The organism is Streptomyces antarcticus, assembly GCF_026627255.1.
In the GTDB taxonomy this organism is placed as follows: Bacteria; Actinomycetota; Actinomycetes; order Streptomycetales; family Streptomycetaceae; genus Streptomyces; species Streptomyces antarcticus.
This window is the reverse complement of the sequence record NZ_JAPNLM010000004.1, coordinates 309,192-364,971: the sequence shown is the minus strand read 5'-3', so window position 1 is coordinate 364,971 and position 55,780 is coordinate 309,192. Positions and strand designations below refer to the sequence as shown.

Below are 55,780 nucleotides of genomic sequence, written 5' to 3'. Positions count from 1 at the left end.
AGTTCCGGGGCCGCCCGCAGCAGTGCCCGCTCGTCGTGCTCGGCGAGCGCCGCGCCGAGCACCAGGGTGTCGTCCATCTTCATGATCGTGATCAGGTTGCCCGCGCCGACGGAGAGGGTGACCGCCCGGCCCGCGTCCAGTTCGGCTCCGGCCCCGTGGAGGCCCATGCCGTCCAGCAGTTCTTTCACCCGTACGGTCAGGTTCTGCGGCATACGCGGTTCCTCCACTCGGCAGGCCGGGACTGTCGGTGGGGGCTGCGCCCGGGGCCCCCGCCGGCCATCCCATCAGGCCGGGCGGGGTGCTGTCACGGGGACGGCGGATCGGCCTGGGGGTCGACCTCTAGGTCGGCCTGGAGGTCGGCCTAGAGGTCGATCCAGTACCGGCGCTTCGGGCCGATCAGGGTTTCCCGTACGTCCTCCAGGACGCCGCCGTTGCGCTCGATCGTCCGCACCGACGCGCTGTTGCCCGGGTCGCAGGTCAGCAGGACCCGGTCGATCCCGAGCAGCCGCGCCTCGTACAGGACTTGGGCCAGGGCCCAGGTCGCCAGCCCGCGCCGACGCGCCGAGGGCCGGATGCTGTACCCGATGTGGCCGCCCGCGTCGAGCAGGAAGCCGTTCAGGTAGTGCCGCAGGTCGATGGCGCCGAGGTAGGTGTCGCCCTCGGTGATCCACCAGTACGTGGCGTGGACCCGCCCCTGCTCGACCGGGAGCGTACGGTCCCCGTACGCGTGCAGCCGCTCCACCCAGGCCGCGAAGCCCTCGGCGCTGTCCACGTCGTCGTCGGAGCCGAGGCTCGCTCCGTCCATGTGGGCGTCGTCCGCCCACTCCTCGCGCGCGGCGAGCCAGGAAGCGTGCAGGCGCGGGGTCGGTGTGATCAGCTCAGGCATGTTCGGGACGATAACAGTCCGATCATCCGACCAAACCTCCTCGTCCTCGCGACGGGGTTCCCGATCGAGCCGTACCGGGGTGGCCGGCTGCGGGCAGCGGGGTCTCGACCGCGTGGGCGGCCGCCATGCGGGCCAGGTCCGCGGTGAGCGAGTCCAGCCACGCCACGGCGGTGAAGAACACCGGAGGCGCGTCGAGGGTGGCGTCCGACGCCTGCGGCCCGCCCGCAACCGCGACCGCGTCGGGGCCTGGTGCCGCGCGGGTCCGCGCGCCCTTGGGTACGTCGAAGCGGGCGGCGGCCAGCCCGAAGCCCTCCGCCACCCAGGCACCGTACGCCCGCACCCTGGCGTCGGCCCGGGGGGCGGGCGGCGATCCGTCCGCCGCCGCCAGCACCCTCCGGGCGCCCCACAGCACGTGGTGGCCGGCCATCAGCGCGCTCTGCCAGTCCGGGCCCGGGCCCGCCGGGCGCTGCGTCTCGCCCTGGTACTGGGCGTAGGCCGACTCGGCCAGCACCAGGGTGTGCTGTACGTCCGGGTCGTCGCCGTACGGTCCTGCTCCGCCGGCCGGGTGCCCGCCGTCCGCCGGGGGCAGGAGGCCCGGGGTGACGGCGCGCGTGGCGGTCGTCACCTCGGCGGCGGCGGCCCGCAGCAGCCGGGCAACGGCCCGGCCCACCTCGTCGTGGGCGCCCCGCGGCCAGGCGAGCAGTCCGCAGGCGAGGCCGATGACGCTGCCCACGAGCACGTCCAGGAACCGGTATTCGGCCAGCTGCCATGTGGTCGGGGCCAGCTGTGCGAACGCCACGGCGACGACCAGCGTGAACAGCGCCTGCGCCCACCCCACGCCGCGCACCGGGCCGACGAAGAAGGCGACGAGCATCAGGGGCGGCAGGGCGATCGCGTACGGCAGGCTCGCCTCGCCCGCGAGGGCGAGGACGCCCCCGGCGGCGAGGGCGCCCAGGCAGGTCCCGGTCAGGGCGGCGCGTACGGTGGCGCGGGTCTGGACGGCCGTGGTCCGGGTCAGGCTGAGGACCGCGAGCATCGCCCAGAAGCCGTGCGGCAGGGAGTCCAGCCCGGCCACCGTGCGGGCGGCCGCGAGCGCCAGGCTGATCCGTACCGCGTTCTGGAAGTGGACGGACCGGGGTCCCGCGTGCCCCGACAGCCGGACCCACCACAGCCGGAGCGTGCTCTTTCCGGCGTACCAGAAGCGGCCGGGATCGCCCTCCGGGAGGGCGTCGCGCCCGCGGACGGCGAGGTCCGCGGCCGTACCGAGCACCAGCGCCGCGTCCGCCACCTCCAGCAGCGCCGCCTGGCGGCGGCGGTCGCCCGGGGCGGACGGCAGGAGGCGCGCGCTCTCGGCCCGGTCGTGCAGCAGCCCGCGCGCCGCGCTCCCGGCGTCATCCGCGGGGGGCCCGTCCGACAGCAGTGCGGCGGTCGCCCGGGCGGCGCGCTCCGCCGAGCGGATCAGCGCCAGTCCCGTGGGGCCGGGGCGGGCTCCGGCGAGCGGGCCGGGCAGGTCCTTCAGCCGGGCCAGCAGGGTGCGCGCGGCAAGTCCGGTGTGCGCCAGGGCGCGCTCGTGCACCCCGGGGCCGGCCGGACGCTCCCCCTCCGGCACGTGGGACGGCCGCAGTGCCTCGCCGGCGGTTCGGGCCAGCTCGGCGAGCGGCGCGGGCAGGGCGTACGGCGGCTCCCGCAGCGCGGCGGCGCACCGGGCGGCGGTCGTGGCGGCGTCGGCGGCCCGGTCCCGGTAGGTGGGGAGGCGCGGGTCGGGCAGGACGTACGCCTCGGCGAGGACCAGCAGCACGATGCCGGCGACGGCGCCCGCCAGCCGCTCGCCGAGGGCGCCCGGCAGGTACGGCGGGAAGCAGGGAAGGATGTAGAGCAGCTGGAGGCCCGGGGCCGCGCCGGCGGGGCGCGGGCCGCCCGCCGAGGCGAAGGCCAGGCAGAAGCCGATGACGAGCATGCCGGCCACGGCGGTCCAGGTGCGCACGGCGAGGAAGGTGCCGATCGTCACCAGGACGCAGGCCACGGGCAGGACCCGCACGATCTGGGCGGCCCGCTGGCGGCCGGTGCCCGGGATCCGGGACAGGGCGGCGAGGGAGACGGCGGCGAACAGGGCGTACGTGGCGGAGACGGGGCGGTCCAGCACGTACAGGAAGACGTAGAAGCCGGCGCATGCGGCGAGTGTGACCCGGACGGCCCGGCGGGCCGTCGCCGCCGTCGGACCCGTCCCCGCGCGTAGCTCCGCGGTGGCCCGGGCGAGCGCCGGGGGGCGCCCGGGGGCGCCCGCGTCCTCGCCGCCGCCGTCCACCGTGTCGGCGCCCGTATCCGTGTCCCTGCCCATGCCGGCTCCGCCCGCCCGCTCGCGGTCCCCGGCTCCAGGATCCCACGACCGGCGGGGAGCGGCATTCGCGAACGCACACGAGAAGTGTCCATCCCGTGCAGAAGGTTCGAAGAGTGTGGCCGTTCCGGGGAGCGGACGAGGAGTTCCCTTTAAGAAACCTTGTTGAATATCTCCCTGGGCCGAAGTGACCTTGAATCACCTCCGCGAATCGACCATGGTTTCGATCAACTCCCGGAGATCTTTCGGCTCCGGAGGGTTTGCGCGACAACGCTTGACGCCCCACACGTCAAACACGAGGAGAACCCTCTACATGTCAACTCACAAGCACGCACGCACCCGTTCGCGCGGAGTTCGGGTCCTGGCAGTCGTCACGGGAGCCGCGACGGCAGCCGGCGTGACCTTGTTGCTCTCCCCTCTCGCCGGTGCGGCGACCCCGGCCGAGGGAACGGTCTACGGACTGGGCGCACCCGGTGCGCTGAGCGGCAGTTACATCGTCATACTCGACAAGTCGGCCGACAAGAAGGCACTTGCCAAAAAGTACGGTGGCGAGGTGCGGCGCGAATACGCATCTGCCATCAACGGCTTCTCCGCGTCCGGGCTTTCGGAGACGGACGCCAAGCGTCTGGCCGCCGATCCGACCGTGGGCAAGGTCGTCCAGAACAAGAAGTTCACCATCAACGCCACGCAGGAGAACCCTCCTTCGTGGGGCCTGGACCGCATCGACCAGGAGGAGACCGCAGCGGACAAGAAGTACTCCTACCCCGACGCGGGGGGTGAGGGCGTGACGGCGTACGTCATCGACACCGGCGTGCGGATCAGTCACAAGGACTTCGGCGGCCGGGCCGAGCACGGCTTCGACGCCATCGACAACGACGAGATCGCCGACGACGGCAACGGCCACGGCACGCACGTCGCCGGAACCATCGCGGGGACGTCCCACGGTGTCGCCAAGAAGGCCAAGATCGTCGCCGTCCGGGTGCTGGACGACAACGGGTCCGGCAGCACCGAGCAGGTCGTCGCGGGCATCGACTGGGTCACGCAGCACCACAGCGGTCCCTCGGTGGCCAACATGAGCCTCGGCGGCGGCGCCGACGAGGCGCTCGACGAGGCGGTCAGCCGGGCGATAGCCGCCGGCGTCACCTTCGGTGTCGCGGCGGGCAACGAGTCCTCCGACGCCGGCCAGGGTTCGCCGTCGCGGGTTCCGGAGGCGGTGACGGTGGCCTCCAGCGCGGCCGACGACTCGCAGTCCTCGTTCTCCAACTTCGGCTCGATCGTCGACCTGTACGCCCCGGGCTCGGACATCACCTCGGCCTGGAACGACAGCGACACCGGTACGAAGACCATCTCCGGCACCTCGATGGCGACCCCCCACGTCGTCGGTGCCGCGGCCGTCTACCTGGCCGGGCACAAGGGCGCGTCGCCGGCCGACGTGGCCGAGGCGCTGACCTCCGGCGCGACCGCCGGGAAGATCACCAACCCGAGCAGCGGCACCCCGAACAAGCTGCTCAAGGTCTCCGCCGAGTAACCCCTCCCCCACATGCCGAGGCCCCCGCACCCGATCAGGGTGCGGGGGCCTCGGCATGTGCCCGGCAGGGGCGGGGCGGCGGATCACGCCCGGGAGGGGGCGGGGGCGACGGATCACGCCCGGGAGGGGGGCGGGGTCAGCGGACCCACGGCTCCCACACCTCGCGGTTGTTCTCCACCCACTTCTTCGCCGCCTGCTCCGGCGGCAGCTTCTCCTCGGCGATCATCAGGGACACCTCGTTCTGCTCCTCCACGCCCCAGTGGAACTTCTTCAGGAACGCGGCGGCCTTGCCGCCCGACTCCGAGAAGCGCGTGTTCAGGTACTTCTGCAGCGGGGTGTGCGGATAGGCGCAGGCGACCTTCTCCGGATCGGCGTCGCAGCCCTCCTTGTACTCGGGCAGCTTCACCTCGGTCATCGGGACCCGCTCGAACAGCCACTGCGGGGTGTACCAGTAGGTCAAGAACGGCTTGCGCTCCTTGGCGAACTGCTTGATCTGGGTGATCTGGGCGGCCTCTGACCCGGCGAAGACGACCTCGTAGTCCAGGTCGAGGTTCTTCACCAGGGCCTTGTCGTTCGTGACGTACGACGGGGAGCCGTCCATCAGCTGGCCCTTGCCGCGGCTCTCGGGCGTGCGCATCTGGTCGGCGTACTTGTCGAGGTTCTTCCAGTCGGTGACGTCGGGGTGCTCCTCGGCGAAGTACGTCGGCACGAACCAGCCGATGTGGCCGGTCACGCCGAGGTCCCCGCCGGGGGTGATGGTCTTCTTCCCCTTGACGTACCGGTCCTCCTGCTCGGGGTGGCCCCAGTCCTCCAGGATCGCGTCGACGCGGCCCTGGCTGAGGGCGTCCCACGCGGGCACCTCGTCCACCTGGACGGTGTCGACGCGGTAGCCCAGCTCGTGTTCGAGCAGGTAGGAGGCCACGGCGGTGTTCGCCTGGGCGCCGACCCAGGACTGCACGGAGAGCGTGACGGTCTTGGCGCCCTGGGCGGCGGCGTACGGGGAGGACTGGCGGGTCATGTCGGCCGCGCCGCAAGCGCTGAGGACGGCGAGGCCGGTCGTGGCGGCGAGCGCGGCGGCGAGACGCCGACGCCGGTTGGTGCGCGGGGGTCGGACGGTGCGCGGGGGTCGGGCGGGCATGTCAGGCCTCCTTCGCGGGCTGGGTGACGCGGTCGAGCAGCAGGCCGAGGCATACGATCGCGGCGCCGGCCACCAGGCCGGTGGCCAGATCCCCCTGGGCGAGGCCGAGGACGACGTCGTAGCCGAGCGCGCCACCGCCGACCAGGCCGCCGATGATGACGACGGCGAGGACCAGGACGACCGCCTGGTTGACGGCGAGGAGCAGCGCCGGGCGCGCCAGCGGCAGTTGGACCTGCCACAGCTGCTGCGAGCGGGTCGCGCCGAGGGAGCGGGCCGCTTCCATGGCGGCGGGGTTCACCTCGCTGAGGCCCTGTGTGGTGATGCGGACGACCGCGGGCAGCGCGTACACGACGGCCGCGGCCGCGGCCGGGGCGCGGCCGACGCCGAACAGGGCGACCACGGGGATGAGGTAGACGAACTGAGGCATGGTCTGGCAGACGTCGAGCACCGGGCGCAGCAGCCGCTGGGCGCGGGCGCTGCGGGCGGCGCCGACGGCGATGGCGAAGCCGAGGACCAGGGTGACGGCGACGGCGGCCAGGACCTGCGAGAGGGTGTCGAGGGAGGGTTCCCAGACGCCGAGCACGCCGATGGCGGCGAGGGCGAGGACCGCGGTGAGCGCGGTCCGCCAGGTGCCCACCAGGAGGGCGACGGCTCCGGCGAGGAGCAGCAGGGTCCACCAGGGGGCGGCCTGGAGCCCGGTGCGCAGCGGGTCGAGGACCCAGCCGGTGAAGCGGGCCGACCAGTCGGCGGTGCCGCCGACGACGGGCACTCCGGAGTACAGGTGGGCGGTCATCCAGGCGACGGCCCGGTTGACGGGCTCGGCGATGGGCACGGTCCACGACTCGGGCCACAGGGAGGTGTCGGCGATGCGGCCGGCGACGGCGGCGGCGACGGCCGCCAGCACGGTGAGCAGGCGCCCGTACCAGCCGCCGAACACCCGGCGTAGCAGGTGCTTCTCGCGGGCGGGGTCGGGGGTGGCGCCGAGCCGGTTGCCGGCCGCGTCGGCGGTGCGGTCGAGGACGACGGCGAGCAGCACGATGGGGATTCCGGCGGCGAGGGCCGCGCCCACGTCGACGGAGGCGAGGGCCTGGTACACGCGATCGCCGAGGCCGCCGGCGCCGATCACGGAGGCGATGACGGCCATGGACAGCCCGGTCATGATCGCCTGGTTGACGCCGAGCAGGAGCTGTCGGCGGGCGAGCGGGAGCCGCGCGCTGAACAGGCGCTGGCGTCCGGTCGCGCCGAGCGAGGCGGAGGCCTCCAGGACGCCCGCGTCGGCGTCGCGCAGCCCGAGCGCGGTGAGGCGGGCCATCGGCGGGGCGGCGTAGACGACGGTGGCGAGGACGGCGGCGGGCACGCCGATGCCGAAGACCAGCACCATCGGGAGCAGGTAGGCGAAGGCGGGCAGGACCTGCATGGTGTCGAGTACGGGGCGCAGGGCGCGGTCGGTGCGCGGGGACAGCCCGGCGGCGAGGCCGAGCAGGGCGCCGACGGCGACGGCCGCGGTGACGGCGACGGCCATCAGGGCGAGGGTCTGCATCGTCGGGACCCACATCCCGAGCAGTCCGCAGGCGGCGAACGCGGCGACGCAGGTCAGGGCGAGGCGGATGCCGGCGAGGCGCCAGGCGACCAGGCCGGCGAGGGCGGTGACGCCGAGCCAGCCGGCGGCGAGCAGCACCGTGTAGACGGCGCGGACGCAGATCACGACGGCGTTGCTGACGTGCCCGAAGAAGTACAGGAACAGCGGGTGGCTGTCCCGGTGGTCGATGATCCAGTCGCCCGCCCGGCCGAGTGGGCCGGACAGGTCGACGGCGAGCTGGGCGGGCCAGCTGCCGGCGCCGGGGAAGGCGAGGGCGAGCGGGACCAGCAGCGCCGCGGCGACGGCGAGCGGCAGGAGCTTGCGGGCGGCGCGGTGGCTGAACAAGGCGGTGGCGCGGGCGGCCGCGGGACGGCCGGTGGACGCGTGGCGGCGGGTCGGCCCGTCACCGTCCGGCCGGGTGTCGCGGGCCTCACGGGTGTCGCGGGCCTCGCGGGTGTCGCGGCGGCCGGCGGTGGCGCGGCCTTCGTCGCGGGCGTCCGGGCGGGTGCGACCGGTTCCGGGGGCCTGGGGGCGGCCGGAGTCGCTGGGGTCGCGGGGGTCGCGCACGGAGGGGGTGGCGGCGGTCATCCGCACCACCTGCCCGTGCCGGGGACGGGGGGCGCGCAGGGCGGTCGGCGTATCACGCGGCCACCTCGCGCGCGGCCGGGGCCGGGAGTCCGGCCACCACCGCGAGCAGCGCGGCGTCGTCGACGACGCCGAGGCACCTGCCGCGGTCGACGACCCGGGCGGGGCCGCCGCTGCGGGCGACCGCCTCGATGGCCTCGACCACGGTCGTGGCGGGGGCGAGCGCCGGGCCCTGGTCGGCCTCGCCGGGCGCCGCGGGGCGCATGGCGCTGCGTACGGTGAGGACCTGCTCGCGCGGCACGTCGCGGACGAACTCCCGCACGTAGTCGTCGGCGGGCGAGCCCACGATCTCCTCGGGGGTGCCGAGCTGCACGATGCGGCCGTCGCGCATCAGCGCGATCCGGTCCCCGAGGCGCAGCGCCTCGGCGAGGTCGTGGGTGATGAAGACCATGGTGCGGCCCTCGTCGTGGTGCAGCCGGGCGACCTCGTCCTGCATCTCGCGCCGGATCAGCGGGTCCAGCGCACTGAACGGCTCGTCGAACAGCAGGACTTCGGGGTCCGCGGCGAGGGCTCGGGCGAGCCCGACGCGCTGCTGCTGTCCGCCGGAGAGCTGTCCGGGGCGGCGGTCCTCCAGACCGTCGAGGCCGACCTTGGCGACCATTTCGGCGGCCTTGGCGCGGCGCTCGGCGCGGCTGACGCCCTGGATCTCCAGGCCGTAGGCGACGTTGTCGAGCACGGTGCGGTGCGGCAGCAGGCCGAAGTGCTGGAAGACCATGGCCGCGCGGTGGCGGCGCAGCTCGCGCAGCCGGGCGGCGTCCATGGCGAGGACGTCCTCGCCGTCGATGGAGAGCGTCCCCGCCGTCGGCTCGATCAGCCGGGTCAGGCAGCGCACCAGGGTGGACTTGCCGGAGCCGGAGAGACCCATCACGACGAAGACCTCGCCCTTGCGGACGTCGAAGCTCACGTCGCGGACGGCCGCGGTGCAGCCGGTGGCCTCGCGGAGTGCGGCGGGGGCCAACTCGGCGTGCTCCGAGCCGGGGACCTTGGCGGCCGCGGCCTTGGGCCCGAAGACCTTCCACAGGCCACCCACGGAGAAGACGGGGGTGTCGGCCGCCTCGGGCGCGGCCGGGTCATGGGTCATCGCGTTCACGTCGTGGGTCATCGCGTTCACCGGCTCTCGCCCCCCAGCAGCTCGGCAGCCTTTTCGCCCACCATGAGAACTCCGATCATCGGGTTGACCGCGGGCATCGTCGGGAAGACCGAAGCGTCCGCGATCCGGATGCCGTCGAGGCCGCGGACCTTGAGGTCAGGACCCACGACGGCGGCGTCGTCGTCGGCGGCGCCCATCTTGCAGGTGCCGGCCGGGTGGTAGACGGTGTGCGCGACGGAGCGGGCGTACGTGCTCAGGGCCTCGTCGCTGGTGATCTCCGGTCCGGGGCAGACCTCCCGCTTCAGCCAGCCCGCCAGGGGCTCGGCCGCGGCGATCTCGCGGGCCAGTTTGATGCCGTCGACCAGGGTGCGGCCGTCGTAGTCGTCCTCGTCCGTGAAGTAGCGGAAGTCCAGGGCCGGCTTGACCTCCGGATCGGGGCTCGTCAGGTAGAGGCGTCCGCGGCTGCGGGGCTTGGGGATGTTCGGGGTCAACGAGACTCCGTGCGCGGGGCGTTCGTAGCCGAGGCGCTCGGGGTTGTCGGTGAAGGGGATCTGGTAGAAGTGGAACATCAGGTCGGGCCCCGGCGATTCGGGGTCGCGCCGGACGAACAGTCCGGCATCGCTGTCCATCGCCGAGTTCTCCGGGATGGGTCCGTCGGTCTCCCAGACGATGACCGACTCCGGGTGGTCGAGGAGGTTCTCCCCCACGCCGGGCAGGTCGTGGACGACGGGTATGCCAAGGGCCTCCAGGGCCCCGCGCGGTCCGATGCCGGAGTGCAGCAACAGGCGCGGGGTGTCGACGGCGCCGGCGCACACCAGCACCTCGCGGCGGGCGGTGATCAGCGACTCCGTGCCGTCCGCGGCGCGTACCCGTACGCCCCGGGCCCGGGTTCCGTCCAGCTCCAGGCGGTACGCCCAGGTCTCCAGGAGCAGCCGCAGGTTCGGCCGGGCGTCCATCACCGGGTGCAGGTACGCCACCGAGGCGGACGAGCGCTTGTTGGTCTCCGGGTGGTAGGCGAGGTCGAAGAATCCGGCGCCCTCGTGGAAGGGCTTGCGGTTGAAGCCCTCGACGAGCGGCACGCCCAGCGCCGTCCGCGCCGCGTCCACGAAGTCGCGGGCGATGGCGTTGCGGTCGTCCTCGCCGACGGGAACGATGTTGTTCAAGAGCCGGTCGAAGTACGGGGCCATGGCGGCCGCGTGCCACCCCTCGGCGCCCGCGGCGGACCACTCGTCCCAGTCGGACGGCAGCGGCTTGAACGCGATGAGGGTGTTGTGCGAGGAGCACCCGCCGAGCACGCGGGCCCGGCTGTGCCGGATGTTGGAGTTGCCGCGCGGCTGCTCGGTGGTGGGGTAGTCGTAGTCGAGCTCGCCGCCGAGCAGGCCCATCCAGCGGCGGAGCGTCAGGACGTCGGGGCGGTCGACATCGCTGGGGCCGCCCTCGATGACGGCGACCGTGACGTCCGGGTCCTCCGTGAGGCGGGAGGCGATCACCGAGCCGGCGGTTCCGCCGCCGACGACGACGTAGTCGTACTCCTGCTCCACGGTCCCGCCGACGCGGTGCGCGGCGGTCGTGGTGGTGGGGGTGGTGACGGGGGTGGGGGTGGTAACGGGGGTGGTGGGGGTGTGCGATCGCGTGGTCATGTGGGTCCTCTCCCTCAGCCCGCGAACCAGCGCACGGGGCGCGGAGCGAGGTTCTGGTACACGTGCTTGGCCTCGCGGTACTCGGCCAGGCCCGCCGGCCCGAGTTCGCGGCCGATGCCGGACTTTCCGAAGCCGCCCCACTCGGCCTGCGGCAGGTAGGGGTGGAAGTCGTTGATCCAGACGGTGCCGTGGCGCAGCCGGCCGGCCACGCGGCGGGCCCGTCCCTGGTCGGCGGTCCACACCGCGCCGGCGAGCCCGTACTCGGTGTCGTTGGCGAGCGCGACGGCCTCGTCCTCGGTGCGGAAGGTCTCGACGGTGAGGACCGGCCCGAAGACCTCTTCCCGTACGACGCGCATCAGGCGGTGGCAGCCGTCGAGGACGGTCGGCCGGTAGAAGTAGCCGGGGCCGTCGGGCCGTTCGCCGCCGGCGCGCAGCACGGCGCCCTCGGAAAGGGCGGAGGCCACGTACTCCTCGGTCCGCGCGAGCTGGCCGGCGGAGACCAGCGGGCCGCACTCGACGCCCGGGTCGGTACCGCGGCCGAGCCGGATGAGGTCGGCGCGCCGGGCCAGTTCGGCGACGAAGCGCTCGCGCAGCGACTCCTCGACGATGAGCCGGGATCCGGCCGAGCACACCTGGCCGCTGTGGATGAACGCGGCGTTCAGGGCCTGGTCGACGGCCGTGTCGAAGCCCTCCTCGGTGGCGCAGGCGTCGGCGAAGACGACGTTGGGGTTCTTCCCGCCGAGTTCGAGGGCCACCTTCTTGACGGAGTCGGCGGCGGCGCGCATGACCTTCGTACCGCTGGTGAGGCCGCCGGTGAAGGAGACGAGGTCGACGTCGGGGTGGGCGGCGAGGCGGGCGCCGACCGGGTCGCCGGGGCCGGTGACCAGGTTCGCGACGCCGGCGGGAAGCCCGGCCTCGACGAGCAGCTCGATGAGCGCGGCCGTGGTCAGCGGGGTGATCTCGCTCGGCTTGACGACGAAGGTGTTGCCCGCGGCGAGGGCCGGGGCGATCTTCCAGCTGGCCTGGAGCAGCGGGTAGTTCCAGGGGGTGATGAGGGCGCACACGCCGACGGGCTCGTGGACGACCACGCTGTGGATGTCAGGGGAGCCGGCGTCGACCACGCGCCCGGCGCTCTCGCCGGTGACGAGGTCGGCGAAGTAGCGGAAGGCGGCGCTGACGCAGTCCACGTCGACGCGGCCCTCTTCGAGGGTCTTTCCGGCGTCCAGGCTCTCCAGCAGCCCGATGCGCTCGCGGTCGCGCTGGAGGAGGTCGGCGGTGCGGCGCAGCAGCTCGGCGCGCTCCGCGACGGGCGTGGCGGGCCATTCGCCGCCGTCGAAGGCCGCGCGCGCGGCGCTGACGGCCGCGTCGGTGTCCGCGGTGGCGCCCTCGGCGACCACGGCGAGCACGGTGGCGTCGACGGGGTCGAGTACCTCCCTGGTCGCTCCCGAGACCGCTGAACGCCACTTTCCGGCGATGTGAATCGTCTTCTGCTCCGACACGACGCGCTGTACCTCCGGTTCCGCACCGCGGCCTACCCGCGGTGACCTTGCACGTGTCGCGTGTGCCCCCTTCCCCCGAAGCCATGTCTCATCCGTCACTTGAAGTGATCGGAGTCACTCCGTGTTGCCCCTGGCCGGTGGCGGGTTTGGCTGGAGCGTGGCGCCGGGGCGGGTGCCTTCCCGCCGGGTGCGCACCGGGAGACTGGCCTTCGCGACGGACCGTACGGAGGCCACCAGTCGGCTGCTCGTCCTGTCGGCGGAGGACCCCGCGTCGGGACCGGCGGTGGCACGGGTGCGGATCCCGGTCCGGGTGCCGCTGGGCCTGCACGGCGCCTGGCCGCCGACGGAGGGATGACCGGCCGCCGGGCGCGGCCCGCCACGGGGGCGGGCGGGCCGTACGTACCGGTCGCGGTACCAGCCCGGCACAGCAGCGGGGCGCGGGGTCCGGGTCGCGGGGCACGGGAGTCGGGTCGCGGGGCACGGGGGCCAGGTCGCCGGGCGCGGGGGCCAGGTCGCCGGGCGCGGGGGCCAGGTCGCGCCACACGGGGGCCGAAGGTCCGCTCCCGGGGCTCCGCCCCGAACCCCGCGCATCGAACGCCGGCGGGGCTGGGTGGTGCCGCTGCTGCGCCGGGCCCGGCCGGGCGGGCGCCGTACCGGATCGGCTCAGGCGGACGTGCCGCCGCCGTTGGCGGGGGCCGCCTGGCCGGCCTGCCGCTTGAGGAGCCTGCTCAGCCAGCCGCCGACGACGATGAGGGCGACGCCGAGCCACCACAGGTGGCCGTCGAACACGAGGACGGCGATCCCCACCGGGACGAGCATGCCCGCCAGTGGGAGGAGCAGGTCGGAGAGGGGCGGGACCGCGTGGTCGCCGCCGCGGGCCCGGGCGCGGGCGACGTCGGGGTACCAGACCGTGAAGCGCAGGGCGGCGACGATGGCCAGGATCTGGATGATCCATCCCGTCCAGATGTTGTTGGGGTTGCGCAGGACCAGGTCGCCGTAGGCGCCGGCGATGGCCGCCACCAGGAAGGCGAGTCCCCACACCCCGGTGATGATGTAGTTGGTCCGAAGGAAGGCGGGCGTCTTCCAGAAGGCCGGGTCGACCTGTTCCCGGGCGTACTGGATGGTGAAGGGCATCCCGACGGCCATGGAGCCGAAGGCGATGAGCGTCAGCGCGATGTTGGAGATCTCTCCGGCGTAGGTCTCGAGCCACTGGTGCGTGCCCGCGCTCGCGACGAGCCCGATGACCGCCATGATCGCGAAGAACACGAGGTCCGCTACCTCGAGGATCTTCACGGATCCGCCGTGCCCCGCCAGGCGGCTCCCGGCGACGAGAGCGAGCGAGCTCAGCAGCGCCGCCCCGACCGCCCACTCGAAGCGTCCCGGACCCACCAGGAGCGAGAACACGATCCAGGGGGACATCCCGATGAAGGGGCTGTCGAGGAGTCCCGCCACCCTCTCGCGCAGAGGGGAACCGGCCGTCTTCACCATGGGCCCGACCTTCCTGCCTCCTCCCCGCAGTCCTCATCCCGACGTACGCCGCCCGGGTGCGGGCGCCAGGCGGGCGCCCGCGTCCGCCCCGGGGGTCGGACGGGATGGCCGTGACGACGCCCTTCAGCAGGCGGCCGGCCCCTTGAGGGCGGCGTCGCACTCCGTGGCGCCGCCCCGGGTGACCTCCGCGCACAAGGTGGCCTCCACCTTGCCCAGCAGCCGGGCCAGTTCGGTGCGTTCGGACGCGTCCAGGCCGTCGAGGGTCTGGCGTTCCAGCTCGCCCCAGGCCTTGCGGACCTCGACGAGGAGCCCGCAGCTGGTGTCCGTCGCCTCGACCAGGGAGGCGCGCCGGTCGGCGGGGTCGGGGCGGCGGCGCACGTGGCCGGAGTGTTCGAGGCGCTGGAGCATCTTGGTCACCGTGGAGGGGTCGAGGCCGACCGCCTTGATCAGCTCGGACTGGCGCACGGCGCCGCTGTCCCAGAGCTGCATCATCACGAACTCCTGCCCCGGGTGCAGTCCCAGGTCCCGCAGGACCCGGCCCGCCGCGATCCGGTGGAGTCGGGAGACCCGGCTGATGGCGTGGCTGACCGGCCCGTCCAGTACGGCGCTGGGCGTCGCGGGGCACTCCGGGGTGGTGCGTGGTTCCTGAGCGGCATCCGCGGTCATGGCGGCGCTCCTCCTTCGTCGGGTCCGGCGGGACGGGTCCGGTACGCGCGCACGCGCCTCCGGGAGGGCGTCCAGGCGTTCGTGTCGGGCGGGCTTTCATGTCGGGCGGGCTTTCGTGTCCGGATTTTACCCGCCTCGTAAATTTTACCTTGGTCGGCCAAGTAATGGGGTACGCTGCCTTCCAGAGCCAAAGATTGGCCGACCAACTAACTCGTGAGGCGAATATGACCAGCGCTTTCGAACCGGTTCGCATTGCCGGCGGCACCCTTTCCAACCGGATCGCCGTGGCCCCCATGACCCGCAGCCGCGCGGGTGTGGGCGGCGTCGCGACCGCCCTCGTCACCGAGTACTACACCCAGCGCGCCTCAGCGGGGCTGATCATCACCGAGGGCGTCCAGCCCTCCGCGGTCGGACAGGGATACCCCTTCACCCCCGGCCTGCACAGCGCCGAGCAGGTCGCGGCGTGGCGCGAGGTCACCGATTCCGTGCACGCGGCCGGCGGCCGGATCTTCGCGCAGCTGATGCACGCGGGCCGGATCGGCCACCCCTCACTGCTGCCCGACGGCCTGATCCCCGTGGCCCCCTCGGCGGTCGCCGCCCAGGGCCAGCTGTTCACGGGTGAGGGCATGAAGGACTTCGTGACCCCGCACGAGCTGACCGGAGCCGAGGTACGGGCGACCATCGCCGACTTCGCCCAAGCCGCCCGCAACGCGGTCGAGGCGGGCTTCGACGGCGTCGAGCTGCACGGGGCCAACGGCTACCTGATCCACCAGTTCCTGGCCCCCGGCACGAACCGGCGCACCGACGAGTGGGGCGGCACGACCGAGAACCGCGTCCGGTTCGCGGTGGAGGTGGTCAAGGCGGTCGCCGCCGCGATCGGCGCCGAACGCACGGGCCTGCGTGTCTCCCCCGGGAACGCGTACAACGACATCTCCGAACCCGACCCGCAGCCCGTCTACGAGGCGCTGGTCAAGGAGATCAACGGAATCGGCCTGGCCTACCTCCACGTCACGGAGCACGGACCCGAGGTCCGCGAGACCACCCTCGCGCTGCGCAAGCAGTTCGACGGCCCGCTCGTACTGAACCCGGCGACCGAGGGCCCCACGGACCACCGTGCCCTCACCCTGATCGAGGACGGCACCGCCGACCTGCTCGCCTTCGGCGCCCTGTTCCTGGCCAACCCGGACCTCCCGGACCGCCTGCGCACCGAGGGCCCCTACAACACCCCGGACCCGTCCACGTTCTTCGGGGGCGACGCCCGCGGGTACACGGACTACCCCTCCCGCTGAGCCGGACCGATGTCAGACCCGCGTGACAGCGTGGCCGGATGAGTACGCTCCCCCACTCGTCCGGCCCGGCCCCGCGGTCCGGCGCCACCCCGGTGCACGAGGACCTGGGCCTCGCGAAGGCCCGCGTCTACGACCCGTGCGGCTTCGCCTGCTCGCAGCCGGTCCCCGAGGCCGAGAGCGCCGACTACGCCGCCCACGCGTTCACCCTGGACGGCCTTGCCGTCCGGTTCCGGGCCGCCCGTTCCACGCCCAGGAAGGCCGGCCAGTTCGTCACGGTGTGGCAGCGGTCCCAGGACGGCCCCATCCGGCCCTTCTGCGACACCGACCCCGTCGACCTCTTCGTCATCGCCACCCGCGAGAACGGCCACGCCGGGCAGTTCGTCTTCCCCGTGGACGCCCTCCGCCGCGAGGGCGTCGTCTCGGTCGGCGGCATCGGCGGTAAGCGGGGCTTCCGGGTCTATCCGCCGTGGGTGACCACCGGCAGCCGCCAGGCCGCCCGGGCCCAGACGTGGCAGGTCGCGTACTTCCTGCACATTCCCGGGGACCGCCCGGTCGACCCGGCACGCGCCCGGGCGCTCTACCACCCGTAGCCCGGCCACGGCCGAGGGGCGACCGGTCACGGGAGCGCGCCCCGCCCGCCGTGTCGCGCCCGCCGGTGATGTCCGGGCCCGGAGTGACGGGGGTCAGGCCGGGTGCCCGTCGGCATCCGTGCGGTCCGCCTGGCTGGAGAACTTGCTCAGGAAGACGTCGTACCACCCGTCGGGGCGGCGGGTGAGGGTGGCCCCGTCCTGCCAGACGCCGTTCTCCGCCCACCACCTGCTGCCGTACGGGTCGCCCTGGTTCTGGTGGATGTTGTGCATGCCGAGGCCGTGGTCGAAGGGTTCCCCGAAGACCAGGATGGGACGGCCGGGTACGAGCAGGGGCTCCAACGCGTCGGCGGCGTCGAGGTGGGAGCCCGATACCCACGGCCGGGGCGGGTTCAGGCGGTCCAGGAACCGCCGCAGCCAGGCCGGGGGGCGGCGTACGAACAGGCATCCCGGCCGGTCCGCGAGGGCCGGGTGGCGGAGGTGGTCGAGGGCTCCCGAGCCCGGGCTGGTGGAGAGGTCGTGGTACCCGGGGGCGAGCGCGGGCACCGGTTCGAGTACCGAGGGGGCCAGGGTGAACACCTTCCACCGGACTCCCGTCGCGGACTCGGCGCTGTCCACGTCCACGGCGCACCGGTACCTCCCGGCGGGTGCGTCGACCTCGAGGTTGACGTGGAACCACCGCCCCTGGGTGTCGGGCCGGTCCCGGAAGTGGCGGTGCAGCGTCCCTGACAGCACCCCGTAGGCGTCGAGCGGCATGCCCCCAGTGAACCACCGGCACGGCCGCCGCGCGCCCACCCGGCCGGCGACGACGGAATCTCGCATACGCGGCATTTCGCCGCCCGGTCCCGTCGCCGCCGTGGTTGCATCCTCATCGGGGCCCGCGCAACCGGGGCCCGCGCATCGGAACCACTGAGGAGGCCGGATGTCCGGTTCGGCTGACGGCCCGGCTGGTCCGGGGGCACGGCTGCGGCTCCGCCGCCGCGCGGCGTTCCGCCGGCCGACGCGCGCGATGCGCAGGGGTCTGTCCCAGCTCATCTGCGCGATCGCCGGACTCTTGCTGGGGATGGTGGCCCCCATGGTCGCGGTGGGGCCCCAGGTGGAAGCCGGACGGGTGGTGTCGCTCCTGTTCACCATCGGGTTCGGCGTCATCAGCCTGGTGAGCATCATCTATTCGATGCTGTTCCTGGTCGTCCAGTTCTCCGCGAGCACCTTCACCCCGCGCCTCGGGCTGTTCCGCGACGAGCCGATCGTCTGGCGCACGTTCGCCTTCACCGTCGGGGTGTTCGTCTTCTGTGTCACCTCCGGGCTGACGATCGGCGTGGGCCCCAGCGTTTCGGCGTTCGTCCCCGTCACCGCCATGGTGCTCGCGCTGGTCGCCATCGTGTTCATGCGGACGCTGCAGATGAAGGCGTTCGACTCGATCCAGCTCGGCCACTCGCTGACCGCGATCGCCACCCGCGCGCACCTGCTGTTCGACGAGCTGTACGTACAGCCGTACGTGCAGCCCGCCGGAGCCGTCGGGGACCCGCACCCGGAGACGGCCGGGGCCACCGGGGCCACCGCGGTCCCCTGGTCGGGAGCGGCGGTGGTGCTCCAGCAGTTCGACGTCCCCGCCCTCGTCGGCGCGGCACGGGAGCACGACTGCACGATCGCGTTCCGGGTCGCCCCGGGCACGACCCTGTCCCGGGGCGTCGAACTCGCCGGGGTGTCCGCCGGCGGGCTCTCCGAGGAGCGGCTGCGCGGCGCCCTGCTGACCGGCGTCGAGCGCACCTTCGACCAGGATCCGGAGCTCCCGTTCAGACTCCTCGCCGACATCGCGCTGCGAGCCCTCTCCCCGGCCGTCAACGATCCGGCGACGGCCGTGGACGCCCTGGACCGTCTGGAGGACCTGCTGACCCGCCTCGCCGGACGCGAGCTCGACATCGGCCGCTTCCACGACGACGCGGGCCGGTTGCGGGTGACGATCCCGGTGCCCGGCTGGGAGCAGTTCGTCCGGACGTCCGTCGACGACGTCGTCTTCGCCGCCGCGGGCTCCCCGATGGCCCTGCGCCGGATGCGCGACCTTCTGCGCGGGCTGGCGGAACGGGCCCCCGAGGGGCGGCGCGGTGTCGTGCGCGACCGGCTGCGGTGGGTCGAGCGGACCGGCGAGGAGCGGTATCCGCTCGTCTGGACGGCACCTGGGGGCGGATACGGGCACGGCGACGTCGGGTGAGGCCGCCACACCCTCGGACCCGTCGTCCGGGCGTGGGAAGGGAACGGCCCGGTAACCGCCGGACGCGCTCCGGTCGCGGAATGCGCGCCGCCCCCGTCTCCTGATCCCATGGACCGCGAAGCATCCGAGCGGCAGGACGGCGTCGGCCGGACCACCAGGCTGCGCACCCGCGTGCTGATGGGGCACCTGCTCCGCTCGGCGGCCTCGGTCGTCCTGCTCACCGGCTTGTACTACCTGATCCCCTTGGACAGCGGGTTCACCGTCTCCACCGTCACCCTGCTGACACTCGGCCTGGTCCTCTTCGGGGGTCTGGTCACCTGGCAGACCGCCGCCATCACCCGTGCGCCGTATCCGCGGCTGCGCGCGCTGGAGGCACTGGCCACCGCGGTGCCGCTGTTCCTCGTGCTCTTCTCCGCGTCGTACTTCCTGCTGGCGCAGGAGGTTCCGCAGTCGTTCACGGAGTCCCTGAACCGGACGGACGCGCTGTACTTCACGGTCACGGTGTTCGCGACCGTCGGCTTCGGGGACATCGCGCCCACGACGGAGACCGCCCGCGCGCTGACCACGGCACAGATGATCGCCGACCTGTTCGTGGTGGGAGTGATCGCCAAAGTCCTGTTCGGCGCGGTCAGGATCGGGATGCGGAGGCGCGGAACAGACGATCCGGGGCCGGACGACGCCCTGTGAGACGTCTGATCCGGATTCGTGCCGGGCCCGCGCCGGCCGTCGGCCTCCCCGGCGGCGGAGCGCGCCGCACGGGTGGACCATCGAGGGAGCGAAAAGGAGTGAATCATGACGGAGCCGCGCCCCCGATCCGAGCCGCCCGACGACGGGACCTCGCCGCCCGGAGGCGGGACGGCCCGGGCCGTGGACGGGAGCGGCCCGCAGGAAGCGGAACTCCTGCGGCACCTGCTCCGCACTCCCGGGTACCTGAAGGTGCTCCTGTTCGGCGCCCTCATCGGCATACCGGTGTCCCTCGCCGCGTTCTGGTTCCTCGTCGCGCTGCACGAGCTGGAGGGCTTCCTGTGGGCGGACCTCCCCGGGGCGCTGGGCTGGGACGCCCCGCCGTGGTGGTGGCCGTTCCCGCTGCTGCTCGTCGCCGGAGTCGGGGTCGGCCTGGTCGTCGCGCACCCGCGCATCGAGGGCGGCCACGTTCCCGCGTCCGGCCTCAACATGGGCGGCGCCTCGTCGGCCGCGCTGCCCGGGGTCCTGCTCGCGGCGCTGGCCGCGCTGCCGTTCGGCGCCGTACTGGGGCCGGAGGCTCCGCTGATCGCCCTGGGCGGCGGTTTGGCCCTGCTGTTCCGGGACCTCGCGCAGGCGCCGGCGACCCCGCAGAGCACCGCGCTCCTGGGCGCGGCCGGAGCCGCGGCGGCCGTCGCCGCCATCTTCGGCAACCCCCTGGTCGCGGCCGTGCTGCTGATCGAGGTGGCGGGCGTGGGCGGGCCGCAGCTGTTCGCGGTCATGCTTCCCGCCCTGCTGTCCAGCGGCGTCGGCTCCCTGGTGTTCACGGGCCTCGGCCGCTGGACGGGGCTGGCCACGGGGGACCTGTCCCTGCACCTGCCCGGACCGCTTCCCCGCCTGGACGCCGCGGACGTGGCCTGGGCGGTGCTGATCGCCGTATCGCTCGCCGCCGTGCTGCACCCCCTGCTGGTCGGCGCGCGGGCGCTCGGCGGGTACGTCACGGCGCGGCCCCTCGTACGGACCGTGCTGTGCGCCCTGGGCGCCGCGCTCTGCGCCGCCGTGTACGCGCTGGCCACCGGGCGCTCCCCCATCGAGATCGCCTCGTCCGGCCAGGCGACGCTGGCCGCGATGGCCGCCGATCCGCACGCCTGGGGCGTCGGCGCGCTGATCGCCGTCCTGCTGTTCAAGGGCGCCGCGTACGCGCTGTGCCTGGGCAGCCTGCGCGGCGGCCCGGTGTTCCCGGCACTGTTCCTGGGAGCCGCGGCGGGCGTGCTCCTCGCGCCCCTGCCGGGCCTGGGGGTCGTACCGGCGATGGCGGCGGGCATGGCGGCGGCCACCGCGACCGTGCTGCGGCTGCCGGTGAGCAGCGTGGTGCTCGTGATCCTCCTGCTCGGCAGCTCCGCCATGATGCCCGTCGTGATCCTGGCGGCGGTGGTCGCCTTCGTCGTCTCCGAGCTGCTTCCGCCCGGGCGGCGGACGGCGCACTGACCCGGAGTCCCGGTCCGCCGGAGTGCTCACGCAGGACGAACAGGTGGGGTGCTTCATCAACGCCGCACGCCATCCGGCGCCCGGCGGCCGCTACCGACGCGGCGGATCCCGGCACCGGTACGCCTGGCCGGCGGAGCTCGACCTGATGGCGCGGAGCGCCGGGGTCGAACCGGAGCGTCGCGTCGCGGACCGGGAGGGCCAAGGCAGCGAGACGCCCCCGGCCGGGGTCGGGCCGGGGGGCGTACGCACCGTGCGTAGGGCCCGGCGCTGTCACCGGTCGCGCATAGGATCGCGGCGTGCACCGACTGGAACTCCTGCGCCCCGACCACGCCCCGGCCCTGCTGACGTTCGAGCGCGAGAACCGGGCGTACTTCGCCGCGTCCGTGCCCGACCGCGGTGACCCCTACTTCTCCGGCTTCGACGCACGGCACGCCGCCCTGCTGGCCGAACAGGCCGCCGGGCGGGACTTCTTCCACGTACTGGCGAACGACGCCGGCGAGATCCTGGGCCGGGTCAACCTGGTCGACGCGGCGGACGGCGAGGCCGAACTCGGCTACCGGATCGCACAACGGGCCGCCGGGCAGGGCCTGGCCACGGCGGCCGTCCGCGAGGCCTGCCACCTGGCCGCCACCGAGTACGGTCTGACGGCGCTGCGGGCGGTCACCACCCTCGACAACACCGGCTCGCTCACCGTCCTGGCCCGTACGGGATTCCTCCCCGCGGGCGAACTTCTGGTGGACGACCGACCGGGCCGCCGCTTCACCCGCGACCTCCGGGAGCGGACGGCCGACCCGACCCCGTAAGGACGGCGGCTCGTCCGGACCCGCGGGACCGGGCGGCCGGTGGCCCTCACTCCCGTCCGGGCGGCCACGGCTTCGCCCGTGCGATGACGAGGGCGACGTCGTCGTGGTCGTCCGGGCGGCGCAGTGATTCGAGGAGCCGGTCGCAGGTCTCCTCCAGCGGGCGGTCGGCGTCGGTGAGGAGGTCCAGGAGGAGGGCGAGCCGCTCGTCGATGGGCTGGTCGCGGGTCTCGACCAGCCCGTCGGTGTACAGGACCAGCTGGTCCTGGGGGCGCATGCTCACGGTGGTGGCCTCGAAGGGGATGCCGCCGACGCCCAGCGGGGCGCCGGTGGGCAGCTCGAGCAGCCGGGGGGTCTCGCCGGGGCGGAGGAAGACCGGCGGCAGGTGTCCGGCGACGGAGATGCGGCACTCGGCGCGGTGCGGGTCGTACACGGCGTAGACGCAGGTGGCGATGGTCTCTTCGAGGGCGGCGGTGGTCCGGTCCAGCTGCCGCAGCACCTGGGTGGGGTCCAGGCCCAGTTCCGCGAGGGTGCGGGTGGCGGTGCGGAGCTGGCCCATGCTGGCGGCGGCGTTGATGCCGCTGCCCATGACGTCGCCGACGACGAGCGCGGTGGTGCCGCCGACCTGGGGGATGGCGTCGAACCAGTCGCCGCCGATCTCGCTCGTGGCGGCGGCGGGCTGGTAGCGGTAGGCGACCTCCAGGCCGGCCGTGTCGGGCGGGTGGTGCGGGAGGAGGTGGCGTTGCAGGGCGAGCGCGGTGTGGTGGGCGTTGCGGTACCAGCGGGCGTTGTCGATGCACACGGCGGCCCGCGCGGCGAGTTCGCCGGCGAGCACGATGTCGTCGTCGTCGAAGGGCAGGGGGTTGCGGGTGCGTTTGAGGTCGAGGGCGCCGAGGACCTCGCCGCGGGCGATGAGGGGTACGGCCAGGTAGGAGCGCAGTCCGGCCCGGGCCAGCATGGCGGCGGCGTCGTCGTCGCGGGCGATGCGGGAGATGTCGCGGGCGTGCACGTGGGCCACGAGGACCGGGTGGCCGGTCGTCACGGACCGGGTGACGAGGCGGTCCGCCTCGTAGCGGGCGATGTCGCCCGGGGGGTCGGCGGCGCGTACGGCCTCGCTGGGGTAGGCGGCGGCCACGGCCAGTGCCCGGAACACCGCGGGCTCCTGGTCGGAGGACTTCAGGCTGGGGCGCCCGTCGAGGACGGAGTCGAGGATGTCGACGGCGGCGATGTCCGCGAGGTCGGGGACGACGACGTCGGCCAGCTCGCGGGCCGTCTGGTCGAGGTCGAGGGTGGTGCCGATGCGGACGGTGGCGTCCGCGATCTGTGCGAGGCGGCGGCGGCTGCGGGCGATCTCCTTGGCCGCCAAGTGGCTCTGGGTCACGTCGACGATCGAGGTGGCCAGGCCCAGGACCCGCCCGCCGGCGTCCTCCAGCCGGTAGTACGACACCGACCAGGCGTGTTCGTGGTGCTGGTCCTCGTGGGTGTGGCCCGCCGTGAACTGCTCGACCAGCGGGGTGCCCGTGGCCAGGACCTGGCGCATCGCCGCCTCGACCGCGCCGGCGTCGTCGAGGAAGGACAGGGCCTCCCGTACGCTGCGGCCGATGTGCTGGGAGGCGGGCAGTCCGTTGATGCGTTCCAGCATCGGGTTGACCAGGACGTAGCGCAGGTCCGTGTCCAGGACCGCGAGGCCGATCGGGGACTGGGCGACGAGGCGGGCGGAGAGGGCGAGGTCCCGCTCGAGGTGGCGCAGCCGGGCCCGGTCGGTCGCGATCCCGAGGGCGTAGAAGTCCCCGTGTTCGTCCAGGAGCCGCATGTTGCGGAACTCCACCAGGTGGCTTCCGCCCGCCTTGTGCCGGACGGGGAACGCCCCGGCCCAGTCCCCCGCGCCGCCCATGACGCGCGCGAAGAGCTCCAGTACCAGGTCCAGGTGCTCAGGGGCGGCCAGCAGCTGGGCGGCGGGCCGGCCCAGCGCCTCTTGCGCGGACCAACCGAACAGCTGCTCGGCCTGGGGGCTCCAGAGGGCGATCCGGCCCTGGGAGTCGAGGACGATCGCGGCCACGTTCAGTACGTCGAGCAGCCCGCTGGGCGGGGAGATCCGGGCCTCCCCGGCCTCCGTCGCACGGACGGCTTCGGGGGGCCCGGTGCCGCCGGGCTCGAACCGGCCGGTCTCAGCCATCACGGGCACTCCCTTCCGGCTTCCGGCCCGGAGCCGGACCTGCCTGGTGCGGGCCGCGGCACACGGCCGGCTTCCATCGTCCCCCGGAACCGGCGTCACAGCCGTCCGGGCGCCCGACCCGGCCACCCACGCCCGCTCTGACCAGCGGAAACCCCCGGGGCGGCTGACGTGGCCCCGCTACTCTCCGGTAGCCGATCCCGCACCGCCACCCCCGTCCGGGGGCGGGGGTCCGGGGGCGGGGGTCCGGGGGCGGGGGTCCGGGGGCAGAGGTCAGGGCCGCGCCGTCAGGCCCATTCGGTGGGGCCGCCGCCGATCCAGCTGATCCGCGGGTCCTCGCGGGCGATCAGTTCGGCGCCGTCCTCCAGGCCGATGCGGCGGAGGAACTCGACGACGTCGCCGACTCCGGACGCGATGCCGAGCCGTTCGTCGACACCGTGGGCGTGCACGGTGACCGGGCGGCCGCCCTTGGCCAGCAGGGGGTGGATGGTGACGTGCGTACGGTCGGGCATGCAGCAAGGCTGCCGGGCGGGCACGGTGCGCGCATCCCGGCGGATCTGGATGGCCCAGCCACCCCGGCGCCCCACCGGTCCGGGCCGGGCCGTCGGCGGCGGGGGGTCAGTGCGCGTCGTCGGCACGGCCGCGGTCGCCGGCCGGGGCACCGGGGAGCCGCGCCAGCGTCACCGTCCGGAGCAGCCACTCCACCGGGCCGTACCGGAAACGCGCCATCAACCGGGCGCTGAGCGCGAGTTGGGCGCCGTACAGGACGAGTGCCCCGAGGACGACGACGGCCGGGCCGAGGCGGCCGTACCGGGCGAGTCCGTAGCCGGTGAAGACGAGGGCCATGACCAGGGACTGGCTCAGGTAGTTCGTGAGGGCCATCCGGCCCGCCGGCGCGAGGACGGTCATCACCCGCGCGCCGCGCGCGGTCCGCATGAAGAGGAGCATTCCGCAGACGTACGCGGCCGTGAGGGCGGGCGCCGTGACCGTCCCCACCATCTGGCCGAGCACCGCCCACCGGGGTCCGAGCGGACCGCTGGTGGCCAGGGCCATGAACACGCTGCCGGGCAGGCCCGCGGCGACGCCGAGCAGGCAGACGCGCCGCAGCCGGGCACCGTGGTCCGCCCGGTCGCCGAGGAAGTGCACCTTGCCGCAGCGCAGGCCGACCAGGAAGGCCGCGACGACGAGACCGCCCATCACCGGTACGGCCAGCAGCGCTTCGGGGAGCTGGTCGAGGTTGGCCCGTACGACGGCCGCGGCGTCGCCGCGGTAGCCGGCGATCAGGTCGGGGAAACCGGCGGCGAGCTCGGCGTCGAGGTCGGCGGCCTCCGCGTCCGACAGGAACAGGGAGGCCAGCCCCACGAGGAGCAGGAGCCCGCCGACGCAGCCGTACACGATCTTCGCGGCCAGGAGCGCCGCCTGGGGCGAGCAGCCGCGCACGGCGATCAGGATCAGGCCGAGCACCGCGTACGTCATGAGGATGTCCCCGCTGAACAGCAGGACGGCGTGCAGGGCTCCGAGCGCGAACAGTCCGAGGGAACGGCGCAGCAGACGCGGCACCGGCCGCTCGCCGTCGCGGTCGGCCGAGGTCAGCTGGAGGGAGAAGCTGTAGCCGAAGAGGAACGAGAACATGAGGTAGAACTTGCCGACGACGAAGGTCTGGACGACCCCCTCGACGGTCCGGTCGACGAGGGAGGCGTCCGGGTCATCGATGCCTCCGAGGGCGTACGGGCCGGCCATCATCAGGGCGTTGACCAGCAGGATGCCCAGGAGTGCGAAGCCTCGCAGGGCGTCGAGCTCGGATATGCGCGGCTGGGCCCGTTGTACCTGCGAAGCCGTTACGGCCACCGCTTCCCCCCCCCAAGTGGTCCTGGTGCCCGGGGCGCCGCCCCCGGCCGGGGCCCCTGTCCGGGCCCGCCGTCCTACCGTAATTGATCACTTGTCGCACGGCGGCTCCACCAGTCCCCCGACTCCGGAGCCGTGGCCGGGCGGTGATCCCGCGGGGGCGGGTCCGAGCCGCCGGCTACGCGCCGGCCGCGCGTCGGCCCAGGAAGGGTTCCGCCACCAGGCGGGCCGTCCGGCAGAGGGTCTGGCCGTGCCGGGCGAAGAGGTCGTCGCGCGAGTCGAAGTGGCCGAGGTCGGCCAGGACGTGGGCCGAGAGGTCGCACGCGGCCCCGGAGCCCGAGGCCGGGCAGGCGGTGGTTCCGTCCCAGTCGATGGCAGTGCGGGACAGGGCCTCGAAGAGGATCTCCGGGCCGGCGTTGGTGAAGCCGCCGCCGGATTCCCCGCTCAGCGCGTGCAGGTCCCCGAAAAGCTCCGAAGTGGTCAGCCAGGGGGCGGTGGGGTGGTCGGCGGGCGACAGCCCGTCGATGCGGAACTCCGGCCACGCCAGCAGCACCTGGTCCGGGACGAACGGCCGCAGGCGGGGGAACCGCGGATTCCAGAACGCCCCGTCCACCACCAGGCCGCGCACCCGCGTGGGCACCCCGGCAGCCCGCGCGACCGACTCCAGTACGGCCAGCCGCTGGCTGCACGAACCGCGGCCTCGGCGCAGCACCTCCGAGAGATCGAATGCAGCGCTGGACAGTGGCGTACGACGCGGGAAGGCCCGAGGGCGGGCAGTGCGCCCACCTGGACCAGGCAGAGGTCGAGAGCAGTGGGCCCCGGCCCCCGGGCTGTGCGCAGTGCCTCGCCGCAGGACGCGGTGGGTCCATCTGCGCACCTGCCTGACCTGTGGAAACACCGGCTGCTGCGACAGCTCCCGCGGCAAGCACGCCTGGTCCCACGCCGAGAGCACCGGCCACGCGGTCGCCCGCTCGGCCGAGACCGGCGAGGAATGGGCCTGGTGCTACGAGGACCACGTGTTCCTCCGGCCGGCCGCTCCCGGCGCCCGCGGTTCGGGTGCATCCCTACGACCCGGTCGCGGCGACGCACCCGGTCGCGGCGAAGCAGGGGGTACGAGCGGCCCGGCGTCCTGACCCGGCCCGGCCCCCGATTCCCCGGTCCCGTGATTTGCGGCCCCGCATTCGGCCAGGCCTTGATCAATGGCCGCCCCCACACCTCCGTGCCGATCATTCGGCCATGACCTCAGAGATCATCACGGCATCATCGGCGGGTACCTGGCAGCTGGGCGACCTCCGGGTCAACCGGCTCGGCTTCGGTGCGATGCGCCTCGCCCAGACCGGCGAGGGGTTCGCGGAGGGGGCCGCTGCCCGCGACCGCGACCGCGACCGGGGGCGGGCGACAGCCGTACTGCGCCGGGCGGTCGAGCTCGGTGTGAACCACGTCGACACCGCCCCCTTCTGGCTCGACCACGCCACCCCGCGGCAGCTGCGCGCGGTCGCCGTCGCGGTGCGCGGTCGCGGTACGGTCCCGGTGCGCGGCACACCGCCGGTCAGGTCGCGGTCGGGCCCGGACGGCGGTGCGGCGGGGTCAGCCGCTCCCACAGGAAGCTGTGGACGAGCGCCTTGTTGAAGGCGGTCTGCCGGTGGTCCGTGGCTCCGGCGTGGCCGCCGCCCAGGTGCTCGTGGAAGAGCACGCTCTGGCCGAGTTCCCGAAGCCGGGCGGCCATCTTGCGCGCGTGGCCGGGGTGCACCCGGTCGTCCCGCGTGGAGGTGAGCAGGAGCAGGGGCGGGTACGGCACGTCCGCGCGGGCCTGGTGGTACGGGGAGATGGCCGTCAGGTGCGGCCGGTCGGCGGGGTCGTCCGGATCCCCGTACTCGGCGATCCAGCTGGCGCCGGCGAGCAGCCGGTGGAAGCGGAGCATGTCGAGCAGCGGTACGTGGGCGACGACCGCGCCGAAGAGGTCCGGGTGGCGGGTGAGCATGGCGCCCATCAGGAGGCCGCCGTTGCTGCCGCCCTCGATGCCGAGCTGGGCCGCGGTGGTGATGCCGCGGTCGACGAGGTCCCGGGCGACGGCGGCGAAGTCGTCGAAGGCGCGGACGCGGTGGGCCCCGAGGGCGGCCTGGTGCCAGGCGGGCCCGTACTCGCGGCCGCCGCGGATGCCCGCGAGGACGTACGTTCCGCCGCGCGCGAGCCAGGCCCGGCCGATGACCGGGCTGTACTGCGGGACCTGGGAGACCTCGAAGCCGCCGTACCCGTAGAGCAGCGTGGGTCCGGGACCGGGGCCGTCCTCGGGACCGATCACGAAGTACGGGACGCGCGTGCCGTCGGCGGAGGCGGCGAAATGCTGGCGCACGGCGAGCCCGGCCGTGTCGAACAGGGCGGGGGCCTGCTTGAGGGTCTCGCCGGGGCCGCCGGCCTCGCCCCGGTGGAGGGTGGCGGGCTGGAGGAACCCGGAGACGGCCAGGAAGTACTCGTCGCTCTCGTCGGGGTCGGTGCAGATGACCGAGGCGGTGGAGAGCGGCGGCACGTCCGCCAGGGGGGCACGGGTCCACACGTGCCCGTCCGGTCCGGGGGTGAGGAGTTCGAGGCGGGAGGAGACGTCGGCGCGGGTGGCGAGGATGAGGTGGTGGCGGGTCCAGTGGTGGCCGGCCAGCGCGGTGTGCTCGTCGGGGGCGAAGAGCACGGCGGGCTCGCGGGCGCCTTCCGCGTAGGCCCCGGCCTGGTAGGCGTCGAAGTCGAAGGCGAGGAGGGTGCCGGCGGCGTGGCCGAGCCAGGGCGACTTCGTCGTCACGATCAGCCACTGGCGGTGGACGTACTTGACCGCGTCGTCCGGCACGTCGACCGGCACCAGGCGCCCGACCGCGCCGCCGGCTCCTCCTTCTTCGCCTCGGCCCTCTCCCGGGCCGCGGAGGAGGAAGAGTCGCCTGTTCCAGAAGTCCTGGTGGGTGGAGACGAAGTCCCTGGCGTAGCCGGGTGTGTGGTCGTGCCAGCCGTCGGCCGACAGATCCGAGGGCTCCCCCTGGTGGACGAGTTCGGCTTCCTCCAGGGGCGTTCCGCGCTGCCAGCGGCGTACTTGGAGGGGGTAGCCGGACCCGGACATCGAGCCCGGGCCGAAGTCCGTGCCGATCCAGACGTGGTCGATGTCGATCCACCCGATCCGGGTCTTGGCCTCGGGGACCGCGTATCCGTCCCCGACGAACTCCCGTGCCTCGAGGTCGAACTCGCGCACCACGCAGGCGTCCGAGCCGCCGCGGGAGAGCATCACGAGGGCGTGGCGGTGGTCGGGGGCGAGAACGTCGCTCCCGGCCCAGGCCCACTCCTCCCCCTCGGCCTCGGACAGCGCGTCCAGGTCGAGGACGGCCTCCCAGGCCGGCCGGTCCTTGCGGTACTCCTCCAGGCCGGTCCGCCGCCACACGCCCCGCACCCGGTCCGCGTCCTGCCAGAAGTTGTACAGGTACCGGCCCCGGCGGACGGCATACGGAATCCGGTCGGCGTCGTCCAGCACCTCGCGCACTTCGCGCTCGAGCACCTTGAACCCGGGCGTGCCGGCCAGGGCGTCCACGGTCTCGGCGTTTCGCTCGCGCACCCAGGCGAGGGCCGAATCGCCGGTCACGTCTTCCAGCCACAGGTGGGGGTCTTCGTCGCTCATCCGCCGATTGTGCAGCACGCCGGTCCGGATGGTCAGCGACCGCCGCCGTCGAGCGGCCGCAGGAAGCGGCGCTCGTACCGCTTGATGCAGCGGGTGTCACGTGCCAGGTCGAAGGCCGCCTGGCACTCCGGGTCGGACATGCTGTCCGTGCGGTACTGCTCGTAGACGGCGAGGCTGGGGAACGAGAAGAGGGCGTAGGCGATGTCGCTGTCGCCCTCGCTCGGCAGGAAGTAGCCGTGATGGGTGCCGCCGAACCGGTTGACCAGCCCCACCCAGCGGCGCCCGTACTCCTCGAAGTCGGCGAGCTTGTCGACGTCTATCTCGTACTTCAGATGAATGGTGATCACGGACCCATCATGCCGTGTGCCCGCTGCGCCGGCGCGCTCCGCAGGCCGCCCGGGCCGCAGCCGTGCTGGGGCGTCGGCGCGGGGGCGCTGTGGGCGGCGGGCCGGTTCAGGGCGCTGTGTCCTGATCCAGTCGCCCAGGCAGACGCCGCCCCGCGACAGGACCTTGTAGAGCTGGGCCAGGCGGCGCGGACAGGTGGGGGTGAGGTCGGCCAGCGGGTCGCGGCGGCTGAAGCGGATGGCGGTGACCTGGCCCAGCAGCCATGCGGGCAGCGCGAGTTCGCTGTGCGCGACGCGGAAGAAGTGCTGGTGGATGCCGTTCTCGTTGACGAGGGTGTAGGGGCGGGTGGTGTCGTACAGCGCCAGGTCGCCGGGCTGGAGCACGGCCTCCCGGCCGTCTTGGACGACCATGCTGCTGCCGGTGACCTGAAGCCCGACGAACACGCTCGGCGGCATGTCGTCGCGGGCGAGGGACGGCACGAAGCAGGGTCCGCTGTGCCCGCAGGTGCCCAACCCGTACGGGCGGATCTCCAGCCTGACGGAGGACTGCCTGGGCGGGCGGCTATCCGGCGTCCGGCCGGGAGTCGTCCGGCCGGGAGTCGTCCGGCCGGGAGTCGTCCGGTTCCTTCGGTACGGGCCAGCGGTGCGACACCCGCCCGGACGCGAGCTGTTCGACGACCTCGGCCAGTTCCTGGCACGCCTGCTCGATCCCCAGGCGGATGGTCTTCTGTTCGGTGACGAGCGCCGACAGCAGCAGCGAGGTCAGGGCCGCGGCGCCGTTGAGCGCCTGGAGGTTGGCCATGCCCTGGAGCAGCGTGTGGTCGCCGAACGGGCCGAGCCGGCCGATCGCGGCCGCGTTCGCCAGGACGGACACGAGCAGCATGCACGGCGCGCTGCCGGCCAGCTGGAAGCGCAGGGCGGCCCAGATCAGGAGCGGGAAGACGAGGAAGAGCACCGCCAGGTCGCTCCTGGTCGCCAGGAGGGTGATCCCGACGGCGGACACGGTCAGGGCGCACACCTCGGCCCACCGGTACGTCTCCAGGGGCAGGCGGGCCCGGCGCAGCACCAGGAGCAGGGGCGTGATCACGAGCACGCCCATGGCGTCACCGGCCCACCACGTCCACCACACGGTCCAGAACCCGCCGTCCGGCAGGACGTCGGTGAGTTCCAGCAGCCACGCCCCGACGGTGGCGCTGATCAGCATCGGCACCATCCCGCCGAGGAAGACCAGGGCGACCCCGTCGCGCAGCCGGTCGAGCTCGACGCGGAAGCCGACGCGCCGGAGCATCAGGCAGGCGCAGACGGGGGCGAGGGTGTTGCCCGCGACGATCCCGAGCCCGACGGGGTCGATGGGACTGATCGACTGGATGACGAGCAGGGCGCCGATCGCGATCCCCGGCCAGACCTTCAGGCCCATCCAGAGCAGACAGCCCAGGGCGATGCCGGTGGGCGGCCACAGCGGGGTGACGACCGCTCCCTCGACGACCACCTGCTGGAGCAGGCCGATGCGCCCGCCCGCGTAGTAGGCGGCGGCCACGGCGACGATCCGAAGCACAGCCGGGAACAGACGTCGGAAGCCCTCGGTGCGCATCACTGCATCAGACAACAGCCGGCGGTCGTCGGTGGCGCGTGACACGCGCTATGGCGCAGGCCGCGTCGTGCGATCCGGAGGGGGGCCGCCCTCGTGCCGCAGCACGAGCACGGCGGCGTCGTCCTCGTGGCCGGTGGAGTCCGCGACCTTCATCACCTCGGCCGCCAGGTCGCCCGGATCCGCGCCGACGCCCGCCCGGATCACCTCGGCCACCCGGGCCAGTCCCGCTTCGATCGGGAAGGAGGGGCCTTCCACCACACCGTCGGTGACCAGGACGAACGAGCCGGCCGTCGTCAGCGGGAGCCGGGTGACCGGGTACTCGGAACCCGACAGCATGCCGAGCGGGAGGCCGCCCTCGTCCTCCACGACGCCGTACTCCCCGCCCGTCGTGGCCCACACGCCGGGCACGTGGCCCGCGCGGGCGCTCTGGATCTCCCAGTTCACCGGGTCGAAGCGGACGAAGGTGCAGGTCGCGAAGAGGTCGCAGTCGACCGACAGGAGGAGTTCGTTGGCCCGTCTGAGCACCTCGCCCGGGTCGGCGGCGGAGGCGGCCACGGCGCGTACGGCGATTCTGACCTGACCCATGAAGGCCGCCGCCTCGACGTCGTGGCCCTCCACGTCACCGATGGAGAAGCCGAGGGCGCCGCTGGGCAGCCGGAACCCGTCGTACCAGTCGCCGCCCACGCTCAGGCCGTGGCGGGCGGGCGCGTACCGGGCCGCCGTACGGAGCCCCGGCAGCGCGGGAAGGGAGGCGGGCAGGATCTCGCGCTGCAGCGCCTCGGCCAGCTCCACCCGGGCCTGGTGGAGCTCGGCTCCCTCCCTGGCCTGGGCGGTCAGCCTCCCGAGCCTGGTCAGCAAGTCGTCCGCGGTCGCCGACCGCTTGGACTTATGGGAGGTCATGGGGCGCTCCGAGGTACGTCCGCTTCAGGGCCCTGGCACGAAAACCCCGCCTCATCATATTTCGGCCGCCCGGTATTCACACGGCGAGCGGCGTTCAGCCGCTGCGGGCCGTCTGGAAAGCGCGTCGGTAGGCGTGGGGGCTGGTCCCGACGAGGCGCTTGAAACGGTCCCGGAAGGCGGTGGGCGATCCGAAGCCGACCTGGGTGGCGATCCGGTCGACGGGGTGCGCGGTGGTCTCCAGCAGGTACTGGGCCTGGCGGATCCGCGCACGGTGCAGCCACTGGAGCGGGGAGGTGCCGGTCTGCTCGCGGAAGCGCCGGTTCAGGGTACGGATGCTCATGCCCGCCCGCGCGGCGAGGTCGTCGAGGGTCAGGTCCCGGCGGGCGTTGTCCTCCATCCACCTCAGGAGGGGTTCGATCACCGAGCCGCGCGGGGCCGGCGGCTGCTCGTGGACGATGAACTGGGCCTGGCCGCCTTCCCGTTCGAGGGGCATGACGGCGAGGCGGGCGGCGTCGGCGGCCACGGCCGAGCCCAGGTCGGACCGGATCAGGTGCAGGCACAGGTCCAGGCCGGCCGCGGCCCCGGCCGAGGTGAGCAGCAGGCCGTTGTCCACGTAGAGCACGTCGGGGTCGACGTCGACGGCGGGATGGAGGGCGGCGAGCTGGGGGGCGGCGAGCCAGTGGGTGGTGGCCCGCAGCCCGTCCAGGAGTCCGGTGGCGGCAAGGACGAACGCGCCCGTGCAGATGGACGCGAGGCGGGTGCCGTGGGCGGCAGCGCGTCGCAGTGCGTCGAGGACCTCGTCGGGGACGGGGGCCGAGGGGTCGCTCACGCCGGGGACGATGATCGTGTCCGCCTCGTCGAGCGCGGCGAGCGGCCAGGGCGCGCGCAGGGTGAAGGCACCGGCGTCGACCTCCTCGACGGGCGCGCACACGCGGACGCGGTAGGCGGGGCGGCCGTCGGGGAGCCGGGTGCGGCCGAACACGTCGATCGGGGTGGACAGGTCGAACGGGATGACCCCGTCCAGGGCGAGGACTGCCACGGTGTGCATGGCCCAACCATAGGAGACCACCGATACCGTCCAGCTCCCCGAAAGCCTTCTCATGCCTCTTACGCCCCAGGTCAAGGCGCTCTTGGACGTGTTGGCCAGAACCCGTTGGCATCTGGCATTCCAGCCACTACAGCACGGCCGCGCGGCTGACTACGGTCGGTGTCGGCGCCGCTCCTGGTGCCGATGCCGATGCCGGCGGATCCCCGCCGGCCGCGACAGAGAGGAACCGCCGCGGATGCTGTGCCAGATCGTGCTGTTCGACGGATTCGACCCGCTGGACGTCATCGCCCCCTACGAGGTCCTGTTCGCCGGCGGGATGGCGGCGCCGGGCACGCTCCGCGTGGAGCTGGTCTCGGCGGAGGGCCCGCGCGAGGTGCCCAGCGGCTCGGGGCTCCTGACCCTGCGGGCCACGGCGGCGCTCGACCCGCGACGCGCGGACCTCGTCGTCGTACCGGGAGCGGTGGGCCCGCTCGGCGATCCCGCGGGCGCGGGGGACGCGGGGAGCGGGGACTCCGTCCCCGCCGTGCTCGCCCGTTCCCTGCGGACGGGGCTGCCGGCCCTGCTCGGGGAAGCCCTGGGTCGCCCCGGCACGACCGTGGCCACCGTGTGCGGAGGTTCCGCGATCCTCGCGGCGGCCGGGCTGATCGCGGGTCGGCACGCCACGACGAACCACCTCGGCCTCCACCTGCTGGAGACCGCCGGTGTGATCGCGGTCGGCGCACGCGTCGTCGACGACGGAGACCTGGTGACGGGGGCGGGCGTCACCTCGGGCCTGGACCTGGGCCTGTACCTGCTGGAGCGCGAGATCGGCCCCCGGATCGCCCACGCCGTCGAGCAGCTCTTCGCCCACGAACGCCGGGGCACCGTCTGGCGCGCCGCCGGGCCGGTCCCGGCCGGCTTCTGACACCCGTAGCCACCGACACCCGCCCGGCCGTCACCGGCTACGGCCGTCTCCAACCCGCGCCGTCACCGGCCCCCGACCTCGTTCCCCCGCACTCACCGACCGCCGCGCCCGGCGCCCGTCGCCCGGCGCCCAGCGCCCGTCGCCCAGCGAAAGCACCGCACCCGTCATGACGAAGTTCCTCCTGACCGTCCACGTCCTGGCCGCCATCATCACCATCGGGCCCGTGACCGTGGCCGCCAGCATGTTCCCGCCGTCCGCCCGCCGCGCCCTGGCCGCGCCCGACGACGCGACGGCCCGTGCCACGGTGCTGACCCTGCACCGCATCTGCCAGGTCTACTCCGTGGTCGCGGTCGCGGTACCGGTGTTCGGCCTGGCGACCGCCAACAGCCTGCACGTCCTCGGCAGTCCCTGGCTCCTGGCGTCGATCGCCCTCACCGTCGCCGCCGCTGCCGTGCTGGCCGCGCTCGTCCTGCCACGGCAGAGCTCCCTGCTGGCCGCCCTCGACGGCGCGGAGGGCGGGCCGGACGCCGAGGCCGCGGGGCGGGCCGCGCGGCGACTGGGCATGTACACGGGGGTGTTCAACCTGCTCTGGGCCACCGTGACCGTACTGATGATCGTCCGGCCGGGATCGACCACGGGGGCCTGAGTCCGCCGCGGCCGGTACGTGGCGAGGCCGACGGGCTCACCCCGTGTTGGCGGCCATGGGTGCCGGGCGGTCAGGCGGCGCCCGATGGCCGGAAGTTGGTCCAGACCTGTTGACGGCGGGCCATCCGGAGCAATAGGTTCCCGGTCACACGGCGGTCAGGCATCGGCTCCCCCCACCAGGCCCACCGCCCTCACGGGACACCCCTTCCGGCGGCCGTACGCCACGTCTCGCGTTCCCCGTCACTCCCCCCACGGAGGCACTTCCTTGCGTACCCGCATCCGCACCCGCACCCGCCTCGCCTGCGGCCTGGGTGCCACCCTGCTCGGCGCGGCCGCGGTACTGACCTCTCCCGGCTCCGCGTTCGGCGCGAACATCCTCACGAACGGCGACTTCGAGTCCGGCACGACGGCTGGCTGGTCCTGCGGCGGAGGCCTGGGCTCGGTCGTGAGCTCCCCCGTGCACGGGGGCGGCAAGGCGCTGGCCGGCGCCGCGGGCGCGGCCGACACCGCCAAGTGCACGCAGACCGTGGCCGTCCTGCCGAACACCGCGTACACGCTGTCCGCATGGGTCCGCGGCAGTTACGTGTACCTCGGCGTCACCGGCGGAACCTCCACCTGGACAACCTCGGCCGGCGCCTACACCAAGCTCACCGTCTCCTTCACCACCGGCGCCTCGCAGACCAGCGCGCAGATCTACCTCAACGGCTGGTACGGGCAGGGAACGTACTACGCCGACGACGTCACCCTCGACGGACCCGGTGGCGGCGCGGACACCGTCGCCCCCACCGCGCCGGGCAGCCTCGCCCCCACCGGGAAGACCTCCTCCAGCGTCTCGCTCGCCTGGACGGCCTCCACCGACAACGTCGGCGTCACCGGTTACGACGTCTACCGGGGCGCCGACAAGGTGGCCACGTCCACCACCACCGGCGCGACCGTCACCGGCCTCTCCCCCCGCACCGCGTACTCCTTCACGGTGCGCGCCCGCGACCTGGCGGGCAACACCTCGCCGGTGTCCAACAGCGCCGCCGCCACCACCGACGACGGACCCGTGCCGGCCGGCTTCAAGCAGGCGGCGCCGTACCTGTACCTCGGCTGGGGCAACCCGCCGAGCGCGACCACGGTGATGAACGCGACCGGGGTGAAGTGGTTCACCATGGCCTTCATCCTGTCCTCCGGCGGGTGCAACCCGGCCTGGGACGGCCAGCGCCCGCTGACGGGCGGGGCGGACCAGAGCACGGTCGACGCGATCCGGGCGGCGGGCGGCGACATCGTCCCGTCCATCGGCGGCTGGCAGGGCACCAAACTGGGCCCCAACTGCGCCACCCCGGAGGCCCTGGCCGGCGCCTACCAGAAGGTGATCGACGCGTACGGGCTGAAGGCCATCGACGTCGACATCGAGAACACGGACGAGTTCGAGAACGCGGTGGTCCAGGACCGCGTGCTCGGCGCCCTCAAGATCGTCAAGCAGAACAACCCAGGCATCAAGACCATCCTGACCTTCGGGACCAGCACCACGGGACCCACCTCGTGGGGCAACCGCCTGATCGAGCAGGCCAAGGTCCTGGGCGCCGACATCGACGTGTTCACCATCATGCCGTTCGACTTCGGCAACGCGTCGACGGACATGTACGCCAGCACCGTCAGCGCGACCGAGGGGCTCAAGACCAAGCTCAGGTCCACCTTCGGCTGGGACGACGCCACGGCCTACGCGCACATCGGCATCTCCGGGATGAACGGCATCAGCGACACCCAGGAAACCACCACGGTCCAGAACTGGACCGGGATCCGCGACTGGGCCAACTCCCACCACATCGCCCGGCTCGCCTTCTGGTCCGTCAACCGCGACCGCGGCTGCCCGGGCGGCGGGCTTCAGGAGACCTGCTCCGGCATCGCCCAGAGCGACTGGCAGTTCACCTCCATCACGGCCGGCTTCACCGGCTGACCCGGACCGCCGTTCGTGCTCCGGCTCGCGGGCCGGAGCACGAACGCGTCGGGAGGTGCGAACGCGGGCCTCGGTGACGCCCTCGGCCGCGGCCCGGGCGGGCGGGGCCGCGGGGCCCGGGGCGGCCCGGCGGGCTCGTGCCGGGTCATGGCGACCCCTACGAGCACCACCGCCATGCCCGCGAGGACGCACGGGCCGAGTTCCTCGCCCAGCACCATGGCGCCGAGCGCCACCGACACCACCGGCAGCGGGTAGCGGGTAGCGGGTAGCGGGTAGCGGGTAGCGGGTAGCGGGTAGCGGGTAGCGGGTAGCCGACGGTGGCGGCGTTGGTCGCGCCCTCGTCGGCGATGATCCGGTACGTCAGGTGGAACGTGATGCCGGTGGCGAAGCCCCGAGGACGAGGACGGCGAACACCGTCACGGACTGCGGCCGGACCGCGTCCAGGCCGCCCGCGGGCAGGTCGGCGCCGTCAGCCCCGTGACGGCGATGAGCTGCGCCGCGGCGGCTTCGCCGTGGGGGTGGGGGTCACCCCGTGCCGGACCCGCCGTCCTCCGCCCTCGGCCGGCGGCCGTCGTCGGCGGGTGCGCCGGCCGCCGCCGGGTCCAGGATGCGGTTGAGGAAGTTCCGGGTGCGCTCCTGCCGCGGGTGGCCGACCACCTGCGCCGCCGGGCCCTGCTCGACGATGACTCCGCCGTCCATGAACACGACGCGGTCCGCGACCTCGCGGGCGAAGCTCATCTCGTGGGTGACGACCATCATCGTCATGCCCTCGCCCGCCAGTACCCGCATCACCGACAGCACCTCGCCGACGAGTTCGGGGTCGAGCGCCGACGTCGGCTCGTCGAAGAGCATCACCTCCGGCCCCATCGACAGGGCCCGCGCGATGGCCACCCGCTGCTGCTGGCCGCCGGACAGCTGTGCCGGGTAGGCGTCGGCCTTGTCGGCGAGCCCGACGCGTTTCAGGTTCTCCAGGGCGACGGCGGCGGACCGCGCCTTGTCCCTGCCCAGCACCCGGCGCTGGGGCAGGGTGAGGTTCTCCGTGACGCTCACGTGCGGGAAGAGGTTGAACTGCTGGAAGACCATGCCGATGCGGCGGCGTACGGCGTCGATGTCGACGTCGAGGTCGGTGACCTCGGTGCCTCCCACGAAGACCTGTCCCCCGCTCGGCTCCTCCAGCAGGTTCACACAGCGCAGCAGCGTCGACTTGCCCGAGCCCGAGGGCCCGATGACGCACACCACCTCGCCTCGGGCGACCTCCAGGTCGATCCCGCGCAGCACGTGGTTGTCACCGAAGGACTTGTGCAGTCCCCGGATCTCGATCTCCGGGCGGTCCGTGGCCATCGTGTCGTCCACCGCTTCCGTCTTCCGTGGCATCTGGTCCTCACACGGCCTTGTCCGCGCGGGCCTCGAGGCGGCGCACCACGAAGCTCAGCGGCACGGTCACCAGGAGGTAGCAGAGGCCGGCGACGAGGATGGGGGTGGAGTTCGCGGTCTGGCTGGCGAGGTCCCGTCCGAACTTCGTCAGTTCCCGCTCCTGCAGGGTCACGCCCAGGAACAGCACCAGCGAGGAGTCCTTGAACAGCAGGACCAGTTCGTTCGTCAGCGGCGGGATGACGATGCGGAAGGCCTGCGGGATGATCACGGACACCATGGCGCGGGCGTGCGAGAAGCCCAGTGAACGGGCCGCCTCCATCTGCCCCTTGGGAACCGCCTGGATGCCGGCCCGAATCGTTTCCGCCATGTACGCCGCCGCCACCAGGCCGAGACCGAGGGCCACCTTGCCGTACGTACCGCCGGGGATCTCGGTGCCGGGGAACGCCAGCGGTACCGCCACGCCCACGAAGATGAAGATCAGCAGGGCGGGGAGGCCCCGGAACAGCTCGATGTAGACGCTCGCGACCCACCGGTAGGGGGCTACCGAGGACAGCCTCATCATCGCGATGACCAGGCCGAGCACCAGGCCGAGCAGGAACCCGGACATCGTGTAGATCACCGTGTTGCGCAGAGCGGTGGTGATGATCTCCGGGAAGAGGCGGAGTGCCAGGTCCTTCTGCGCGAACTGGTTCTGGAGCCGGTCCCAGTCGGCAAGGACACCGATCAGGACCAGCACGGCGACGAAGACCGCGTACTGGATGCCCTGCGAGATCCGGCGCCGCTGCCGCCGGGTCAGGCGGGACGTCACGGCGTGGCCTGGGGCAGCGGCCCGATCCACTGCTCGTACAGCTTCTTGTAGGTGCCGTCGGCCTTGGCGTCCGTGATCGCCTTGTCGATCGCCGCCACGAGGGCGGTGTTGCCCTTCTTCACCGAGAAGCCGTACTGCTCACCGGTCTCGATGCTCTGTCCGAGCGCGAACTCGGCGGCGTTCTTGGGGTCCTTGAGCCATCCCTGGACGACCGGGTAGTCGATGACCACCGCGTCGACCTGCCCCGTGCGCAGCCCGTTGAGCACCGCGTCCGAGCTTTCGAAGGCGACCGGGTCGAAGCCCTGGGCCTTGGCGTAGCTCTCGCCGGTGGTCTCGGCCTGGGCTCCCAGCTTCTTCGACGTGGCCTTGACGTCGGCGAGGGAGGTGACGCCGCTCTTCTTGGTGGCGAGGAGCGCCTGCGTCGCGTCGAAGTACGGGACGGAGAAGTCGACGTTCTTCTTGCGCTCGTCGGTGATGGTCATGCCGGCCGCGGCGAGGTCGCACTCGCCGGAGTTCAGGAAGGCGCCCGTCTTGAAGTTCTCGAAGGGCGTGTCGAGGATCTTCTGCTCGACCTTGAGCCTGCTCGCGACAAGGTCGACCAGGGCCACGTCGAAACCGACGACCTTGCCGTCCTGCTCGAACTGGAACGGCGGGTAGGGCAGGTGGGTGCAGGTGGTCAGGTGGCCCTTCTCGACGACGGGGACCCCGCCGGCCGCCTCACCGGCCCCCTCGCCACCGGAGGAACAGCCCGCGACGAGGAGCGCGCACGCCGCGGCGGCGCCGGCTGCGGTGCGGATGCGGAAGCTGCTGCGGTTTCCTCTGGCCGTCCGGAACACGGTTGACCTCCACGAGTGCGGGGCGTGCGGCGGTCGCGGGACGAGACCGTCCGCCGAGATCGTAAGCCACGGGTGGCGTGCGGCGAGGGATCATTCGTGATGCGTTCCGGGGCTGGGGAGACACATCCGGCCATGATCGCGAATCCCGGTGGTCGCGGACCGGCACGATCTCCCCTTCGGCGCTCTCCCCCGGGCGGGGGAGACCGATCGCTCCGGTGGGGGACGTGGCCGGGCCCGGTGGCGTTGGAGCATGGAATTCCTGCTGCTGGAGGGGGAGTTCGAATGGACCGATGGGACAGGTGTGGCCGGCGGGCGGCCTGCGGGGCGGCGCTGGCGCTGACCCCGTACCTCCTGATCATGGTGTTGTGGGTGGTCGGCTCCCTCGTCGGGGTGCTCCCCGCCGGCCGGGGGTTCGGCGTGGCGGAGTGGCTGGCCCTCAACACCGTCACGATCGGCATAGCGGCGATCGGCATGGCGGCGATCGGCATCACGCCGGCGCTCGCCCTGCTGCGGCCGTGGGGGAAGCGGATACCGGGGGCGCCGGTCGCGCTCTGGCGCCTGAGTGGGGTCGGGGTTCCTCGTCTCGCTCCTGCCGTTCGGCGTCATCGGTGCGCTCCTGGACGCGGGCGGTGACTCGCGGGGCGATGGCGGTGGCGGGGGTGGGGCCGGGGATCCGGGTGTGCCGGCGTGGGAGGGGCTGCTGATGGAGTGCGGTTTCCTCGGCATGGGGCTGGGGCTGGCCCATGCCATCCCCGCCTGCCCGCGGCGCCGCCGGCCGGGCTCTCGCCTGCGGGTCGGCAACGGCCCGCGCACGGACCGGCCTTGCCCCTCTGCCGTGGCAGCGGCGGTCGGCCTGGTCTGGCTCTACTGGGCGGCCGGTGGCAGCCTGGGCACCGTACATCCGGCCGAGCGGCGCATCCGGTGGTACCGGCCCTGGGCGGCAGCAGGGGATCATCGGGTGGTGGCCGTCACGAAGCGGCCCGGGGTCCCGGCGGGCCGGTGCCGCTCTGCCGCTGCCGCATCCGCTGCCGCGTGCGACGCTGGAAGGGCCAACCGGGCCTGACTGACCCCGCGCGGCCCGGCCGACCCATGGACGCCGCCATGACCCGAATGCCGTTCCTCGCCTCCCGTACCATGCCCGCGGCTCTCGCCGGCGCCGCGCTCGTCGTCCTGCTGGCGGCTCCGAGCGCGCCCGCGTTCCCGTCCGGGTCCGCCTCCGCGCCCGCCCGGGCCGCCGCGCTCGTACAGACGGCCTCGCTGTCGATCCCCGCCATCGGGGTGTCCGGGCTGCCCGTGATCCCGTACCCGGGCAGCCCCGACGACGCGCCGGGCACCCGGATCCAGGACCAGGGGGGCGCGGCCAGCCCGTACGGTCCCGGCGGCGGGGTCGGACCCGGCGACGTGGGCAACTACATCGTGACCGGGCACCGGATCACTGCGGGCGGGCCGCTGCGGGCCCTGCCGTCGCTGCCGACGGGCGCGTCCGTGTTCGTCACGGCCGGCGGCGTGACGTACCAGTACACGATCACCGCGACCCGGACGACGTCCTTCCGCGCGCAGGCCTCGATGGCCGCGCAGCGCGCCGCGGTACCCGGCTCTCCCGGCGCGGCGCCTACCCGGGCGATGATCACGGTGACCACCTGCCTCACGCCGGAGGACGACGCGGCGGGCAACTTCTGGCGGGACGCGCAGAACAATCCAGAACACCGCCTCGACAAGATCGGCGTCCTCACCGCCACCAAGCCCTGACCGGCTACCGCCGAGCCCCGACCAGCACCGCCACCGAGCCCCGACCGGCTGCCCCGACCGGCTGCCCCGACGAGCCGTGACCGGAAGTCGCCGCGGCCGGTTCCCCGTGGCGGAGCGACCGGATCCCGTCGAGCCCTGGACCGACCCCGGTCGGGCGCCGGGCACACCGGCTGCGCCAGCCCGCACGCCGCTGCCCCACGACCCACACCGAGGACCGCACGGCTCCGCTTGACGGGTACGCGGCGCGGCAGGTAGGGAGATGCTGTCACGGCACGGGGTTCGAAACGGGGGAAACATGAAGCCGCTCGAAACGGGCGATCCCATCTCGGTAGGCGAGGGCCGCTATCGGCTGGTGGGACGGCTCGGCCAGGGGGGCATGGGCGTGGTCTACCTGGGCCGTTCCCGGTCCGGCCGCGCGGTGGCCGTCAAGGTCGTACGTCCCGAGCTGAGCACGGAGCCCGGCTTCAAGCGCCGGTTCGCCGCCGAGGTGGCGGCCGCCCGGCGGGTCGGCGGATTCCACACGGCGCCGGTCGTCGACGCAGAGCCGGAAGGCGATCCGGCCTGGCTGGTGACGGCCTTCGTACCGGGCCCCACCCTGCAAGCGGTCCTCGCCCGCGTCGGGGCGCTCCCCGTGGACACGCTGACGGTCCTGGCCGCCGGTCTCGCCGAGGCACTGGAGGCGATCCACCGGGCCGGGGTGATCCACCGCGACCTCAAACCCGCGAACATCATCGTCGCCGAGGACGGGCCGCGCGTCATCGACTTCGGCATCGCGCGCGCTCTCGACGGGACGGCGCTGACCCAGACCGGGCTGCAGATCGGCACGCCGGGATTCCTGGCGCCGGAGCAGCTCACCAGTGGCATCGTCACTCCCGCGGTGGACATGTTCGCCCTGGGAGTGGTGCTCGCCCAGGCCGCGGGCTGCTCCCCCTTCGGCGACGGCCCGTCGGCGGCCCGGCACTACAAGGTCGTGCACGAGGAACCGGACCTGGCCGCCATCCCCGACGAACTCCGCGAGGCCATCGCCGCCTGTCTGTCCAAGGACCCCGGGGCGCGGCCCACCCCGACGGCGTTCCTCGGCCGGCTGACGGTCCGCCACCCGGCCGGTGACGGCTGGCTGCCGGACGAGGCCACGCAGCTGCTCCCGCGGCACGACCCGGCGGAGCAGCCGGGTACGGCTGACGTACGGGACGGGCCGGACACCCCGTGGCCCGTACCGGCGCCGGAAGTCCCCGCGACGACCCCGCAGACCGCGGCCACGGCCACACCCGATCCGCGGGCCGGCGCTCCGGCCACTCCCGACCCCCGTACGCGACCCACGCGCCCCGCGACCACGGCGACCGGCTCCGGGTCCGGGTCCGGGTCCGGGTCCGCCGGCCGACCGGCCGGTGCGGCCGCTCCGGCCCCCACCGCGACCGACGTACCCGGATCCGTCCCCGTACCCGTCCCCGCGAGCGGTTCCTCGGCCGGACCCGTGTCCGGACCCGGCGCCGACCCCGGACACGGTCCCGGCGGCGCGGACGCGTGGCAGGCCGTCACCGTGCCCGGCGGGCCGGACACGGAGCGGCCTGCGGTCCGGGGCAGGGCCGGACCCCGGCGCGGCCGCCGCGCGGTGGTCGGGGCGGCGCTCCTGGCCGCTCTCGCGATCGGGGGCCTGTTCCTCTGGCAACCCTGGAACGGGTCCTCCGACGACGGTGCCAAGCCGGGTGCCCCCACTCCCACCCCCAGCGGCAGCGCCGCGCCGACTCCGGCACCCTTCCCGACCGACCCGCTTCTGATCCGTCAGGACACCGCCCCCGGCTGGCCCGCGACGTGTCACGGCGTGATCTCACGCCGCGACGCGGCGACGGACACGCCCCGCCGGCTCGTCCCGGGGAGGGCCTGCGACGTCCTGCCCCAGTGGTCCCCCGACCGCACGTCGTTCGCCTTCACGCGGACCACGTCCGAGGGGGCGTCCGTCTGGACGGCGAACGCCGACGGCTCGAACGCGCGGCGGATCGCCCCCATCGCAGGCGGCAGGGTGACGTGGTCGCCGGACGGCACCCGGCTCGCCGTGCTGCGAAAGAAGGACGGCGTCCAGCAGCTGTTCGCGGTGAACGTCTCCGACGGCGCCGCTCAGCAACTCACCGCGGGCACCGGCCCGGTCGAGGATCCGGCGTGGTCGCCGGACGGCAAACGCATCGCCGTCTGCCTGCAGACCGAGCCCGAGAACTGGCAGATCCACCTGGTCGACCCGGCGGCACCGGGCCGCGCCCCCGAGCAGGTGACGAGGCTGCCCCACCCGGCGCTCGACCCCGTGTGGTCCCCGGACGGCAGTACCTTCGCCTACACCGCGGGCACCTCCGGCCAGGGCACCCAGGGCGACATCCGTCTCGTGGCCGCGGACGGAGCCGACGACCGCGCCCTGGTGGCCACCGGTGCGCACGAGATGGACCCGGCCTGGTCCGTCGACGGCGGCTGGGTCGCCTTCGTCCGCGGCCCGTACGAGAAGCCGGTGGTCTGGGCCATCCGCGCGGACAAGACCGGCGAACGCGCCCTCACCGCCGACGGCGCCTCCGAGGGTCACCCGTCCTGGCGCTGAGACCGCGGGTACCGGCCGCCGCCGGGGCGCGGTGGCCCTCCGGGGCGTCCTCACGGTCGCGTTCGTGGCGTGTGCCGCCCTCGGCGTGTTCATGGAGAGACGCCGCACGAGGCGGTGATCCGTACGCCGGCCGACCGCCGCCGAACGGGGCGGGCCCGCCCGCTACCCTTTCGGCATGAGCATGCAAAAGGCCGCCGGCGTGAGTGTGGACGCGATGATCGAGGACCTCCGGACGCTCGTCGAGGTCGAGTCCCCCTCGCGCGACGCCGACGCCCTGACGTCCTCGGCCAAAGCCGTCGCCGCCGTCATCGAGAGCCGCCTGGGCGGGCACGCCGAGCTGGTGGAGAGCGAAGCCGGGCCGCACGTCCACTGGTCGGCCGGGGGCGAGCCCCACGTCCTGATCCTCGGTCACCACGACACCGTGTTCCCGCTCGGCACCCTTGAGCGACGCCCGTTCACCGTGCGGGACGGGCACGTGACCGGACCCGGCGTCTTCGACATGCTCGGCGGTCTCGTGCAGGCCGTGCACGGCCTGGCGACTCTCGACGACCTGTCAGGCGTGGAGATCCTGGTGTCCGCCGACGAGGAGGTCGGCTCGCGCACCTCGCGCGCCCTCATCGAGGAACGGGCCCTTGCCTGCGGAACCGTGCTCGTACTCGAGGGAGCTGCCGACGGCGGGGGTCTCAAGACGGGCCGCAAGGGCTGCGGCACGTTCGAGGTCTCCATCGCGGGCCGGGCGTCACACGCGGGCCTCGAGCCCGCGGCCGGCGTGAACGCCCTGGTCGAGGCGTCACACCAGGTACTGGCCATCGCAGGACTCGGCCGCCCCGACGTCGGCACGACCGTCACCCCGACCGTCGCGTCCGCGGGAACCCTGGACAACGTCGTTCCCGCGGAGGCGACCGTCACCGTCGACGTACGGGTCGAGTCGGCCGACGAGACCGAACGGATCGAGTCCGCGTTCGCGGCACTGACTCCGCGTCTCGACGGGGCGAGGATCACCGTACGGGGCGGCATCGGCCGGCCCCCGATGCCCGAGTCCGCATCGGCCGAGCTCTTCGCACTGGCCGGACGCCTGCTTCCCGGCCTCGAGGGCAGGGCGGTCGGCGGAGGCAGCGACGGCAACTTCACGGCCGCGCTCGGCGTACCGACCCTCGACGGCCTCGGGGCCGTCGGCGGCGGCGCCCACGCCGACCACGAGTACCTGGTGATCGCCTCGATGGCCGAGCGGGCGCATCTCGTGGCCGCACTGGTGGACGCCAGACGGCCCTCCCCGCCTGCCTGAATCACGTCCGGCCCGCGGCCTCGGCCCGAACGGCCCGACCGGCCCGACCGGCGACCGGCAACCGGCGACCGGCGACCGGCGACCGGCGACCGACCGTCACGGCCTATCCGGCGGTCCGAGCCGTGAGAAGGGTGAGCGCGGCGGCCACGGTGTCGTGCAGGGTCTCCCGGACCGGGACGCCGTGGCGGCGGGCGACGTGAATGAGGTAGCGATTGCGTTCGGGGTTGGGGCAGTCGGGCGGACAACCGAGGACGGCCCGGCCCGTGCCGACGTCGAGGCCGAACTCGACGTTGGTGGTGAAGCCGGGAAGGGACGCGAGGTCGCGGGGGATCCAGAAGAGGATCGCGTCGGCGTGCCGGCGGGCGTCGGTCTCCCAGTCGACCTGGTCGTCGTAGTCGGCGGCGCGGACCCCTCCCCGGGACTCCGGGCTCAGTACGGTCAGCCGCTGCGGGCCCGCCCACTGGGCGGCGAGTTCCCCGATCGCGTCGGGCCGCCAGGACGGGGCGGGCTGGTCGGCGCGCGGGGTGGGCCCGGCGAGGAAGACACTGGGCCCGGCAGCCGGGAGGGGTTCGCGGGCGTAGACGAGGTACGGGGTCACGGTCATCGGGTCTCTCCGGTTTCCGGCGGGGTCCAGGGGGGCGGCAGGCGCTCGGCCGCCGACGCGTCCGGCAGCCGCCGTCCGGTGCGCGGGGAGGCCGGGCGCGCCTGGTCCATGGGCGTGTGCCCCGCGCAGGCCGTTTTGCGCGGGCCCGGCCGACGGCTCCTGTGAGGCAGCCGTCCCGGGCGGGCTTCCGAGCGGGCGGCGCGTAAGGCGGCGCATCGGGGGCACTCGTGCTGCACAGCGTCGAGTCGAGGGATCGCCGTCCGGCGGCGGATCGGCAGGCGGTCCGCTCCGGCGACACGGGCAGTCGTCCGTACGCGCGGGGCAGCCGGTTACGGGCGTGGCGCGCAGCCCGCCCCAGCGAGGAGGTTGCGGTGAACCAGGCATGGGTGCATCTGCTGGTCATGGCTGTTGCTCTGGCCGTCCTGTTCCGCGAGTTCGCCCGGAGCGGCGGAAGGTGACCCTCCGGCGACGGCGCTGACCGGGTGGCCCCGGCAACTGCCCGGGCCACTGGAGACCGCCCTGGAGTCGGCCGTCGCGAGACCGCCCTGGAGTCGGCCGTCGCGAGACCGCGCTGGAGTCGGCCGTCGCGTCGGCGCCCGGGAGCCGATCACGGTTTCCGGCATGCAGTTCGCAACGAAACGAAAAGAAGGAATCCGTGGTGAATCCACCTCGATCGCTCGGCCCGGACGGATGGCTCGGCCGGGCCAAGGCGGGTGTCGCGGGCATAAGTGACCGCCGTGCCCGGCTCCAGGCCCGCCAGGAAGCGGAGTACGTCGAGGCGTGGGACGACGCCATCCAGGTCGAGGAGCGGCGTTCGGACCGCATCGCGGCCCGGGACGCCGCCGACGCGGTGCCGTGGGGCGTGCGCGTGGCCGCCGAGGCCGGCTGGCGGCTCCTGGTGCTGGCCGCCACCGTCTGGGTGCTGATGCGGGTGATCGGCGCGGTGCGGCTGGTCGTGCTCGCCTTCGCGGTCTCCCTCCTGATCACCGCGCTGCTCCAGCCGACCGTCGCACGGCTCCAGCGGCGCGGCGTGCCGCGCGGGGTGGCCACCGCGCTGACCGCCGTGTGCGGGTTCGTCGTCCTCGGACTCGTCGGATGGTTCGTCGTCTGGCAGGTGCTCGACAACCTCGACACCCTCTCCGGCCGGGTTCAGGAGGGCATCGGCGAGCTCAAACAGTGGCTCGTCGACAGCCCGCTGCACGTCACGGAAGGGCAGATCAACGACGTCGCCGACCGGCTGAGCGACAGCATCGGCACCAGCACGAGCGCGATCACCTCCACCGGTCTGCAGGGCGTGACCGTACTGGTCGAAGGCCTCACCGGCCTGCTGCTGGCCATGTTCTGCACCCTCTTCCTGCTCTACGACGGCGCGCGCATCTGGGACTGGACGCTCAAGCTGGTCCCGTCCTCGGCCCGTCCGGGTCTGGCGGGAGCCGGGCCGCGCGCCTGGCGGACGCTCACCGCGTACGTCCGCGGAACCGTCATCGTCGCCCTGATCGACGCCGTGTTCATCGGTGTCGGCATCTACATCCTCGACGTGCCGCTCGCCGTGCCCATCGCCGTCCTGATCTTCCTCGCGTCCTTCGTGCCGCTGGTCGGTGCGGTCGCCTCGGGCGCGCTGGCGGTCGTCGTCGCCCTCGTCACCCAGGGAGTCTTCACCGCGCTCATGGCGCTGGTGATCGTGCTCGTGGTGCAGCAGATCGAGGGACACGTGCTCCAGCCGTTCATCCTCGGACGGGCCGTACGGGTCCATCCGCTGGCCGTGGTCCTCGCCGTCGCCACCGGCGCCACCGTCGCGGGGATCGGCGGGGCCGTCGTGGCGGTGCCGCTCGTGGCCGTCGGCAACACCGTGATCGGATACCTCAGGTCGCGCGGCGCCTCGGGAACCGCCGCGCCGGACACCATCGAGCCCGCCGCCGGGAACAAGGGCGGGACCGGCCCGGAGACAGGGGGCGGGGACGGGCCCGGCCACGGGCACCACGGCACGGACATCCCCCGGCAGGCCGACGACGGCACACCCCCGTAGCGCCGTCGTGCTCGCCGGCCCGAGGTCAGCGAGCCCGACGGCGGGAGTTCCCCGTGTGGGGGCGTCGGCGGGCGACGGCCTCGGGCGCCGCTTCGGGCGAGGAGAACCCGCCGGGCACGGACACCCGCGCCGGACCAGGATCGGCCGGGGCGGAGCCGGAGGAGAAGGGGGAAGAGGAGGAAGAGGGGGAAGGGGACGCGGACGCGTTCGGCACGGCGCCGCCGGCGACCGGGCGCCGGGAGCGGCCGAGGACGGTGACGTGCGAGATCAGGGGCGCGCACGCCTGGCAGATCTCCGCGAGGGTCCACACCTGGCCGACGGCCGGGTTGTGGACGAGGAGCAGCAGCGGGGCGCCCGAACAGGCTGCGCGGGCGTCTTCGTGGAAGGCGCATCCGGCGGCCCCGCAGGCACACGCGGCGTTGGGGCGGACCGTCGCGAGCCGGGCGTGCGCGCGAACGTGCTCGGCGGCGAAGCGCCGCATGGCCGCGATGTCCTTCGACCGGGGCGGCATGCGGCACGCCTCGACGCTGCAGGAGACGGAGACGGTGTGGTCTCCGTGGCCGGTCAGGCGGACCGTCCAGGTCCGCCCCGCGACACGGGATCCGGGAATCATGGTCAAGGGAGGGCCGTCCGTTCACGTATGTGGTGGCATGCCGACCGTTCGGCTGGTGCGCGTGGAGGTGCTTCGCGCGGGCTCGGCCCGGTTCGCAGGGGCGCGCGGTGGCGGCCGGGCCGCGAGGCGTAGTACGTCGCGTCGAGGAGGGGACATGTGGCCGAACACGGCCTACTCGTCTTTTTCGCACGTGGCCGGTCAGCTGTCAACGGCGGCCCACCGGGGCGCGGGGAGGCACGAAGGGCGCAGGGCCGCGCCCCGGTGATCGACTTCGGTGGGCGGGCCGGGTGAACGACCCCGGCGGCCGGTGGCCCGGCTCAGTCCTTCACCGCGCCGCCGAGGCCGGACACCAGGCGGCGTTGGACGAGTACGAAGAAGACCAGCACCGGCACCGTCATCACCGTGGAGCCGGCCATGATGCCGCCCCAGTCGTTCTCGTCCGGTTTGAAGAACACCAGCAGCGCCATCGGGAGGGTGGACTGGGAGGTGTCGCTGATGATGAACGACTTGGCGAAGAGGAAGTCGTTCCAGGTGGAGATGAAGGAGAAGACGCTCGTCGCCACGAGCCCCGGGAAGACGAGGGGGAAGAGGATCTGCCACAGGAAGCGCGTGCGGCTCGCGCCGTCGATGCAGGCGGCCTCCTCCAGCGCCTCGGGAACCGCCTTCACGAAGCCGCGCAGCATCCAGATGGCGAACGGCAGTGAGAAGGCGATGTGGGGCAGGACCAGCGACCAGAGCGTGTTGAGCTGGCCGGTGTCCCGCATCAGGAAGAACAGCGGGATCGTCAGGGCCTCGATCGGCACCATCTGCGCGACGAGGAACATGATGAGCAGGGTCGTCCGGAACCTGAAGCGGAAACGGGTGACCGCCGTCGCCGCGAGGAAGGCGATCAGCGCGGACGCGAGGACCACGGATCCCGCGACGAAGAGGCTGTTGAGGAAGTAGCGCCCGAATTCCTGCTGCTCGAACACCCGGCGGAACGAGTCGAGCGACGGGGACAGCGTCCAGGGGCGCGCCTCGGTCGACTGGATCTCACCGGCGGGTTTGAAGGCGGAGAGCACCATCCAGTACAGCGGGAACGCCACGACCACCGCGACGACGAGCGCGGACGCCTCGGCGGCCAGCCGCCACGGGCGGCGGACGCGGAGCCTGCCGGTCGGAGCCGTGGAGGCACCGGCTCCGGTGGCGGCTCCGGCCCCGGTCGTGGACGCGGCCCCGGTCGTGGGCGTGGGCGTGGGGGGAACGGCCGGTGTGACGGTGCGGCTCACAGTTCTTCTCCCTGACGTCGCATGAGGCGCAGATAGACGAGGGTGACGGTCAGGAGGATCAGCAGCATGACGATGCCGATCGCCGAGCCCAGGCTGTACTGCGAGGACGCGAAGGCCTTCTGGTACGCGTACACGTTAAGGACGAGGTTCTGTCCGGCGATTCCCCCGCCGGCGGTCATCACGTAGATCTGGGTGAAGACCTTGAAGTCCCAGATGATCGACTGGATGGTGACGACGATGAGGATGGGCCGCAGCATCGGCGCGATGACGGAGCGCCAGGTCCGCCACTGGGAGGCGCCGTCCAGCGAGGCGGCCTCCAGTACCTCGGAGGGGATCGCCTTGATGCCCGCGTACACGGTCACCATCACGAACGGGAACGAGCACCAGACGACTTCGAAGAGGACGAGTGCGAAGGCGCTGTGGCGTCCGTACGTCCAGGAGAAGTCTCCGAGGCCGAGCATGCGGTTGACCGGGCCGTGGTCGGGGTCGAAGAGGAAGACCCAGACGGTGGAGCCGGTGACGGCGGGCGTCGCCCACGCGCCGAGCGCGGCCAGCATCAGGGCGAGCCTGGGGAGCGCCCTGACCCGGGTCAGCAGAACGGCGAGCGCGCAGCCGACGCCCAGCGTGGTGACCACGCAGGCGGCGGCGAACACGACGGTCGCCAGCAGGACCTCCCAGAACTGGCTGTCGGAGAAGAGGGTCCGGTAGTTGCCGAGGCCCTTGAAGGTGGTGGGTTCGCCGCCGCTGACCTGGGCCTGGGTGTATTCGAGGAAGGAGATCAGGCCGAGCTGGTAGATCGGGTAGACGAGCAGCGCGGCGAGTACGACCAGTGCGGGTGCGAGGTAGAGCCAGGGCGTCCAGCGGCTGCCGTGGCGCCCTCCGGAAGCCCGCTCGGGCGGGGTGACGGGTGGAGGGACGGGGGCGGGGGCGGTGGCCGGGGCGGTCTTCTCGGGGACCGCCTTCGGCAGGGCGGCCGTCGCTTCGTGCTTCATGTCGACGGGCCCGGTCAGCCGGCGTCGGAGAAGGCCGTGTTCATCTTCTTCGCCGCGTCACCGGAGGCGGCGGCCACGTCCTTCTTGCCGCTGACGATCTCCTGGAACATCGTCGGCAGGACGGTCGAGGCGTCGATCTGGCCCCATCCGGAGGAGGCCGGAACGAACTTGGTGCCCGCCGCGAGGGTCCGGACGAACGGCTCGACGAACGGGTCCTTCTTCGCCACCTCGGCCCGGACGTCGGTGTAGGTGGGCAGGAAGCCCATCGCGTCGAACAGCCCCCGCTGGGCGTCCTTGCCCGCGAACCTCTTCATCAGGTCGACGGCCAGGGTGCGGTGGGTGCTGCTCTTCAGGACGCCTATGTTGTTGCCGCCCGCGAACGCGGGGGCGATCTCGCCCTCCTTGACACCGGGCAGCGGGACGACGGCGTACTTGCCCTTGACCGCGCCTGCCTCGACGGCCTGGTGGCTGAAGTCACCGCCGATGGCCATGGCCGCGGTGCCCGAGGCGAACGCCGTGACGGTCGCGTTGCCGCCCATGGCGGCGCACTTGGCGGCCGGACAGTTGTCGTCGCCGAAGAGCGAGGTGTACGTCTCGATGCCCTTGCGCGCGGCGGCGCTGTCGATCGCCGAGGTGTAGGTGCCGCCGCTCTCCTCGGCGAGCTCACCGCCGTTGGCCCAGATGAACGGCATCGCTCCGTAGGTGTACGCGCCGCCGACGGCGATGCCGTACAGCTCGGGCTTGGCCTGGCGGATCCTCTTGGCCGTGGAGACCAGCTCGGCCTGGGTCTTCGGGGGCTGGAGCCCGAGCTCCGTGAAGACGTCGGTGCGGTAGTAGAGGGCGCGTACGCCGACGAAGAACGGGGCGCCGTACACCTTGCCGCCGACGGTGACCGACCGGGTGGCGGTGGGATCGGTGTCCTTGGCCTCCGCCCAGTCACCGAACTCCTTGCTGATGTCGGCGAGCCCGCCGTCCTTGACGTATCCGGCGGTGTCGGTGTTGCCGTACTCGATCAGGTCGGGTGCGCTCTTCGGGTCGTTGAAGGCGGCCTTGATCCGCTGGGCCCTGGTCTCGACCGGGATGTACTCGACCTCGACCTCGGCATCCCCGTGCTGTTGTGTGAAGGCGGCGATCGCCTGGTCCACGACCTTCTTCTTCGGGTCGTTGTTGACCTCTTGGAAGAGCCAGACGCGCAGGGTGCCGGACTTCTCGTCCTTCGAGGCGTCATTGGCGGCGGTCTGGGGGGCGCAGGCGGTGGCGGTGAGCCCGGCGAGGACGAACGCGGCGACAGGTGCGGCTATGCGGGAGCGGAGCTTCATTGGCGATCCCCAGGAGAAGAGTGCGAGTGCGTTGCGTCATGCGCAACGCCTGTTCCGTACTGCACAACTGGGAGGAGGCTAGAACGACTTAAACACGGGGACAAGTGGTCTCAACCACTCTGTGACCGGACGAAGCGTCCCGTGCAACGCACGACGCGGCGATCCGGGTGCGCGGAACGCGCGGCGGGGCGCTCGACCGCGTGCGGCGGACGGGTGCGGTGGACGGGTGCGGCGGACTGGTACGCGGCGCCCGGGACCTCGGGTTTCCGAACGTCAGAACAGGGTGGCGGATCGCCCCGGGAGGGAACTGCGGCCGTCCGGGGGCGAGTAGCATCCCGCAGCAACACCGTGAGGTATGAGGAGAGTGAGCCGCCATGGCCAACGAGCCGGACACCACACCCATCCGTAGCCTGTACGCGCAGCGGTTCGCCGTCGATCTCGAGACCAACCGCAAGGAACAGGAAGCCGCCTCCGCCCGGATCGCCGAACTCGACGCGCGTCTGCGGCAGCTGAAGGCCGACGAGAGCTGGCTCTGCGGCATGCAGGGCGCGCTGCCCCCGGGCTCGGAGGGAGCGGCGTCCGCGGCCGCGGACGGAGCGGGCGGCCACCTTCCCGCGCAGCCCGTACGGACGCCCGCGATCGTGACGGCCGCCCTGTCGGTGGCGACCGTCGGAACGCCGGCGAAGGAGGCCGTGCCCCGGCCGCGGCGGGCTCGGAAGGCCACCGGCGGAGCGACGGTCGCCAAGAAGGCGGCACGGCCCAAGAAGGCCCCGGCGGCAGCGGCGGCCCCGACCGTCCCGGCTGTTCCCGCGGCCTCCACCACGGCCGCCGCCCCGGCGCCGGCGACCACGACGGAGCCCCCGCTGCGCGAGCTGGTCCTGGCCCTCCTGGTCGGCGCCGCGGAGCCCCGCATGGTCAGCGAGGTCACCTCGGCCATGGCCGAGGCGCACCCGGGACGCCCGGCCTCCACCCAGGTGGTGCGCAACACCCTGGAGACCCTCGCCAGGAAGGGTGCCGTCGAGAAGGAGAACAAGCAGGGGTCGGTCATGTACACCGCGCCCCGGCCCGCGCCGAACGAGTCGGCGGCCGACGCCGCGGCGGCCTCCGCCACCGTGGAGGGCAAGGCGGCGGCACGGTCCTGACCCGTCGCCGACACCGCGAAGGCGGTCAGGACGCTCCCCGCACGCTCGGACCCTGCCCCACGGCGGGCGAGACGTCGGCGATGGGCCGCGCGGGTGAATCCGGGAACTGCCGGGGGACGGAGCGTCGTTGTCCCCGCGTAGGTTTCTCCCCCGTCGAAGGAGCATGCCGTGGCCCTGACCCGAACCGACCGTGAGCTCTTCCTCGCCGAGCCCCATGTGGCCGCGCTCGCCGTGAGCGCGGGCCCCGGCGGCGACCGTGCCCCGCTGACGGTGCCGATCTGGTACCAGTACGCTCCCGGCGGCGACCTCTGGGTCATGACCGGCCGGGACTCCCGCAAGGCCGAACTGATCCGGGCCGCGGGCCGGTTCAGCCTGTTGGTCGACCGTGTGGAACCGACGATCCGTTACGTGTCGGTCGAGGGCTCCGTCGTGTCGGAGCAACCGGCGTTGCGCGAGCAGCTGGTGGAGATCTCCTCGCGGTACCTGCCGGCGGAGAAGGTGGACGCGTACGTCGACTTCGCCTGGAAGGACCACGGCGAGCAGATCGTGTTCCACATGCGTCCGGAGCGGTGGCTGAGTTCGGACCTCGGCAAGGTCTGATCCACTCCCCCGCCCCACCGCACGCCGGGCTTGCCGCCCGAATACAGCGGTTCCGCCGGCCCGCGGCTTTTCGTCCCCCAGGACACCCGCGGCGGCCGGTACGTCTCGGAGCTGAACCAGTCGTGGGTCGCCGTCGTCGATCCGGTGATCGGCGGTGCCCGCCGCTCCGCTGGAGCACCGCCGCCGGGCGGATGACCCGGGGCGAGCAGGTCGGCGAGGACATCGCCCCGCCGGGGTCCCGGGCCACCGGCACGGGTGTCGCGCTCGGTGCCAAGCCCCGCCTCGCTCACCCTCAGCGTCGGCTTCGGCTTCGGCTTCGGCTTCGGGCGGACGTTCTTCGACCGGCCCGGCGGGGCCGCGGCGATACGGCGGACTCGCGGGCGGGTCAGACCTTCCTGACCACGCTGGACTTGAGCTGCATGGCACCGAAGCCGTCGATCTTGCAGTCGATGTCGTGCCCGTCGACACCGTCGACCAGGCGGATGTTGCGCACCTTGGTGCCCGCCTTGATGCCCGACGGGCTGCCCTTGACCTTCAGACCCTTCACCACGGACACGGTGTCTCCGTCGGAGAGCACGTTGCCGACGGCGTCCCTGACGACCCGCTCCCCTGCGGTCTCGCCGGAATCCGAGGCGCTGAGCGGCCATTCGTGCGCGCACTCGGGGCAGACCAGGAGCGCGCCCATCTCGTAGGCGTAGGCGCTCGAACAGGCGGGGCAGGGAGGCACGGGGGTCTCGGTCACCGAAACAGTCTATTTCAGGCCATCCATGCCGATGTGCCTGGGCCGCCCCGCCGCGACGACGCGGCCCGGACCTGTCCCGCGACCGGGATCAGAACGCGAAGACGGAGTTCCCGTTCAGGGTCGCGGACATGACGCAGGCGTTGGAGAAGGTGTGCTTCCATGCGACGCGGCTGCCCTGCCACACGCCGTCGGCGGTGACCGTGACGGGGTCGTAGTGCATCGGGCAGGCACGGTCCGGGTTCGGGGCGGCGAGCAGGCGGTCGAACGTTCCGGCGGCGGCGTTCAGGGCCGCGCAGGCGGCCTTGGGGTCGGGGTGCGTCCCGCGGGCGCTCGGAGCGCAGCTGAGCGTGGACGCCCGGACGACGGTGGCCGTCGCGTCGTCCCCCTGTGCGACGGTGAAGACCATGGCGGAGGGGGCGTACAGGCTCGCAGGCTGGGCCTCGGCCAGACCGGCGGCGCCGGCGAGACAGAGGAGGGCAGAGGCGGATACAGCGGCGACACGGTAACGCACGACAAGCTCACTTTCGATTCGTTGGTTGAACGCGATTCTTCTTTTCGATTCCGCGTTCAGATGCCAGCAAGCTTGTCGGATCCAAAGGGAAGTTACACCCGCGTGGTCGACTTACGGACACAACGTCCGCATAGCGGTAACCGAATGGTCGTTCGGCCAGCTCACGCGGGGTGCGCTCGCTGCGTAGCTGCCCGCGAACAGGGGGTGATCACCGGGTCGGCGTGCCCCGATGAGCCCGCTGACCTGCGGCCCGCCGCGCGCGGTTCACCGAACGGCCATCCAGCTTGACCGGATCTCTCCGTTCGGGTCGCCGATCACGGCCACGTCGCCGGCCCGCGCGGCGCCGGCGGGTTCCAGGACCCGGGCGTAGGGCGGGAACTGCTCGTAGAACGCGAGCTGTTCGACAGCCGTCCGGTGTGCGGACTCGGCGTCGTCGGTGACCACGCCGTGGACCATCGCCACGATCCGCGGCGACCAGCAGCGGTACGCCCGCCTCGGCTCCGGGCACCCGCGCGGGAAGCGGCGTCGTCGCGGTGAGCAGTTCGCCGTGTCAGTCCGCGGTGCCGGTCTCGGTCAACTGCCGTAGTGCGGTGAGGGCAGCGCCAACGGCTCGGACTTCGCGGAGCCGGACGACGGGCCGTTCGAAGGGGATGCCGAGCCGGCTTCGATCAGGAGCTTGGTGCCGAGGGCGAGTCCGAGGTGGTAGCGGCCGTGCGTCGCCGCCTGCGCGGTCTGGGC

At 73.3% G+C, this 55,780-nt stretch carries 49 protein-coding genes and 4 pseudogenes (2 of these 53 only partly in view); 21 read left to right on the top strand and 32 right to left on the bottom strand.

Annotation, left to right across the window (positions count from 1 at the left end):
- From OTB16_RS09655 to OTB16_RS09645, 3 genes are all read right to left on the bottom strand, one after another.
- Positions 1-212, bottom strand: the start of a protein-coding gene (locus tag OTB16_RS09655) for a type III secretion system chaperone family protein (protein ID WP_267719564.1). It extends 214 nt beyond the left edge of the window; only the first 212 of its 426 coding nucleotides appear in the window; it begins with the start codon at positions 210-212; its stop codon lies beyond the left edge, outside the window.
- 149 nt (positions 213-361) lie between these two features.
- Positions 362-886: a GNAT family N-acetyltransferase gene (locus tag OTB16_RS09650; protein ID WP_267719563.1), complete on the bottom strand. Its 525-nt coding sequence runs from the start codon at positions 884-886 to the stop codon at positions 362-364.
- Positions 887-908: 22 nt separating this feature from the next.
- Positions 909-3,224: an FUSC family protein gene (locus OTB16_RS09645; protein WP_267719562.1), complete on the bottom strand. Its 2,316-nt coding sequence runs from the start codon at positions 3,222-3,224 to the stop codon at positions 909-911.
- Between the two features lie 310 nt (positions 3,225-3,534).
- Here OTB16_RS09645 and OTB16_RS09640 point away from each other — a divergent pair, with 310 nt between their 5' ends.
- The gene (locus OTB16_RS09640; protein WP_267719560.1) at positions 3,535-4,749 is read left to right on the top strand and encodes a S8 family peptidase; all 1,215 of its coding nucleotides are present in this window, start codon (positions 3,535-3,537) and stop codon (positions 4,747-4,749) included.
- A gap of 136 nt (positions 4,750-4,885) precedes the next feature.
- Here the strand turns inward: OTB16_RS09640 and OTB16_RS09635 are convergent, their stop codons facing one another.
- Genes OTB16_RS09635 through OTB16_RS09615 form a run of 5 tightly spaced genes read right to left on the bottom strand, consistent with a single transcriptional unit; the run spans position 4,886 to position 12,340 of the window.
- On the bottom strand, positions 4,886-5,887 hold the full coding sequence (locus OTB16_RS09635) for an ABC transporter substrate-binding protein (RefSeq protein ID WP_420717660.1): 1,002 nt from the start codon (positions 5,885-5,887) through the stop codon (positions 4,886-4,888).
- A gap of 1 nt (position 5,888) precedes the next feature.
- Positions 5,889-8,054, bottom strand: coding sequence for an ABC transporter permease subunit (locus OTB16_RS09630; RefSeq protein WP_267719559.1), 2,166 nt, complete (start codon positions 8,052-8,054; stop codon positions 5,889-5,891).
- 52 nt (positions 8,055-8,106) lie between these two features.
- The gene (locus OTB16_RS09625; RefSeq protein WP_420717659.1) at positions 8,107-9,213 is read right to left on the bottom strand and encodes a quaternary amine ABC transporter ATP-binding protein; all 1,107 of its coding nucleotides are present in this window, start codon (positions 9,211-9,213) and stop codon (positions 8,107-8,109) included.
- 5 nt (positions 9,214-9,218) lie between these two features.
- Positions 9,219-10,841, bottom strand: a complete 1,623-nt coding sequence (locus OTB16_RS09620; RefSeq protein WP_267719558.1) for a GMC family oxidoreductase — start codon at positions 10,839-10,841, stop codon at positions 9,219-9,221.
- Positions 10,842-10,855: 14 nt separating this feature from the next.
- Positions 10,856-12,340: an aldehyde dehydrogenase family protein gene (locus OTB16_RS09615; RefSeq protein ID WP_267719556.1), complete on the bottom strand. Its 1,485-nt coding sequence runs from the start codon at positions 12,338-12,340 to the stop codon at positions 10,856-10,858.
- 202 nt (positions 12,341-12,542) lie between these two features.
- Here OTB16_RS09615 and OTB16_RS09610 point away from each other — a divergent pair.
- Positions 12,543-12,695, top strand: a pseudogene (locus OTB16_RS09610) (carotenoid oxygenase family protein); the annotation flags it as partial.
- Between the two features lie 308 nt (positions 12,696-13,003).
- Here the strand turns inward: OTB16_RS09610 and OTB16_RS09605 are convergent.
- Both OTB16_RS09605 and OTB16_RS09600 read right to left on the bottom strand, forming a co-directional pair.
- Positions 13,004-13,828, bottom strand: a complete 825-nt coding sequence (locus OTB16_RS09605) for a hypothetical protein (RefSeq protein WP_267719555.1) — start codon at positions 13,826-13,828, stop codon at positions 13,004-13,006.
- Between the two features lie 123 nt (positions 13,829-13,951).
- Positions 13,952-14,494, bottom strand: a complete 543-nt coding sequence (locus tag OTB16_RS09600; protein WP_267719553.1) for a MarR family winged helix-turn-helix transcriptional regulator — start codon at positions 14,492-14,494, stop codon at positions 13,952-13,954.
- 224 nt (positions 14,495-14,718) lie between these two features.
- Here OTB16_RS09600 and OTB16_RS09595 point away from each other — a divergent pair, with 224 nt between their 5' ends.
- Together OTB16_RS09595 and OTB16_RS09590 are read left to right on the top strand one after the other, a co-directional pair.
- Entirely contained in the window at positions 14,719-15,783 is a 1,065-nt protein-coding gene (locus OTB16_RS09595) for an alkene reductase (protein ID WP_267719552.1), read from the top strand.
- 38 nt (positions 15,784-15,821) lie between these two features.
- The gene (locus tag OTB16_RS09590) at positions 15,822-16,373 is read left to right on the top strand and encodes a MepB family protein (protein WP_267719551.1); all 552 of its coding nucleotides are present in this window, start codon (positions 15,822-15,824) and stop codon (positions 16,371-16,373) included.
- 93 nt (positions 16,374-16,466) lie between these two features.
- On the opposite strand, the gene OTB16_RS09585 is transcribed toward OTB16_RS09590, so the two are convergent.
- The gene (locus OTB16_RS09585; protein WP_267719549.1) at positions 16,467-17,126 is read right to left on the bottom strand and encodes a DUF2278 family protein; all 660 of its coding nucleotides are present in this window, start codon (positions 17,124-17,126) and stop codon (positions 16,467-16,469) included.
- Between the two features lie 166 nt (positions 17,127-17,292).
- Between OTB16_RS09585 and OTB16_RS09580 the strand changes: the two genes are divergently transcribed.
- From OTB16_RS09580 to OTB16_RS09560, 5 genes and pseudogenes are all read left to right on the top strand, one after another.
- Positions 17,293-18,582, top strand: coding sequence for a DUF2254 domain-containing protein (locus OTB16_RS09580; protein WP_267719548.1), 1,290 nt, complete (start codon positions 17,293-17,295; stop codon positions 18,580-18,582).
- Positions 18,583-18,690: 108 nt separating this feature from the next.
- A complete protein-coding gene (locus OTB16_RS09575) occupies positions 18,691-19,269 on the top strand; it encodes a potassium channel family protein (protein ID WP_267719547.1) in 579 nt (192 codons plus the stop codon).
- 105 nt (positions 19,270-19,374) lie between these two features.
- Positions 19,375-20,751 carry a chloride channel protein gene (locus tag OTB16_RS09570; protein WP_267719546.1) on the top strand — a complete coding sequence of 459 codons (1,377 nt, stop codon included), beginning with the start codon at positions 19,375-19,377 and terminating at the stop codon, positions 20,749-20,751.
- Between the two features lie 22 nt (positions 20,752-20,773).
- A pseudogene (locus tag OTB16_RS09565) lies at positions 20,774-20,950 on the top strand (SAM-dependent methyltransferase); the annotation flags it as partial.
- Positions 20,951-21,047: 97 nt separating this feature from the next.
- Positions 21,048-21,554: a GNAT family N-acetyltransferase gene (locus tag OTB16_RS09560; protein ID WP_267719545.1), complete on the top strand. Its 507-nt coding sequence runs from the start codon at positions 21,048-21,050 to the stop codon at positions 21,552-21,554.
- Between the two features lie 46 nt (positions 21,555-21,600).
- Here the strand turns inward: OTB16_RS09560 and OTB16_RS09555 are convergent, their stop codons facing one another.
- The 4 genes from OTB16_RS09555 to OTB16_RS09540 all read right to left on the bottom strand — a co-directional run bounded on the left by OTB16_RS09555 (position 21,601) and on the right by OTB16_RS09540 (position 26,281).
- Complete coding sequence (locus OTB16_RS09555; protein WP_267719544.1) at positions 21,601-23,727, bottom strand: SpoIIE family protein phosphatase; 2,127 nt, start codon at positions 23,725-23,727, stop codon at positions 21,601-21,603.
- Positions 23,728-24,011: 284 nt separating this feature from the next.
- A complete protein-coding gene (locus OTB16_RS09550) occupies positions 24,012-24,236 on the bottom strand; it encodes a hypothetical protein (protein WP_267719543.1) in 225 nt (74 codons plus the stop codon).
- Positions 24,237-24,342: 106 nt separating this feature from the next.
- Positions 24,343-25,572 carry a DUF418 domain-containing protein gene (locus OTB16_RS09545; protein WP_267719542.1) on the bottom strand — a complete coding sequence of 410 codons (1,230 nt, stop codon included), beginning with the start codon at positions 25,570-25,572 and terminating at the stop codon, positions 24,343-24,345.
- A 175-nt stretch (positions 25,573-25,747) separates the two neighbouring features.
- Positions 25,748-26,281, bottom strand: a complete 534-nt coding sequence (locus OTB16_RS09540) for a hypothetical protein (RefSeq protein WP_420717657.1) — start codon at positions 26,279-26,281, stop codon at positions 25,748-25,750.
- Between OTB16_RS09540 and OTB16_RS09535 the strand changes: the two genes are divergently transcribed.
- Positions 26,202-26,702, top strand: a complete 501-nt coding sequence (locus OTB16_RS09535; RefSeq protein WP_267719643.1) for a UBP-type zinc finger domain-containing protein — start codon at positions 26,202-26,204, stop codon at positions 26,700-26,702. The two genes, OTB16_RS09540 and OTB16_RS09535, sit on opposite strands and share 80 nt — an antisense overlap.
- Before the next feature lie 103 nt (positions 26,703-26,805).
- Positions 26,806-27,198 (top strand): aldo-keto reductase family protein, encoded by a 393-nt coding sequence (locus tag OTB16_RS39485; RefSeq protein WP_420717656.1) that lies wholly within the window; start codon positions 26,806-26,808, stop codon positions 27,196-27,198.
- Here the strand turns inward: OTB16_RS39485 and OTB16_RS09525 are convergent.
- The 6 genes and pseudogenes from OTB16_RS09525 to OTB16_RS09500 form a co-directional block, all read right to left on the bottom strand.
- Positions 27,119-29,218, bottom strand: a complete 2,100-nt coding sequence (locus OTB16_RS09525; protein WP_267719541.1) for a prolyl oligopeptidase family serine peptidase — start codon at positions 29,216-29,218, stop codon at positions 27,119-27,121. The genes OTB16_RS39485 and OTB16_RS09525 overlap by 80 nt on opposite strands.
- Positions 29,219-29,250: 32 nt before the next feature.
- Positions 29,251-29,565: an NIPSNAP family protein gene (locus OTB16_RS09520; RefSeq protein WP_267719642.1), complete on the bottom strand. Its 315-nt coding sequence runs from the start codon at positions 29,563-29,565 to the stop codon at positions 29,251-29,253.
- Between the two features lie 273 nt (positions 29,566-29,838).
- A pseudogene (locus OTB16_RS09515) lies at positions 29,839-30,042 on the bottom strand (AraC-like ligand-binding domain-containing protein); the annotation flags it as partial.
- Between the two features lie 82 nt (positions 30,043-30,124).
- Positions 30,125-31,156: an MASE1 domain-containing protein gene (locus OTB16_RS09510; protein ID WP_267719641.1), complete on the bottom strand. Its 1,032-nt coding sequence runs from the start codon at positions 31,154-31,156 to the stop codon at positions 30,125-30,127.
- A gap of 45 nt (positions 31,157-31,201) precedes the next feature.
- Positions 31,202-32,053, bottom strand: a complete 852-nt coding sequence (locus tag OTB16_RS09505) for a PP2C family protein-serine/threonine phosphatase (RefSeq protein ID WP_267719540.1) — start codon at positions 32,051-32,053, stop codon at positions 31,202-31,204.
- A 94-nt stretch (positions 32,054-32,147) separates the two neighbouring features.
- Positions 32,148-33,101: a GlxA family transcriptional regulator gene (locus OTB16_RS09500; RefSeq protein WP_267719539.1), complete on the bottom strand. Its 954-nt coding sequence runs from the start codon at positions 33,099-33,101 to the stop codon at positions 32,148-32,150.
- Between the two features lie 235 nt (positions 33,102-33,336).
- Here OTB16_RS09500 and OTB16_RS09495 point away from each other — a divergent pair, with 235 nt between their 5' ends.
- The 3 genes from OTB16_RS09495 to OTB16_RS09485 all read left to right on the top strand — a co-directional run bounded on the left by OTB16_RS09495 (position 33,337) and on the right by OTB16_RS09485 (position 36,592).
- A complete protein-coding gene (locus OTB16_RS09495; protein ID WP_267719538.1) occupies positions 33,337-34,005 on the top strand; it encodes a DJ-1/PfpI family protein in 669 nt (222 codons plus the stop codon).
- 166 nt (positions 34,006-34,171) lie between these two features.
- Positions 34,172-34,651, top strand: a complete 480-nt coding sequence (locus OTB16_RS09490; RefSeq protein WP_267719537.1) for a DUF2269 family protein — start codon at positions 34,172-34,174, stop codon at positions 34,649-34,651.
- 264 nt (positions 34,652-34,915) lie between these two features.
- Positions 34,916-36,592, top strand: coding sequence for a carbohydrate binding domain-containing protein (locus OTB16_RS09485; RefSeq protein ID WP_267719536.1), 1,677 nt, complete (start codon positions 34,916-34,918; stop codon positions 36,590-36,592).
- 525 nt (positions 36,593-37,117) lie between these two features.
- On the opposite strand, the gene OTB16_RS09475 is transcribed toward OTB16_RS09485, so the two are convergent.
- From OTB16_RS09475 to OTB16_RS09465, 3 genes are read right to left on the bottom strand one after another with little or no spacing between them, the layout of a single operon-like run.
- Entirely contained in the window at positions 37,118-37,966 is an 849-nt protein-coding gene (locus OTB16_RS09475; RefSeq protein WP_420717655.1) for an amino acid ABC transporter ATP-binding protein, read from the bottom strand.
- Between the two features lie 7 nt (positions 37,967-37,973).
- A complete protein-coding gene (locus OTB16_RS09470) occupies positions 37,974-38,804 on the bottom strand; it encodes an amino acid ABC transporter permease (protein ID WP_420717654.1) in 831 nt (276 codons plus the stop codon).
- A complete protein-coding gene (locus OTB16_RS09465; protein WP_267719534.1) occupies positions 38,771-39,610 on the bottom strand; it encodes an ABC transporter substrate-binding protein in 840 nt (279 codons plus the stop codon). The genes OTB16_RS09470 and OTB16_RS09465 overlap by 34 nt, the downstream gene beginning before the upstream one ends.
- Positions 39,611-39,892: 282 nt before the next feature.
- On the opposite strand from OTB16_RS09465, the gene OTB16_RS09460 reads away from it, so the two are divergent.
- The 4 genes from OTB16_RS09460 (at position 39,893) to OTB16_RS09445 (ending at position 45,225) form a co-directional block, all read left to right on the top strand.
- Entirely contained in the window at positions 39,893-40,243 is a 351-nt protein-coding gene (locus OTB16_RS09460; protein ID WP_267719533.1) for a hypothetical protein, read from the top strand.
- Between the two features lie 468 nt (positions 40,244-40,711).
- Positions 40,712-41,359 carry a sortase domain-containing protein gene (locus OTB16_RS09455; protein ID WP_267719532.1) on the top strand — a complete coding sequence of 216 codons (648 nt, stop codon included), beginning with the start codon at positions 40,712-40,714 and terminating at the stop codon, positions 41,357-41,359.
- Positions 41,360-41,654: 295 nt separating this feature from the next.
- Positions 41,655-43,940, top strand: coding sequence for a protein kinase domain-containing protein (locus tag OTB16_RS09450; RefSeq protein WP_267719531.1), 2,286 nt, complete (start codon positions 41,655-41,657; stop codon positions 43,938-43,940).
- A gap of 175 nt (positions 43,941-44,115) precedes the next feature.
- Positions 44,116-45,225 carry a M20 family metallopeptidase gene (locus tag OTB16_RS09445; protein ID WP_267719530.1) on the top strand — a complete coding sequence of 370 codons (1,110 nt, stop codon included), beginning with the start codon at positions 44,116-44,118 and terminating at the stop codon, positions 45,223-45,225.
- A gap of 103 nt (positions 45,226-45,328) precedes the next feature.
- On the opposite strand, the gene OTB16_RS09440 is transcribed toward OTB16_RS09445, so the two are convergent.
- Positions 45,329-45,829, bottom strand: a complete 501-nt coding sequence (locus tag OTB16_RS09440) for a nucleoside 2-deoxyribosyltransferase domain-containing protein (RefSeq protein ID WP_267719529.1) — start codon at positions 45,827-45,829, stop codon at positions 45,329-45,331.
- A gap of 658 nt (positions 45,830-46,487) precedes the next feature.
- Here OTB16_RS09440 and OTB16_RS09435 point away from each other — a divergent pair.
- Positions 46,488-47,855, top strand: a complete 1,368-nt coding sequence (locus OTB16_RS09435; RefSeq protein ID WP_267719528.1) for an AI-2E family transporter — start codon at positions 46,488-46,490, stop codon at positions 47,853-47,855.
- A 25-nt stretch (positions 47,856-47,880) separates the two neighbouring features.
- Here the strand turns inward: OTB16_RS09435 and OTB16_RS09430 are convergent, their stop codons facing one another.
- The 4 genes from OTB16_RS09430 to OTB16_RS09415 all read right to left on the bottom strand — a co-directional run bounded on the left by OTB16_RS09430 (position 47,881) and on the right by OTB16_RS09415 (position 52,047).
- Positions 47,881-48,468: a hypothetical protein gene (locus OTB16_RS09430; RefSeq protein ID WP_267719639.1), complete on the bottom strand. Its 588-nt coding sequence runs from the start codon at positions 48,466-48,468 to the stop codon at positions 47,881-47,883.
- A gap of 317 nt (positions 48,469-48,785) precedes the next feature.
- Positions 48,786-49,592 (bottom strand): carbohydrate ABC transporter permease, encoded by an 807-nt coding sequence (locus OTB16_RS09425; RefSeq protein ID WP_267719638.1) that lies wholly within the window; start codon positions 49,590-49,592, stop codon positions 48,786-48,788.
- A 140-nt stretch (positions 49,593-49,732) separates the two neighbouring features.
- Entirely contained in the window at positions 49,733-50,728 is a 996-nt protein-coding gene (locus OTB16_RS09420) for a carbohydrate ABC transporter permease (protein ID WP_267719527.1), read from the bottom strand.
- Positions 50,729-50,742: 14 nt separating this feature from the next.
- The gene (locus OTB16_RS09415) at positions 50,743-52,047 is read right to left on the bottom strand and encodes an extracellular solute-binding protein (protein ID WP_267719526.1); all 1,305 of its coding nucleotides are present in this window, start codon (positions 52,045-52,047) and stop codon (positions 50,743-50,745) included.
- 374 nt (positions 52,048-52,421) lie between these two features.
- Here OTB16_RS09415 and OTB16_RS09410 point away from each other — a divergent pair, with 374 nt between their 5' ends.
- Together OTB16_RS09410 and OTB16_RS09405 are read left to right on the top strand one after the other, a co-directional pair.
- Entirely contained in the window at positions 52,422-53,189 is a 768-nt protein-coding gene (locus OTB16_RS09410; protein ID WP_267719525.1) for a hypothetical protein, read from the top strand.
- Positions 53,190-53,357: 168 nt separating this feature from the next.
- Positions 53,358-53,789, top strand: a complete 432-nt coding sequence (locus tag OTB16_RS09405; RefSeq protein WP_267719524.1) for a pyridoxamine 5'-phosphate oxidase family protein — start codon at positions 53,358-53,360, stop codon at positions 53,787-53,789.
- Positions 53,790-54,174: 385 nt separating this feature from the next.
- Here OTB16_RS09405 and OTB16_RS09400 read toward each other — a convergent pair whose 3' ends face one another.
- The 3 genes and pseudogenes from OTB16_RS09400 to OTB16_RS09390 all read right to left on the bottom strand — a co-directional run.
- The gene (locus OTB16_RS09400; protein ID WP_267719523.1) at positions 54,175-54,531 is read right to left on the bottom strand and encodes a zinc ribbon domain-containing protein YjdM; all 357 of its coding nucleotides are present in this window, start codon (positions 54,529-54,531) and stop codon (positions 54,175-54,177) included.
- Between the two features lie 88 nt (positions 54,532-54,619).
- A complete protein-coding gene (locus OTB16_RS09395) occupies positions 54,620-55,042 on the bottom strand; it encodes a subtilase-type protease inhibitor (RefSeq protein WP_267719522.1) in 423 nt (140 codons plus the stop codon).
- Positions 55,043-55,348: 306 nt separating this feature from the next.
- Positions 55,349-55,780: pseudogene (locus OTB16_RS09390) on the bottom strand (LLM class flavin-dependent oxidoreductase) (its annotated part continues 233 nt past the right edge of the window); the annotation flags it as partial.

Bases quoted from the DNA above. Each gene is read 5' to 3' on its own strand.
- OTB16_RS09650 (WP_267719563.1), bottom strand. From the start codon at position 886: ATGCCTGAGCTGATCACACCGACCCCGCGCCTGCACGCTTCCTGGCTC.
- OTB16_RS09645 (WP_267719562.1), bottom strand. From the start codon at position 3,224: ATGGGCAGGGACACGGATACGGGCGCCGACACGGTGGACGGCGGCGGC.
- OTB16_RS09640 (WP_267719560.1), top strand. From the start codon at position 3,535: ATGTCAACTCACAAGCACGCACGCACCCGTTCGCGCGGAGTTCGGGTC.
- OTB16_RS09635 (WP_420717660.1), bottom strand. From the start codon at position 5,887: ATGCCCGCCCGACCCCCGCGCACCGTCCGACCCCCGCGCACCAACCGG.
- OTB16_RS09630 (WP_267719559.1), bottom strand. From the start codon at position 8,054: ATGACCGCCGCCACCCCCTCCGTGCGCGACCCCCGCGACCCCAGCGAC.
- OTB16_RS09625 (WP_420717659.1), bottom strand. From the start codon at position 9,213: ATGACCCACGACGTGAACGCGATGACCCATGACCCGGCCGCGCCCGAG.
- OTB16_RS09620 (WP_267719558.1), bottom strand. From the start codon at position 10,841: ATGACCACGCGATCGCACACCCCCACCACCCCCGTTACCACCCCCACC.
- OTB16_RS09605 (WP_267719555.1), bottom strand. From the start codon at position 13,828: ATGGTGAAGACGGCCGGTTCCCCTCTGCGCGAGAGGGTGGCGGGACTC.
- OTB16_RS09600 (WP_267719553.1), bottom strand. From the start codon at position 14,494: ATGACCGCGGATGCCGCTCAGGAACCACGCACCACCCCGGAGTGCCCC.
- OTB16_RS09595 (WP_267719552.1), top strand. From the start codon at position 14,719: ATGACCAGCGCTTTCGAACCGGTTCGCATTGCCGGCGGCACCCTTTCC.
- OTB16_RS09590 (WP_267719551.1), top strand. From the start codon at position 15,822: ATGAGTACGCTCCCCCACTCGTCCGGCCCGGCCCCGCGGTCCGGCGCC.
- OTB16_RS09585 (WP_267719549.1), bottom strand. From the start codon at position 17,126: ATGCCGCTCGACGCCTACGGGGTGCTGTCAGGGACGCTGCACCGCCAC.
- OTB16_RS09580 (WP_267719548.1), top strand. From the start codon at position 17,293: ATGTCCGGTTCGGCTGACGGCCCGGCTGGTCCGGGGGCACGGCTGCGG.
- OTB16_RS09575 (WP_267719547.1), top strand. From the start codon at position 18,691: ATGGACCGCGAAGCATCCGAGCGGCAGGACGGCGTCGGCCGGACCACC.
- OTB16_RS09570 (WP_267719546.1), top strand. From the start codon at position 19,375: ATGACGGAGCCGCGCCCCCGATCCGAGCCGCCCGACGACGGGACCTCG.
- OTB16_RS09555 (WP_267719544.1), bottom strand. From the start codon at position 23,727: ATGGCTGAGACCGGCCGGTTCGAGCCCGGCGGCACCGGGCCCCCCGAA.
- OTB16_RS09550 (WP_267719543.1), bottom strand. From the start codon at position 24,236: ATGCCCGACCGTACGCACGTCACCATCCACCCCCTGCTGGCCAAGGGC.
- OTB16_RS39485 (WP_420717656.1), top strand. From the start codon at position 26,806: ATGACCTCAGAGATCATCACGGCATCATCGGCGGGTACCTGGCAGCTG.
- OTB16_RS09525 (WP_267719541.1), bottom strand. From the start codon at position 29,218: ATGAGCGACGAAGACCCCCACCTGTGGCTGGAAGACGTGACCGGCGAT.
- OTB16_RS09505 (WP_267719540.1), bottom strand. From the start codon at position 32,053: ATGACCTCCCATAAGTCCAAGCGGTCGGCGACCGCGGACGACTTGCTG.
- OTB16_RS09500 (WP_267719539.1), bottom strand. From the start codon at position 33,101: ATGCACACCGTGGCAGTCCTCGCCCTGGACGGGGTCATCCCGTTCGAC.
- OTB16_RS09495 (WP_267719538.1), top strand. From the start codon at position 33,337: ATGCTGTGCCAGATCGTGCTGTTCGACGGATTCGACCCGCTGGACGTC.
- OTB16_RS09490 (WP_267719537.1), top strand. From the start codon at position 34,172: ATGACGAAGTTCCTCCTGACCGTCCACGTCCTGGCCGCCATCATCACC.
- OTB16_RS09475 (WP_420717655.1), bottom strand. From the start codon at position 37,966: ATGCCACGGAAGACGGAAGCGGTGGACGACACGATGGCCACGGACCGC.
- OTB16_RS09460 (WP_267719533.1), top strand. From the start codon at position 39,893: ATGGACCGATGGGACAGGTGTGGCCGGCGGGCGGCCTGCGGGGCGGCG.
- OTB16_RS09455 (WP_267719532.1), top strand. From the start codon at position 40,712: ATGACCCGAATGCCGTTCCTCGCCTCCCGTACCATGCCCGCGGCTCTC.
- OTB16_RS09450 (WP_267719531.1), top strand. From the start codon at position 41,655: ATGAAGCCGCTCGAAACGGGCGATCCCATCTCGGTAGGCGAGGGCCGC.
- OTB16_RS09445 (WP_267719530.1), top strand. From the start codon at position 44,116: ATGAGCATGCAAAAGGCCGCCGGCGTGAGTGTGGACGCGATGATCGAG.
- OTB16_RS09440 (WP_267719529.1), bottom strand. From the start codon at position 45,829: ATGACCGTGACCCCGTACCTCGTCTACGCCCGCGAACCCCTCCCGGCT.
- OTB16_RS09430 (WP_267719639.1), bottom strand. From the start codon at position 48,468: ATGATTCCCGGATCCCGTGTCGCGGGGCGGACCTGGACGGTCCGCCTG.
- OTB16_RS09420 (WP_267719527.1), bottom strand. From the start codon at position 50,728: ATGAAGCACGAAGCGACGGCCGCCCTGCCGAAGGCGGTCCCCGAGAAG.
- OTB16_RS09415 (WP_267719526.1), bottom strand. From the start codon at position 52,047: ATGAAGCTCCGCTCCCGCATAGCCGCACCTGTCGCCGCGTTCGTCCTC.
- OTB16_RS09410 (WP_267719525.1), top strand. From the start codon at position 52,422: ATGGCCAACGAGCCGGACACCACACCCATCCGTAGCCTGTACGCGCAG.